50 protein-coding genes (1 of these 50 cut by a window edge) are annotated in these 57671 nt (G+C 74.4%); 30 read left to right on the top strand and 20 right to left on the bottom strand.

Going from position 1 to position 57671, the window contains the following annotated elements:
- A protein-coding gene (locus H9657_RS15440) for a cation-translocating P-type ATPase (RefSeq protein ID WP_191784310.1) crosses the window boundary here: on the top strand, window positions 1-931 show its end. Its footprint begins 1811 nt before the window's first position; only the last 931 of its 2742 coding nucleotides appear in the window; its start codon lies off the left edge, out of view; its stop codon occupies window positions 929-931.
- Between the two features lie 10 nt (window positions 932-941).
- Here H9657_RS15440 and H9657_RS15435 read toward each other — a convergent pair whose 3' ends face one another.
- The 3 genes from H9657_RS15435 to H9657_RS15425 all read right to left on the bottom strand — a co-directional run bounded on the left by H9657_RS15435 (window position 942) and on the right by H9657_RS15425 (window position 2216).
- Window positions 942-1241: a hypothetical protein gene (locus H9657_RS15435; RefSeq protein ID WP_191784309.1), complete on the bottom strand. Its 300-nt coding sequence runs from the start codon at window positions 1239-1241 to the stop codon at window positions 942-944.
- A gap of 86 nt (window positions 1242-1327) precedes the next feature.
- Entirely contained in the window at window positions 1328-1735 is a 408-nt protein-coding gene (locus H9657_RS15430) for a VOC family protein (protein WP_191784308.1), read from the bottom strand.
- Between the two features lie 10 nt (window positions 1736-1745).
- On the bottom strand, window positions 1746-2216 hold the full coding sequence (locus H9657_RS15425) for a helix-turn-helix transcriptional regulator (RefSeq protein ID WP_191784307.1): 471 nt from the start codon (window positions 2214-2216) through the stop codon (window positions 1746-1748).
- Window positions 2217-2327: 111 nt separating this feature from the next.
- Between H9657_RS15425 and H9657_RS15420 the strand changes: the two genes are divergently transcribed.
- From H9657_RS15420 to recD, 7 genes are all read left to right on the top strand, one after another.
- Window positions 2328-3923 carry a bifunctional phosphatase PAP2/diacylglycerol kinase family protein gene (locus H9657_RS15420; protein WP_191784306.1) on the top strand — a complete coding sequence of 532 codons (1596 nt, stop codon included), beginning with the start codon at window positions 2328-2330 and terminating at the stop codon, window positions 3921-3923.
- A 178-nt stretch (window positions 3924-4101) separates the two neighbouring features.
- Window positions 4102-5496 (top strand): hemolysin family protein, encoded by a 1395-nt coding sequence (locus tag H9657_RS15415; protein ID WP_225215421.1) that lies wholly within the window; start codon window positions 4102-4104, stop codon window positions 5494-5496.
- On the top strand, window positions 5493-6506 hold the full coding sequence (locus H9657_RS15410) for a CNNM domain-containing protein (RefSeq protein WP_191784305.1): 1014 nt from the start codon (window positions 5493-5495) through the stop codon (window positions 6504-6506). The genes H9657_RS15415 and H9657_RS15410 overlap by 4 nt, the downstream gene beginning before the upstream one ends.
- A 74-nt stretch (window positions 6507-6580) precedes the next feature.
- Window positions 6581-7402, top strand: a complete 822-nt coding sequence (locus H9657_RS15405) for a glycerophosphodiester phosphodiesterase family protein (RefSeq protein WP_318241538.1) — start codon at window positions 6581-6583, stop codon at window positions 7400-7402.
- 81 nt (window positions 7403-7483) lie between these two features.
- Window positions 7484-10948 carry an exodeoxyribonuclease V subunit gamma gene (gene recC / locus H9657_RS15400; RefSeq protein WP_318241537.1) on the top strand — a complete coding sequence of 1155 codons (3465 nt, stop codon included), beginning with the start codon at window positions 7484-7486 and terminating at the stop codon, window positions 10946-10948.
- Complete coding sequence (locus H9657_RS15395; protein WP_191784303.1) at window positions 10945-14406, top strand: UvrD-helicase domain-containing protein; 3462 nt, start codon at window positions 10945-10947, stop codon at window positions 14404-14406. Before recC ends, H9657_RS15395 begins: the two co-directional genes overlap by 4 nt.
- Entirely contained in the window at window positions 14403-16337 is a 1935-nt protein-coding gene (gene recD, locus H9657_RS15390; RefSeq protein WP_191784302.1) for an exodeoxyribonuclease V subunit alpha, read from the top strand. Before H9657_RS15395 ends, recD begins: the two co-directional genes overlap by 4 nt.
- Before the next feature lie 262 nt (window positions 16338-16599).
- On the opposite strand, the gene H9657_RS19805 is transcribed toward recD, so the two are convergent.
- Both H9657_RS19805 and H9657_RS15380 read right to left on the bottom strand, forming a co-directional pair.
- Window positions 16600-16932 carry a YbdD/YjiX family protein gene (locus H9657_RS19805; RefSeq protein WP_191784301.1) on the bottom strand — a complete coding sequence of 111 codons (333 nt, stop codon included), beginning with the start codon at window positions 16930-16932 and terminating at the stop codon, window positions 16600-16602.
- 1 nt (window position 16933) lies between these two features.
- Window positions 16934-19300, bottom strand: a complete 2367-nt coding sequence (locus H9657_RS15380) for a carbon starvation CstA family protein (RefSeq protein WP_191784300.1) — start codon at window positions 19298-19300, stop codon at window positions 16934-16936.
- A 193-nt stretch (window positions 19301-19493) separates the two neighbouring features.
- Here H9657_RS15380 and H9657_RS15375 point away from each other — a divergent pair, with 193 nt between their 5' ends.
- Together H9657_RS15375 and H9657_RS15370 are read left to right on the top strand one after the other, a co-directional pair.
- Complete coding sequence (locus H9657_RS15375; RefSeq protein ID WP_191784299.1) at window positions 19494-19718, top strand: hypothetical protein; 225 nt, start codon at window positions 19494-19496, stop codon at window positions 19716-19718.
- Window positions 19718-20050 (top strand): type II toxin-antitoxin system PemK/MazF family toxin, encoded by a 333-nt coding sequence (locus tag H9657_RS15370; RefSeq protein WP_191784354.1) that lies wholly within the window; start codon window positions 19718-19720, stop codon window positions 20048-20050. Before H9657_RS15375 ends, H9657_RS15370 begins: the two co-directional genes overlap by 1 nt.
- A 658-nt stretch (window positions 20051-20708) precedes the next feature.
- Here the strand turns inward: H9657_RS15370 and H9657_RS15365 are convergent.
- From H9657_RS15365 to H9657_RS15345, 5 genes are all read right to left on the bottom strand, one after another.
- Window positions 20709-21080 (bottom strand): hypothetical protein, encoded by a 372-nt coding sequence (locus tag H9657_RS15365; RefSeq protein ID WP_191784298.1) that lies wholly within the window; start codon window positions 21078-21080, stop codon window positions 20709-20711.
- A gap of 307 nt (window positions 21081-21387) precedes the next feature.
- Window positions 21388-21630, bottom strand: a complete 243-nt coding sequence (locus H9657_RS15360) for a hypothetical protein (protein ID WP_191784297.1) — start codon at window positions 21628-21630, stop codon at window positions 21388-21390.
- Between the two features lie 535 nt (window positions 21631-22165).
- Window positions 22166-23224 carry an RHS repeat-associated core domain-containing protein gene (locus H9657_RS15355; protein WP_191784296.1) on the bottom strand — a complete coding sequence of 353 codons (1059 nt, stop codon included), beginning with the start codon at window positions 23222-23224 and terminating at the stop codon, window positions 22166-22168.
- Between the two features lie 134 nt (window positions 23225-23358).
- On the bottom strand, window positions 23359-23535 hold the full coding sequence (locus tag H9657_RS15350; RefSeq protein WP_191784295.1) for a hypothetical protein: 177 nt from the start codon (window positions 23533-23535) through the stop codon (window positions 23359-23361).
- A gap of 498 nt (window positions 23536-24033) precedes the next feature.
- The gene (locus tag H9657_RS15345; RefSeq protein WP_191784294.1) at window positions 24034-27450 is read right to left on the bottom strand and encodes a PA14 domain-containing protein; all 3417 of its coding nucleotides are present in this window, start codon (window positions 27448-27450) and stop codon (window positions 24034-24036) included.
- Between the two features lie 502 nt (window positions 27451-27952).
- Here H9657_RS15345 and H9657_RS15340 point away from each other — a divergent pair.
- From H9657_RS15340 to H9657_RS15330, 3 genes are all read left to right on the top strand, one after another.
- Complete coding sequence (locus H9657_RS15340) at window positions 27953-28972, top strand: acyltransferase family protein (RefSeq protein ID WP_191784293.1); 1020 nt, start codon at window positions 27953-27955, stop codon at window positions 28970-28972.
- A gap of 103 nt (window positions 28973-29075) precedes the next feature.
- Window positions 29076-29471: a Fur family transcriptional regulator gene (locus H9657_RS15335; RefSeq protein WP_191784292.1), complete on the top strand. Its 396-nt coding sequence runs from the start codon at window positions 29076-29078 to the stop codon at window positions 29469-29471.
- A 9-nt stretch (window positions 29472-29480) separates the two neighbouring features.
- A complete protein-coding gene (locus H9657_RS15330) occupies window positions 29481-32903 on the top strand; it encodes a proline dehydrogenase family protein (RefSeq protein WP_191784291.1) in 3423 nt (1140 codons plus the stop codon).
- An 82-nt stretch (window positions 32904-32985) separates the two neighbouring features.
- Here H9657_RS15330 and H9657_RS15325 read toward each other — a convergent pair whose 3' ends face one another.
- On the bottom strand, window positions 32986-33687 hold the full coding sequence (locus H9657_RS15325) for an NUDIX hydrolase (RefSeq protein ID WP_318241535.1): 702 nt from the start codon (window positions 33685-33687) through the stop codon (window positions 32986-32988).
- Window positions 33688-33791: 104 nt separating this feature from the next.
- On the opposite strand from H9657_RS15325, the gene H9657_RS15320 reads away from it, so the two are divergent.
- Complete coding sequence (locus tag H9657_RS15320) at window positions 33792-34796, top strand: SPFH domain-containing protein (RefSeq protein WP_191784289.1); 1005 nt, start codon at window positions 33792-33794, stop codon at window positions 34794-34796.
- A 1-nt stretch (window position 34797) separates the two neighbouring features.
- Entirely contained in the window at window positions 34798-35691 is an 894-nt protein-coding gene (locus H9657_RS15315; RefSeq protein ID WP_191784288.1) for an NAD(+)/NADH kinase, read from the top strand.
- 7 nt (window positions 35692-35698) lie between these two features.
- Here H9657_RS15315 and H9657_RS15310 read toward each other — a convergent pair whose 3' ends face one another.
- Window positions 35699-35908 (bottom strand): hypothetical protein, encoded by a 210-nt coding sequence (locus H9657_RS15310; RefSeq protein ID WP_191784287.1) that lies wholly within the window; start codon window positions 35906-35908, stop codon window positions 35699-35701.
- Between the two features lie 121 nt (window positions 35909-36029).
- Here H9657_RS15310 and H9657_RS15305 point away from each other — a divergent pair, with 121 nt between their 5' ends.
- A complete protein-coding gene (locus H9657_RS15305) occupies window positions 36030-36662 on the top strand; it encodes a sulfite oxidase-like oxidoreductase (protein ID WP_251140881.1) in 633 nt (210 codons plus the stop codon).
- Entirely contained in the window at window positions 36659-37474 is an 816-nt protein-coding gene (locus H9657_RS15300; RefSeq protein WP_191784285.1) for an FAD-binding oxidoreductase, read from the top strand. The genes H9657_RS15305 and H9657_RS15300 overlap by 4 nt, the downstream gene beginning before the upstream one ends.
- 18 nt (window positions 37475-37492) lie before the next feature.
- Here the strand turns inward: H9657_RS15300 and H9657_RS15295 are convergent, their stop codons facing one another.
- The 4 genes from H9657_RS15295 to H9657_RS15280 form a co-directional block, all read right to left on the bottom strand.
- Entirely contained in the window at window positions 37493-38473 is a 981-nt protein-coding gene (locus H9657_RS15295) for a DUF808 domain-containing protein (protein ID WP_191784284.1), read from the bottom strand.
- Window positions 38474-38567: 94 nt separating this feature from the next.
- The gene (locus H9657_RS15290; RefSeq protein WP_191784283.1) at window positions 38568-40211 is read right to left on the bottom strand and encodes an ABC transporter permease; all 1644 of its coding nucleotides are present in this window, start codon (window positions 40209-40211) and stop codon (window positions 38568-38570) included.
- Window positions 40208-41176, bottom strand: coding sequence for an ABC transporter ATP-binding protein (locus tag H9657_RS15285; protein ID WP_191784282.1), 969 nt, complete (start codon window positions 41174-41176; stop codon window positions 40208-40210). Before H9657_RS15285 ends, H9657_RS15290 begins: the two co-directional genes overlap by 4 nt.
- A 4-nt stretch (window positions 41177-41180) precedes the next feature.
- Window positions 41181-41858, bottom strand: a complete 678-nt coding sequence (locus tag H9657_RS15280) for a TetR/AcrR family transcriptional regulator (protein ID WP_191784281.1) — start codon at window positions 41856-41858, stop codon at window positions 41181-41183.
- A gap of 98 nt (window positions 41859-41956) precedes the next feature.
- Here H9657_RS15280 and H9657_RS15275 point away from each other — a divergent pair, with 98 nt between their 5' ends.
- The 3 genes from H9657_RS15275 (at window position 41957) to H9657_RS15265 (ending at window position 45731) form a co-directional block, all read left to right on the top strand.
- Window positions 41957-42397, top strand: coding sequence for a MerR family transcriptional regulator (locus H9657_RS15275; RefSeq protein ID WP_318241534.1), 441 nt, complete (start codon window positions 41957-41959; stop codon window positions 42395-42397).
- Entirely contained in the window at window positions 42394-43971 is a 1578-nt protein-coding gene (locus tag H9657_RS15270; protein ID WP_191784280.1) for a peptide chain release factor 3, read from the top strand. Before H9657_RS15275 ends, H9657_RS15270 begins: the two co-directional genes overlap by 4 nt.
- Before the next feature lie 80 nt (window positions 43972-44051).
- Entirely contained in the window at window positions 44052-45731 is a 1680-nt protein-coding gene (locus tag H9657_RS15265) for a ribonuclease J (protein WP_191784279.1), read from the top strand.
- A 72-nt stretch (window positions 45732-45803) separates the two neighbouring features.
- Here H9657_RS15265 and chrA read toward each other — a convergent pair whose 3' ends face one another.
- Window positions 45804-47201, bottom strand: coding sequence for a chromate efflux transporter (gene chrA, locus H9657_RS15260; protein ID WP_191784278.1), 1398 nt, complete (start codon window positions 47199-47201; stop codon window positions 45804-45806).
- Window positions 47202-47375: 174 nt separating this feature from the next.
- Here chrA and H9657_RS15255 point away from each other — a divergent pair, with 174 nt between their 5' ends.
- From H9657_RS15255 to H9657_RS15210, 10 genes are all read left to right on the top strand, one after another.
- Window positions 47376-47771: a four-helix bundle copper-binding protein gene (locus tag H9657_RS15255; RefSeq protein ID WP_191784277.1), complete on the top strand. Its 396-nt coding sequence runs from the start codon at window positions 47376-47378 to the stop codon at window positions 47769-47771.
- A 23-nt stretch (window positions 47772-47794) separates the two neighbouring features.
- Entirely contained in the window at window positions 47795-48136 is a 342-nt protein-coding gene (locus tag H9657_RS15250) for a DUF2200 domain-containing protein (protein ID WP_191784276.1), read from the top strand.
- Window positions 48137-48165: 29 nt separating this feature from the next.
- Window positions 48166-48510 carry a nuclear transport factor 2 family protein gene (locus H9657_RS15245; RefSeq protein WP_191784275.1) on the top strand — a complete coding sequence of 115 codons (345 nt, stop codon included), beginning with the start codon at window positions 48166-48168 and terminating at the stop codon, window positions 48508-48510.
- A 148-nt stretch (window positions 48511-48658) separates the two neighbouring features.
- Window positions 48659-49378, top strand: coding sequence for a FadR/GntR family transcriptional regulator (locus H9657_RS15240; protein ID WP_191784274.1), 720 nt, complete (start codon window positions 48659-48661; stop codon window positions 49376-49378).
- Window positions 49366-49725, top strand: coding sequence for a cupin domain-containing protein (locus H9657_RS15235; protein ID WP_191784273.1), 360 nt, complete (start codon window positions 49366-49368; stop codon window positions 49723-49725). Before H9657_RS15240 ends, H9657_RS15235 begins: the two co-directional genes overlap by 13 nt.
- A 94-nt stretch (window positions 49726-49819) precedes the next feature.
- A complete protein-coding gene (locus tag H9657_RS15230) occupies window positions 49820-51052 on the top strand; it encodes an amidohydrolase family protein (RefSeq protein ID WP_191784272.1) in 1233 nt (410 codons plus the stop codon).
- A gap of 46 nt (window positions 51053-51098) precedes the next feature.
- Window positions 51099-52127: an ABC transporter substrate-binding protein gene (locus H9657_RS15225; protein ID WP_191784271.1), complete on the top strand. Its 1029-nt coding sequence runs from the start codon at window positions 51099-51101 to the stop codon at window positions 52125-52127.
- On the top strand, window positions 52114-52959 hold the full coding sequence (locus H9657_RS15220) for an ABC transporter permease (protein WP_191784270.1): 846 nt from the start codon (window positions 52114-52116) through the stop codon (window positions 52957-52959). Before H9657_RS15225 ends, H9657_RS15220 begins: the two co-directional genes overlap by 14 nt.
- Window positions 52956-53723 (top strand): ABC transporter ATP-binding protein, encoded by a 768-nt coding sequence (locus H9657_RS15215; protein ID WP_191784269.1) that lies wholly within the window; start codon window positions 52956-52958, stop codon window positions 53721-53723. Before H9657_RS15220 ends, H9657_RS15215 begins: the two co-directional genes overlap by 4 nt.
- A 34-nt stretch (window positions 53724-53757) precedes the next feature.
- Window positions 53758-54567 (top strand): fumarylacetoacetate hydrolase family protein, encoded by an 810-nt coding sequence (locus H9657_RS15210; protein ID WP_191784268.1) that lies wholly within the window; start codon window positions 53758-53760, stop codon window positions 54565-54567.
- A 99-nt stretch (window positions 54568-54666) separates the two neighbouring features.
- On the opposite strand, the gene H9657_RS15205 is transcribed toward H9657_RS15210, so the two are convergent.
- Genes H9657_RS15205 through H9657_RS19250 form a run of 3 tightly spaced genes read right to left on the bottom strand, consistent with a single transcriptional unit; the run spans window position 54667 to window position 57628 of the window.
- Window positions 54667-55200, bottom strand: coding sequence for a ribose-5-phosphate isomerase (locus H9657_RS15205; RefSeq protein WP_318241533.1), 534 nt, complete (start codon window positions 55198-55200; stop codon window positions 54667-54669).
- On the bottom strand, window positions 55197-55916 hold the full coding sequence (locus tag H9657_RS15200; protein WP_191784267.1) for a triose-phosphate isomerase: 720 nt from the start codon (window positions 55914-55916) through the stop codon (window positions 55197-55199). Before H9657_RS15200 ends, H9657_RS15205 begins: the two co-directional genes overlap by 4 nt.
- Complete coding sequence (locus tag H9657_RS19250) at window positions 55913-57628, bottom strand: dihydroxyacetone kinase family protein (RefSeq protein WP_225215420.1); 1716 nt, start codon at window positions 57626-57628, stop codon at window positions 55913-55915. Before H9657_RS19250 ends, H9657_RS15200 begins: the two co-directional genes overlap by 4 nt.
- Window positions 57629-57671 lie beyond the last annotated feature (43 nt).

The following is a 57671-nucleotide window of genomic DNA, read 5'->3' as shown; positions in this document are numbered from 1 at the left end:
CGCCGAGCTCGAGGCCATGAGCGGCGAGGACCTGCGCCGCCGCGTGCGGGACGTCGACGTGTACGCGCGCACGAGCCCGGAGCACAAGATCCGCATCGTGCGGGCCCTGCAGTCGCACGGCGAGGTCGTCGCCATGACCGGCGACGGCGTCAACGACGCGCCCGCCCTGACGCGCGCCGACATCGGCATCGCGATGGGCATCAAGGGGACCGAGGCCACCAAGGAGGCCGCCGAGATCGTCCTGGCGGACGACAACTTCGCGACGATCGAGCGAGCCGTCGAGGAGGGGCGGCGGATCTACGACAACATCCGCAAGTCCGTGGTGTTCCTGCTGCCGACGAACGGCGCGCAGTCCCTCGTCATCCTCGTGGCCGTGCTGCTCGGTCTCGCGCTGCCGCTCAGCCCGGTCCAGATCCTGTGGGTCAACCTCGTCACCGCGGTGACCCTGTCGCTCGCGCTCGCGTACGAGCCCGCGGAGGCGGGGATCATGGACCGCCCGCCGCGCTCGCGGAAGGAGGCGGTGCTGTCCCGGCCGTCGCTCGTGCTCGTCGTGTGGGCCTCGCTGCTCATCGGCGGTGCCACCCTGCTGATCTACCTGGTCGAGAAGGAGCTCGGTGCGGACGACGCGGTGGCCCGGACCGCCGCCGTCGCGATGCTCGTGCTGGGCCAGATGGCCTTCCTGTTCTCCTGCCGGTTCCTCAACGGCTCGAGCCTCACCTGGCGCGTGCTGACCGGGAACCGCGTGGTGTGGGTCGCCGTGGCGTCGCTGCTCGCGCTGCAGCTGCTCTTCACCTACGCGCCGTTCATGCAGGCGTGGTTCGGCTCCGCCGCGATCGCGCCGCGCGACTGGGGCATGGCCCTGCTGGTCGCCGTGGGCGTCTTCCTGCTCTGCGAGGTCGGCAAGGTCGTCGCGCGCCGCGTGCGGGCCTGAGGCGCGCGCCTCACGCCGGGGTGCGCTCCGGCGGCACGAACCAGCTGATGGAGCGCGCGACGTCGCCGGCGCGCAGCCACGTGTGCCGTTCCGAGCGCGGGTCGGTGTCGTGCTCGCGCCACGCGACCATGACGTGCGTGCGGGTCCACCGGATCGCCCGGGCCGCGCGCCACTCCTCCCCGCCGTCGGACCAGACCAGCCGCACGACCACCGCGACGTCCCCCTGCGGACGGGTCGGGATGCCGTCGGGGACCTCGCTGTTGGCGACGTCGCGGGCGGGGGGTCGGGGTGGCAGCGGGCGGTCGGACATGACGCCAGGATAGTCGAACACCTGTTCGATCGATCCGCCGCCCCGGCAGAATCACCCGCCGATGGCGCGCTGCACGCCGAGGGCCGTCAGACCTGGTTGATGCGGACCATGTTGCCCGCGGGGTCGCGGAACGCGCAGTCCCGCGTGCCGTACGGCTGGTCCATCGGCTCCTGCACCACCTCGGCGCCCCCGGCCTGCACCTTCTCGAAGGCCGCGTCGACGTCGGACGTCGCGAGCACGACCGACGCGTAGGAGCCCTTCGCCATGAGCGCCGCGATGGTGCGCCGCTCGTCGTCGGTGATCCCGGGGTCCGCCGCGGGCGGGTGCAGGACGATCGACGTCTGCGGCTGCGCGGGCGGGCCGACGGTGATCCAGCGCATGTCGCCGTACCCGACGTCGTTGCGGACGTCGAAGCCGAGCACGTCGCGGTAGAACGCGAGCGACGCCTCGGGGTCGTCGGCGGGGAGGAACGTGTAGTGGATGAGGAGGTCCATGGCCACCACGCTAGGAGGACGCGTGCGGCCGGCGCTTCTCGGATCCTGACCGATCCCGCTGCGGGCGCATCACCTGCTTGGCGACGCAGCTCGGGATGCCCGCACCGTCCGTCGCCGCGGTCCGGCGGTACTCCGACGGCGGGATGCCGACCAGCTCGGAGAAGCGCGTGCTGAACGTCCCCAGCGACGAGCAGCCGACCGCGAAGCAGACCTCCGTGACCGACAGGTCGCCGCGCCGCAGCAGCGTCATCGCCCGCTCGACGCGCCGCGTCATGAGGTAGGAGTAGGGCGACTCGCCGAACGCGGCCCGGAACCGGCGGCTCAGGTGCCCGGCGGACATGTGCACGCCGCGGGCCAGCGCCTCGACGTCGAGCGGCTGCGCGTAGTCGCGGTCCATGCGGTCACGCACCGTGCGCAGCAGACGCAGCTCCTGCAGGTGCGCGTCGCCACGGGTCGTGCCGCTGGTCGCGCCGGTCGCCATCCCCCCAGCCTGCCGTGCGGGACGCCGGATGCCCAGCACCCCGGGGAGTGCCGGCCGCGGACCCGTGCGAAGGTGGCAGGGGCGAGCACGACGGACGGCGGACGGGGTGCCATGGCGACGCGGCGCGACGAGGGACGCGTGCCGGGGCTGCTGCGCCCGCACGACGTGCTGACGCTGCTCGCGCGCGCCGACCGCGCCGCGCACGCGCGGACGTCGGCGTACCGGCTGGGTGCGCGCGTCGACGCCGCGCTGGTGCGGCTGTCCACCGCCGCCGACCGCTCGCGCCTGTGGTGCGCCGTCGCCGCCGGCCTGGCGCTGACGGGGTGGCGCGGGCAGCGGGCCGCGCTGCGCGGCCTGGGCTCGGTCGTGGCCGCGAGCGCGCTGGCGAACCTGCTGGGCAAGCTCGTGTTCGGCGGGCGGCGCCCGGACGCGTCCCACCTGCCGTGGGTGCGGCGACTCGCACGCCAGCCGACGTCCGGGTCGTTCCCGTCGGGTCACAGCGCCTCGGCCGCGGCGTTCGCCACCGGTGTCGCGCTGGAGTGGCCGGCGGCGGGCGTGGCCGTGGCGCCCGTGGCCGCGGCCGTCGCGTACTCGCGGCTGCACGTCGGCGCGCACTGGGTCTCGGACGTGGCCGGCGGCGTCGCGCTGGGTGCGGGGGTCGCGCTCGCGGGGCGACGGCTCGTCCCCAGCCGCCGGCTGCCGGGACCGGACGCGCCCGCGGGTCCGCCCGTGCGACTCCCGGCCCTGCCCGACGGCGAGGGCCTGACGGTCGTGGTGAACCCCCGCTCGGGTGCGGCGCGCGTGCGCGTGCACCCCGTGGCGGACCTCGTGCGCGGCGCGCTCCCCCGCGCGCACGTCGTCGTCCTGGACGAGGGCACGTCGGTCGCGCAGGTGGTGCGGGAGGCCGCGGCGCGCGGCGCGCGGGCGGTCGGGGCGGCCGGGGGCGACGGCACCGCGGCCGCCGTGGCGGACGCCGCGCGCCGGGAGGGGCTGCCGCTGCTGGTGCTGCCCACCGGGACGCTCAACCACTTCGCGCTGACCCTGGGCCTGCCGTCCGTCGGTGCCGCCGCCCGCGCCGCCGCGGCGGGCACCGGGGCGGTCGTGGACGTCGGCGAGCTGACGGTCGGGGACGGCGACCCTGTGACGGTGCTCAACACGTTCTCCGTCGGGGTGTACCCGCAGCTCGTGACGGTGCGCGACCGTCTGACGCCCCGGATCGGCAAGCCCTCGGCGACGCTCGTCGCGGCAGCCCGCGCCCTGCGCGCGAGCTCACCGGTCCCGCTGGTCGTCGACGACGAGGACGGCACCTGGTGGTCGCTCTTCGCCGGTGTCGGCCGCTACCACCCGCGGACCCTGGCACCGGTCGCCCGGCGTCGCCTCGACGACGGCGTGCTGGACGTGCGCGACGCCGGGGCCGCGGCCGCGTACAGCCGCCTGCGCGCGGTCCTCGAGCTCGTGGCCGGGGACCTCGGGGCCCGGGCCCTGGCGGCCGTGCCGCCGGTGCGCCGGCGGCTGGTCGTGCGGCAGCGCACGGCCGCGACGCTGACGGTGGGGACCGGCGCACCCGCCGTCCTGGCCCACGACGGCGAGACCACACCGCTGCCCCCGGCGTCCGTCGCGCGGCTGCGCATCGTGCCCGGTGCGCTGCGGGTCTACGCGGCCCACCAGCCGCACGACGACCGGCACGACGGCCCGACCGACCGCTGAGCGACCCGTGACGGACGTCACCCGGCGCGGGTCGTCCGCGCGGGAACGTCCGCACCGACCCGCACGTTGCCCACCCGTCCCCTACTCGAGGCGGAGAACCGATGGACCCCGACAGTCCGGGGCACAGTCCCGTGCCCCACCCCCGCGACGCGACGACGCGACGGGAGGTGGGGCTCTGATGTGGGTCCTCACCCTCCTGGTCGGTGTGCTCGTCGTCCTGGCGATCACCGCCGCGACCGCGTACTTCGTGGCCCAGGAGTTTGGCTACATGTCCGTCGACCGCTCGCGGCTGGCCTCGCGCGCGGAGTCCGGTGACGAGGGCGCGCGCAAGGCGCTCGACGTCACGCGCCGCACGTCGTTCATGCTGTCCGGCGCCCAGCTCGGCATCACCGTCACGGGCCTGCTGGTCGGGTACGTCGCCGAGCCGCTGATCGGCGAGTCGATCGGCGAGGCGCTGGGCATGGTCGACGTGCCCACGGGCGTCGGCGTCGCGGTCGGCACCGTCCTGGCGCTGCTGTTCTCGACGCTGGTCCAGATGCTGTTCGGCGAGCTGTTCCCCAAGAACCTCGCGATCGCCCGCCCCGAGGCCACGGCCGTGCGCCTGGCCACGTCGACGGTCTGGTACCTGCGGGCGTTCGGCTGGCTCGTCCGCATCTTCGACGCCGCGTCGAACGCGCTGCTCAGGCTCCTGGGCATCGAGCCCGTGCACGACGTCGAGCACTCGGCGACCGCGCGCGACCTCGAGCACCTGGTCGCGGGCTCCCCCGACCTGCCGCGCGACCTGTCCGTCCTGCTCGACCGGATCCTGGACTTCCCCCAGCGGGACGTCGAGCACGCCATGGTGCCGCGCTCGCGCGTCGACGTCGTCGAGCCCGGGACGTCCGTGACCCGCCTGCGCGAGCTGATGTCGCACGGTCACTCGCGCTACCCGGTGCTGGACGACGAGAGCGTCACCGGCGTCGTGCACCTGCCCGACGTGCTGCGCTGCACCGACCCGGCGGCGACCGCGGCCGACCTGCAGCGCCCGGCACCGCTGGTGCCGGAGTCCATGCCCCTGCCCGACGCCGTGCGGCTGCTGGTCGGCACGCAGAACCAGCTGGCCGTCGTCATCGACGAGTACGGCGGGTTCGCGGGCGCGCTGTCGCTGGAGGACGCGGCCGAGGAGCTCGTGGGTGAGATCCACGACGAGCACGACCCGCTGGACGCCGCCGACGCCACCCGGCAGGACGACGGCTCGTGGATCGTCGCGGGCGACGTGCACGTCGACGAGGTCGAGCGCGCGCTCGCGCGTGACCTGCCGCGCGGGGACCACGAGACCATCGCGGGCCTGACGATCGACGCGCACGGCGCGCTGCCGCCGCAGGGCACGGTCGTCGACGTCCCCCTGCCGCCGGACCCGGCGCGCCTGGGCGACCCCGACGCGCCGCCGGTCGAGGTGCTGCGCATCGAGGTGCTCGCCGTCGAGCGGCACGTGCCCGCGCGGGTGCGCCTCAGCGTCCTGCCGGCGCACGGCGGCACCGGCACCCCCGGCGGGACCACCCCGTCGACCGACGGCCGGGAGGCGGACCGATGAGCAACCCCTGGGTCGTGGTGGCGGTGACCGTCGCCATCGTGGCGCTGTCCGCGTTCTTCGTGGCCGTCGAGTTCGCCATGCTGGCGGCACGCCGCCACCGGTTCGAGGACGCCGCGGCCACGAGCCGCAGCGCCCGCGCCGCGCTGCGCAGCTCGCACGAGCTCACGGTCCTGCTGGCCGGCGCACAGCTCGGCATCACCGCGTGCACGCTGGCGCTGGGCGCCCTCACCAAGCCCGCCGTGCACCACTGGCTGACGCCCGTGCTCGCGTCGTGGGGCCTGCCGGCGGTCGCGGCCGACGTCGCCGGCTTCGTGCTCGCGCTGGTCGTCGTCACGTTCCTGCACCTCGTCGTGGGCGAGATGGCGCCGAAGTCGTGGGCGATCGCCCACCCCGAGACGTCGGCGCGGCTGCTCGCGCTGCCCATGCGCGGCTTCATGTGGGCCACCCGGCCCGTGCTGCGCGCGCTCAACGAGGCGGCGAACGGCCTGATCCGCCGCCTGGGCGTCGAGCCGGTCGACGAGATGTCCGCGACGACCGACCCGGCGTCGCTGCGGCACCTGGTCGAGCACTCGGCCAACGTGGGTGCGCTGGACGCCGCGTTCTCGGCGCAGCTCTCGCAGGCGCTGGAGCTCCAGCGCATGACGGTCGAGGACCTGGCGGACCCCGGCGCGGTCCCCGTGACCGTGCCGACGGCCGCGACCGTCGCGGACGTGCAACGGGCGTCGCTGGACAGCGGGCACCTGCGCATCCTCGTCGGCGACGGGCGGGTCACCGGGGTCGTGCACGTGCGCGACACCCTGACCAGCGCGCCCGACGCACCGGCCGCACCGTTCGTGCGCCCGGTGTACGAGGTGGCCGCGGGCACCCTCGTCGTGACCGCGTTCGCCGGGATGCGGGAGGGACGCCACCACCTGGCCGTGGTGACCGGCGGCGAGCGCACGCTCGTCGTGACGCTCGCGGACGTCGTGGAGCGCCTGCTGCCGCAGGCCTCACGGACGGCGCCGGCATGACGGGACCGCGACGGTCGGGTGAAAACCCGGCCGTCGCCGGCGTCCCCGCGGTCCGCCCGGGTGACAGTGGTGACGTGCACACGGGTGACGACGTCGACGACAGCCGTGGGCACGCGCCGTCGCGCGCGCCCCACCCGTACTTCGACGACCCGAGCGGCGTCGTCGCCCTGGCGCACCGCGGGTTCGCGCTCGACGGGCGGGAGAACTCGCTGACCGCGTTCGGGGCCGCCGTCGACCTCGGCTTCCGGTACGTCGAGACGGACGCCCACGCGACGTCGGACGACGTCGCCGTCGCGCTGCACGACGAGACCCTGGACCGCACGACCGACGCGGAGGGGCTGGTCTCCGAGCTGCCGTGGGCGGTCGTCGGGCGCGCGCGCATCGGCGGGGTCGACCCCGTGCCGCGGCTCGAGGACGTGCTGGGCACGTGGCCGGGGCTGCGCGTGAACATCGACGTCAAGAGCGAGCACGCGATCGTCCCCGTGGCGCACGCGATCGAGCGCACGGCGTCGCACGACCGCGTGTGCGTGACGTCGTTCTCGGCCGCACGGCGTCGCGCGACGCTCGCGCACCTCAGCCGGCCGGTGGCCACGTCGGCCGCGACGGGCGAGGTCGCCCGGTTCCTCGTGTCGCACCGCGCGCGCGCCGGGCGGCTGGCGGCCCGCGCGCTGCGGGACGTGGACGCGCTGCAGGTGCCGGTCGCGCAGGGGCGCCTGCGCGTCGTCGACGCCGGCACCGTCGCCGCCGCGCACGTGGCCGGCCGCCACGTGCACGTGTGGACGGTGAACGACCCGGCCGAGATGCACCGCCTGCTGGACCTGGGGGTCGACGGTCTGGTCACCGACCGCGCGGACCTCCTGCGCGACGTGCTGCGCTCGCGCGGCGTCTGGACCTGACCCCGGACGAGCGGGGCGCCGTGCAGACCGGGGCTGTGGACGGCGCCCGCGGTGTCGGCACGGTTCGCTAGCGTGCGACGCGTGACGACGACGGGGCAGGCACGGGCGGACGCATCCCCCGGCCTGCTGCGCGTGCACACGTCCGAGCGCGCGGACGTCCTGGTGGACGCGCTGGCCGACGTGCTCGCGGACGTCCCGCCGGGCGCCGACCCGTTCGCGCGCGAGGTCGTCGCCGTGCCGACGCGCGGAGTCGAGCGCTGGGTGGCGCAGCGGCTGTCCCACCGGCTCGGTGCCGGGCCGGACGGCGAGGCCGGCGTGTGCGCCCGCATCGACTTCGACCCGCCGACGCGGCTCGTGCGTGATGCGGTCGCTGCCGCCACGGGCACGGCACGCGACGACGACCCGTGGGAGCCGGAGCGGCTCGTGTGGCACGTGCTGCGGGCGGTCGACGACGCGGTCGCCGCCGGGACGCCGTGGGCCGCGCCCCTCGCCCGGCACCTGCAGGACGACCCCCGGGCGCGCGACGCCGTGCGGGCCGGACGGCGCCTGCGCCTCGCGCAGCGGACCGCGGGCGCCTTCGCGGCGTACGCGGCGCAGCGTCCGTCGCTGGTCGTCGCCTGGGCCGCCGGGCGCGACGAGGACGGCGCGGGTGCGCCCCTGCCGGCGGACGTCGCGTGGCAGGCGCCGCTGTGGCGCGCGGTGCGGGCGGCGGTCGACGCGGCGAGCCCGGCCGAGATGCTCGCCGACGCGTGCCGCGTGCTGCGCGCCGAGCCCGACCGGTCGGACCTGCCGCCGCGGCTCTCGGTGCTCGGCCCGACGCGGCTGCCGCAGGCGCACGTCGACGTGCTGACCGCGCTCGCGGTGCACCGCGACGTGCACCTGTGGCTGCCGCACCCGTCGCCGGCCCTGTGGCGGCGCGCGGCGGCGGCCGGTGCGGCGCCCGGGGCGTCGTCGCGGGCGGCGCCCCGCCGCGCCGACGTGCCGACCGTGGCCGTCCACCCGCTGCTCGCGTCGGCCGCGCGCGACGCGACCGAGCTCGGCGTGCGGCTGACCGCGTCCGGCGCGCAGGTGACGCACCACCCGGCGCCGCCCCCGCCGCCGACGGTCCTGGGGGCGCTGCAGGCGGCGCTGCGCGCGGACGAGCGGCCCGCGACCCGTGCGGCGGCGGCCGCGGACGACCGCACGGTCCAGGTCCACGCGTGCCACGGCCGCGGCCGGCAGGTCGAGGTGCTGCGGGAGGCCCTGCTGGGGCTGCTCGCCGACGACCCCACGCTCGAGCCGCGCGACGTCGTCGTGCTGTGCCCGGACGTCGAGGCGTTCGCACCGCTCGTCGTCGCCGCGTTCGGCGCCGCGGCGACGCCGGGCGAGCCCGACGACGCGGACGGGCCGCGGGGCTCCGCCCGCCCGGCCGTGCACCCGGGTCGCACGCTCCGCGTCCGCGTGGCCGACCGCGCGCCCGCACGCACCAACCCGCTGCTCCGGGTGCTGTCCGCGCTGCTGGCGCTCGCGGGCTCGCGCGTCGCGGCGTCGGGCGTCGTCGACCTCGCGGGGCTGCCCGCGGTGCGTCGGCGCTTCGGGTTCGACGACGCGGACACCGAGCGGCTGCGCGCGTGGGCGCTGGAGTCCGGCGTGCGGTGGGGCGAGGACCAGGACCGCCGTGCCCGGTACGGCCTGGGCGCGGTCGCGCAGGGGACGTGGCGCACGGCGACGGACCGCCTGCTGCTGGGTGTCGCGATGGCCGAGGAGGACCACCGGTTCGTCGGGTCGGCCCTGCCGCTGGACGACGTCGACAGCACCGACGTGGACCTCGCGGGCCGGTTCGCCGAGCTGGTGGACCGGACGACCGCGCTGCTCGACGAGCTCGAGGGCGTGCGCCCGGCCGGCGCCTGGTTCGACACGCTGGAGCGGGCGCTCGTCCTGCTCGCGGCCGCCGACCCGACGGACGCGTGGCAGGAGGTGGAGGCGCGCCGGGTCCTCGGCGACGCACGCTCGTCGGCCGCGGGCGTCGACGTGCCGCTGCGCCTGCCGGACGTCGTCGCGCTGCTCGACCCGCGCCTGGCGGGCCGCCCGACGCGCGCCGGCTTCCGCACCGGCGCCCTGACGGTCTGCTCGCTGGAGCCCATGCGCGCCGTGCCGCACCGCGTCGTGTGCCTGCTCGGCATGGACGACGGCGCGTTCCCCCGCTCGGGTGCGCCCGACGGCGACGACGTGCTCGCGCGCGACCCGCTCGTCGGCGAGCGCGACCGCCGCGCGGAGGACCGCCAGCTGTTCCTCGACGCCGTCATGGCCGCGGGCGACCACCTCGTCGTCGTGCACAGCGGCGCCGACGAGCGCACCGGCGCGCCCCGTCCGCCGGCCGTGCCCGTGGGTGAGCTGCTGGACGCGGTCGACGAGGCGGTCGAGCTGCCCCGTGGCCGCACGGCGCGCGAGGCGCTCGTGGTGCACCACCCGCTGCAGACGGTCGACGAGCGCAACTTCGCACCCGGGGCCCTGGGGCGGCCCGGCCCGTTCAGCTTCGACGACGTGGACCGCCGTGCCGCGGCCGTCGCGCGCGAGCCCCGCCACCCGCGACCGCCGCTGCTCACGGCATCGCTGCCCCCGCTCGACGAGCCGGTGGTGGACCTCGACGACCTCGTGTCCGCGCTCGAGCACCCGGTCCGGGCGTTCGTCCGACGCCGGCTGGGCGTGCTGGTGCCGGGCGAGACGCAGGACCTCGACGACCGGCTGCCGCTGACGCTCGCCCCGCTCGACGGGTGGGCCACGGGCGACCGGCTGCTCGCGGCGGTGCTCGACGGCGTCGACCTGACCCGGGCCGCGGCGGCCGAGCGCCGCCGCGGCAAGGTGCCGCCCGGCAACCTCGGGGGTGCGGCGCGCGCCGACGTCGCGACGCGCGTCGCGGCCGTCGCGGACGCCGCCGTCCCGGTGCTCGCGGCCCCGGCCACGACCGTCGACGTCACGGTCGCGCTGCCGGGCGGACGCACCCTGACCGGCACGGTCCCCGGCGTGCACGGGGACGTGCTGGTCCGCGCGGTGTACGCGCGTCTCGGGGCCAAGCACCGGTTGCGCGCGTGGGTCCGGCTGCTGGCGCTGGCCGCGAGCCCGGGGGCGCCCGCGGTGCGCGGGGCGGCAACCGTGGGAAGGGGCCCGGGGTCACGCGCCACGGCGGCGACCTCGTGGCTGTCGCCGCCGTCCGCGCAGGACGCGCGGCGCCTGCTCGCGGACCTCGTCGCCGTGCGCGACCGCGCGATGTGCGCACCGCTCCCCCTGCCCGTGGCGGCCGCGGGCACCTACGCGCAGCGACGGCACGGGCACGACGACCCGGCGGGTGCGCTGGCCGATGCGGAGCACGCGCTGCGCGACCGGTTCGAGCACACCGACGAGTACCACGTGCTCGCGTGGGGCGACGGGTTCACGCTCACCGCGGTGGCGGGCGACCCGGGGCCGGCCGACCGCGCCGCGTGGCCCGACGAGCCGACGCTGCTCGGTGCGCTCGCCCGCACGGTGTGGGACGCGCTCCTGACGCACGAGGGACGGGGGCCCGCGTGAGCGCGACGACCGGCCCCGACGTGTTCGACGTCCGCGGCCCCCTGCCCACGGAGACCACGGTCCTCGAGGCGAGCGCGGGCACCGGCAAGACGTTCACGATCGCGGCCCTCGCCGCCCGGTACGTCGCCGAGGGCCACGCGCGGCTGCCCGAGCTGCTGCTGGTGACGTTCGGCCGCGCCGCGACGAGCGAGCTGCGGGACCGCGTACGCGCGCGGCTCGTGGACACCGAGCGCGCGTTGCGCGACCCCGCGGCCCGCACCAGCGACGACGTGCTCGTGCGGCACCTCGCGGACGTCGACGACGCCGAGCTGGTCCGCCGGCGCGACCGGCTGACGGTCGCGCTGTCCGAGGTGGACGCCGCCACCATCACGACGACGCACGGCTTCTGCCAGCAGATGCTGCGCGCGCTCGGCACGACGACCGGCGGGGGCGTCGTCGAGCCCGGCGCGGCGCTCCTGCCCGACGTCGCGGACCTCGAGGCGGAGGTCGTCGACGACCTCTACCTGGCCGCGTACGCGGGGGCCGAGCGGCCCGTCCTGACGGTGGCCGACGCACGTGAGGTGGCACGCGCCGCCGTGAGCGACCACGCGGCGCTGCTCGCGCCCGACGACGCACCCGCGGGCACACCCCCCGACCACCGGTTCCGCCTCGCGCGGGCCGTGCGGCGCGAGATCGTCCGGCGGCGCCGTGCCGCGCACGTCGTCGACTACGACGACCTGCTCACGCTGCTGCACGCGGCGCTCACGGACCCGACGACCGGTGCGGCGGCGGCGGAGCGCGTGCGCGCGCCGTACCGGGTCGTCATGGTCGACGAGTTCCAGGACACCGACCAGGTGCAGTGGCAGATCCTGCGCACCGCCTTCCACGGGCACCGCACGCTCGTGCTCATCGGTGACCCCAAGCAGGCGATCTACGCGTTCCGGGGGGCCGACGTCCACACGTACCTCGAGGCCCGCGACGTCGCGACGACCTCGACGCTCGCGCGGAGCTGGCGCGCCGACCCGCCCGTGCTCGAGGGCCTGTCGCACCTGCTGGGCGGTGCGGCGCTCGGGGACCCGCGGATCGTCGTGCACCCGGTCGAGGCCGCACGCACCGGTCGCCGCCTCGAGGGCGGCCCGCCCGTCGTCGTGCGCCGGGTGACGCGGCGCGCGGTCAACGCGGGCAGCGCGGCGCCGCGGGTGGACGTGGTGCGTGCGCTCGTGCACCGGGACGTGGCCGCGCAGGTGGTGCGCACGCTGCGCGACCACCGGCTGCGCGAGGGCGCCGGGTGGCGTCCCGTGCAGCCCGGCGACGTCGCGGTGCTCGCGCGCCGCAACGCCGACGCGCTGGCCGTGCGGCAGGCGCTGGTCGCGGCGGGCGTGCCGGCGGTCGTCTCGGGGCTGTCGAGCGTGTTCACGACGTCGGCGGCGCGCGACTGGCTCGTGCTGCTCAGCGCGCTCGCGTCGACGGGCGACTCCGCGCGGGTCGCGGCCGCGGCGCTCACGCCGTTCGTCGGCTGGGACGCCGCCCGGCTGGCGGGCGCCCACGACGTCGAGCGCGAGGACCTCGCGGACCTGCTGCGCGGCTGGTCGCACGTCCTGGCCGGTCAGGGCGTCGCCGCCCTGCTGCAGGCGACCGCGGCGGCGGGGCTGCACGAGCGCCTCGCGGCACGCGTCGACGGCGAGCGCACGCTGACGGACGTGCGTCACGTGGGTGAGGTGCTGCACGCCGCGGCGCGGGACGGCGGCCTGGGCGCGGCGGCGCTGACGGAGTGGCTGCGCGCGCGCATCGACCAGGCCGCGCGCGACTACGCCGAGGAGCGCAGCCGGCGCCTGGAGACGGACGCGGCGGCCGTGCAGGTGGTGACCGTGCACGCCGCCAAGGGCCTGGAGTTCCCCGTCGTGATGGTCCCGTTCGCGTGGGACCGGTTCGTGCCCCGCCTGCCCGACGTGCTGCGGTACCACGACGCGGACGGCAGGCGACGCCTGCACGTCGGCGGGCCGGCCAGCCCCGGGTACGACGACGCGCGGACGCGCCACCAGGCGGAGGAGGCGGGTGAGGACCTGCGGCTCGCGTACGTCGCGCTGACCCGCGCGAGCAGCCAGGTCGTCGTGTGGTGGGCGCCCAGCACGGTGTCGGCGTCGGGTGCGGTGGGCCGGCTCGCGCTGGGGGCGCGCGACGCGCAGGGGCTGCCGCCGGCCACGGTGCCCGTGCCGCGCGACGACCAGGCGGCGGCGGGCTTCGACGCCCTCGCGGCACGCTCCGGCGGGACGGTCGTGCACGAGACGGTCGACGCGCCGCCGCCGGTCGTGCGCTGGGAGCCGGGACGCGGTGCCGCGGTGCCGCTCGAGGTCGCGCACCTGCGGCGGGGCGTCGACACGACGTGGCGGCGCACGTCGTACTCGGGGATCACGGCCGCCGCGCACGACGCGGGTCCGGCCGGGCCCGGGGCGCCCGACCGCGTCGGTGTCGCGGACGAGCCGGAGGAGCCGGGGATCCAGGACGAGGCCGACGGGCCCGTCCCCGTGCGCCTGCCGCACGCGGGGTACGGCGACGAGCCGGACCCGGAGGTCCTCGCGCGCACCACGCCGGACCCGGTCCTCGTGGCGGCGCTGCGCGCCGTGCGGTCCCCGCTCACCGACCTGCCGGGCGGCACGGCGTTCGGCACGCTCGTGCACCACGTGCTCGAGCGCGTGGACACGTCCGCCGACGACCTCGTGGGCGAGCTGCGCGCACGCTGCGCCGAGGCGGCCGGGCACGGCGGCGGGCTCGGCCTCGACCCCGACGTCCTGGCCGACGCCCTGCTGCCCTCGCTGCACACACCGGGCGGCCCGCTGCTGGGCGGGCGCACGCTCGCGCAGGTCCCCCCGCAGGACCGGCTGGCGGAGCTCGACCTCGAGCTGCCGCTCGCCGGGGGCGACCTGGACGCGGACGGCCGACGTCCGGCGACGCTGCGCGACGTCGCGGACCTGCTGCGTGCGCACCTGCCGCCCGACGACCCGTTCGCGGCGTACACCGGCCGGCTCGACGCGCTGCACGCCGACCCCGCGACGCGGCCCGGTGCCCTGCGCGGCTACCTCACGGGCAGCATCGACGCGGTCCTGCGCGTCGACGTCGACGGGGACACCCGGTACGTCGTCGTGGACTACAAGACCAACCGCCTGGGCCCGCCCGACGAGCCGCTGACCGCGTGGCACTACCGTTTCGAGGCGATGCGCGTCGCGATGGTCGACGCGCACTACCCGCTGCAGCTGCTGCTGTACACCGTGGCGCTGCACCGGTTCCTGCGGTGGCGGCTGCCCGGGTACGACCCGCGGCGGCACCTGGGCGGCGGCGCGTACCTGTTCGTGCGCGGCATGTGCGGTCCGGCGACGCCCGTGGTCGACGGGTCACCCTGCGGGGTCGTGTCGTGGCGTCCGCCCGCGGAGCTCGTGGTGGCGCTGTCCGCGCTGCTGGACGGCCGGGGGACGGGGCTGTGAGGGCCGACCGGGCGGCGGCCGGTGACCGTGCGGGCAGCGCGGCGGACGTCGACCTCGGCGACCCGCGTCGACCGTGGCGTGCCGAGCCGCTGCTGGCGACGTTCGCGGCCGCGGGCGTCCTGACGTCGGCCGACGTGCGCGTCGCGGAGCGCCTGGGCGTGCTCACGGGCGAGGACGACGCGACCGTGCACCTGGCCGCCGCGCTGGCCGTGCGGGCCGTGCGGTCCGGCTCGGTGTGCGTCGACCTGGCCGACGCACCCACGCTCGCGGCCGAGGGCTCCCCCGACGACCCCGACGCGCCCCTGCCGGACGTGCCGCTGCCCTGGCCCGACCTCGACGCGTGGACCGCCGCGGTCCGGCGCAGCGCCCTGGTCGCGGACGGCGTCGACGGTCCGGCGGACCGGCCGGTGCGGTGGGTCGACGGGCGCGTCTACCTCGACCGCTACTGGCGGGACGAGCAGGTGGTCCGTCGTGACATCGACGCGCGGCTCGCCTCGCTGCTCGACGTCGACGACGACGCGCTGCGCACCGCCGTGCACGCCCGGTTCGACCGCCCGCAGGACGCTCGGCAGCGGCTGGCCGCGGCGACCGCCACGCTGTCACGGCTGACCGTGCTGACCGGCGGGCCGGGCACCGGCAAGACGACGACCGTCGCGCGACTCGTGGCGGTGCTGCGGGACGTCGCCGGGCCGGACCTGCGGGTGGCACTCGCCGCGCCGACGGGCAAGGCCGCCGCGCGGCTGCAGGAGGCGGTCAACGCGGAGCTCGACCGGATGGTCGAGCGCACAGGGGACGCCGCCGTGCCACTCAACGCCAGACCGCTCACGGCCTCGACGATCCACCGCCTCCTCGGGTGGCGCCCCTCGAGCACGCGGTTCGCGCACGACCGCACGCACCGCCTCCCCCACGACGTGGTCGTCCTCGACGAGGCGTCGATGGTGTCCCTCCCGCTGCTCGCGCGCGTCCTCGACGCCCTGCGCCCGGACGCGCGGCTCGTGCTGGTGGGCGACCCCGACCAGCTCGCGTCGGTCGAGGTCGGCGCGGTGCTGGGCGACCTCGTGGCGCGTCCCGTGCGACCGGGCCCGCTGCCGGGCCGGCTCGCGACGGTGCTGCCCGCCGACGTCCCCGACGCCGCGGCGGACACCCGCGACGCGGCGGCGCTGCACGGTGGCGTGGTGCGCCTGGTGGTGCCGCACCGCTTCGGCCACGAGCTCGGTGCCCTCGCGGACGCGGTCCGACGCGGTGACGCCGACGCGACGCTGGACCTGCTGCGCGCGGGCGGGGCGCACGCGAGGCTGATCGAGCCGGCGGGCGACGTGCCGCAGGACGACGAGGTCCCCGGTCTTCGGCTCGACATCGAGGCGACGGGTGCGCGCATCGCCGCGTCGGCGCGCGCCGGTGACGCGGCCGGGGCGCTCGAGGCGCTCGGGACGCACCGGCTGCTGCTGGCGCACCGGCGCGGACCGGCGGGCGTGGCACGGTGGGCGTCGCTCGCGCAGCGCTGGGTCGAGCACACCTCCGGCGAGCTGCACCCGGGGCCCTGGCGGGTCGGCCGGCCGCTGCTCGTCACGACGAACGACCGGACGACCGGCCTGTCCAACGGCGACACCGGCGTGGTCGTCGCCGACGGCGAGGGCGGGGTGGTCGCGGCGTTCGGGGAGCCGCGCGCGCCGCGGCTCGTGCGCCCGCACCGGCTGCCGGCGGTCGAGACGGTGCACGCGATGACCGTGCACCGCGCGCAGGGCAGCCAGTTCGCGTTCGTCACCGTGGTGCTGCCGCCCGCGTCGTCCCCGCTGCTGACGCGCGAGCTGCTGTACACGGCGATCACCCGGGCGCGCGAGCACGTGCGCGTCGTCGGCTCGGCCGACGCCGTGCGGGCAGCGGTCGAGCGCCCGGTCCGCCGCGCCAGCGGCCTCCGCTTCCCCCGCTGACCCCCACCCCCCAGGGCGCGAGAGAGCAATCCAGCGCCCCCACCAGCCACGAGAGGACAATGCAGTCGGGCCCCACGGAGCCGGAGACGGCCCCTTCCCGCGCAACTGGATTGCTCTCTCACAACCTTGGGGGGGCACCTTGGCAACTGGATTGCTCTCTGACGACCTTGGGGTGGCGGCCTGGCAGCCGGATTGCGCTCTCACAACCTTGGGGTGGGGCACCCTGGTGACCGGATTGCCTCTCTCGCGACCTGGGGGTGGGTCAGCAGCAGCGGTCGTGGGCGAGGGACTCGCGGGCGTCGTCGCGGGCGCGCCACCACTGCGCCCGGGTGAGGGGTGCGTGGTCCGGGTGGGTGCGGGCGTGCGCGGCGACGTACCGGTCGTACGCCGCCTCCCCCGTCAGCTCCCGCACATACCACCGCACCCCCCGCCCCACCCCCCATACCCGCGAGAGAGCAATCCAGCACACCCCTCCCACCCGCGAGAGAGCGATCCGGCACACCCCTCCCACCCGCGAGAGAGCAATCCAGCACACCCCTCCCACCCGCGAGAGAGCAATCGGGTCACGTCCCGAGGCCACGTCCCCCGCACTCATGTCAGTGCTTCCCGCCGGCGAGCAGGCGCGGGTCCCCGACGACCGCGTACTCCGCCTCGACCTTGCGCTCCAGGGCGTCGGCGCCGAGGCCGGAGGGTGCGTAGAAGTGGGAGGGCGCGGGCGGGTCCTCGCTCGTCCCGACGTCCACGCCCCGCGCGGCCCCCGCCCGCAGCGCCGTCACGACCGCCATCAGCGCGGTGACCATCAGCAGCGCGACCAGGACGACGAACGCGATGGACAGCGTCCCCTGGATCGCGGTGTTGCGCACGGTCGCGTTCGCGTCGGCGAGGGCCTTCGCGTCGAGCCCGCCGGCGGCGATCCTGTCCTTCGTGGCCTGGTGCAGCGCCCAGTACCCGACGGCCAGGTCGCTGGAGAAGATCTTCTGGTACGAGGCGGCGAACGTGGTCGCGGTGTCGAACGCGAGGGGCAGCAGCGGGACCCACGCCCACCTCACGTAGCCCTTCTTGACCACCATCACGGTGACGACGGTCAGCGCGCACGCGGCGATGAGCTGGTTCGCGATCCCGAACAACGGGAACAGGGTGCGGATGCCGCCGTTCGGGTCGGTCACGCCCATGAGCAGCAACGAGCCCCAGGCGGCGACGACGACGCCCGTCGTGAGCCACGAGCCGAGCCGCCAGCTCGGGTCCCGGAACCGCGGTATCGCGTTGCCGATGGCGTCACCGAGCTGGAAGCGGGCCACGCGCGTCACGGCGTCGACGGCGGACAGGATGAACAGCGCCTCGAACATGATCGCGAAGTGGTACCAGAACGACATCATCCCCTTGCCGCCGACGACGTCGTGCATGACGTTGGCGATGCCGACGGCGAGCGTCGGCGCACCGCCCGTGCGGGAGACGACCGACGGCTCGCCGACGTCGCTCGCGACGGCCTCGAGCGCGGCGGCGCCGGTGAGGGTGACCTCCTCGCCGTCGACGACCGTGTCCCACGCGATCTCCGGCTGGTTGCCGGCGGGGTCCGAGACGCGCAGGTTCGCGATGGCCGCGGCCGCGTTCTCCTCGGGTGTCGCGTCGGGTGAGAACTGCTCGCCGGCGGTCGCCTCGATCGCTGCGGGCGACATGTTCATCGAGAAGTACACGCCCTGGTTGAGCGAGACCGCCGCGGCCAACGCCATGACGGCGACGAACGACTCCATGAGCATGCCGCCGTACCCGATCATCCGGACCTGCGACTCCTTCTGGATCATCTTGGGAGTCGTGCCCGACGACACCATGGCGTGCATGCCGGACAGGGCGCCGCACGCGATGGTGATGAACAGGAACGGGAACAGAGCACCGGCGAACACCGGCCCCTCGGTGTTGAAGGCGAACTCGGTGAAGTCCGGCATCTGCGCGACCGGCCGCACGACGACGATGCCGACGGCTAGCACGACGATGGTGCCGACCTTCATGAAGGTCGACAGGTAGTCGCGGGGCGTCAGCAGCAGCCAGACGGGCAGCACGGCGGCGAGGAACCCGTAGACGACCATGCAGACGACGAGCGTCGTCGGCGAGAGCAGGAAGAAGTCCCCCCAGGACGACTCGGCGACCCACCGCCCGCCGATGATGGCCGCGATCAGCGCGAGGAACCCGATGACGGACACCTCGGTGACCCGCCCCGGCCGCACGAACCGCAGGTACAGGCCCATGAGCAGCGCGATGGGGATCGTGCAGCCGACGGAGAAGACGCCCCACGGGGACTCGGCGAGCGCGTTGACGCAGACCAGCGCGAGCACCGCCAGCACGATCATCAGCATGACGAAGACGACGACGATGGCGACCGTGCCCCCGAACCGCCCGATCTCGTCCCGGGCCATCTGTCCCAGGGACCGCCCGCCGCGGCGCATCGAGTAGAACAGCACGAGCATGTCCTGCACGCCGCCCGCGACGACCACGCCGAGGATGATCCACAGCGTGCCCGGCAGGTAGCCCATCTGGGCCGCGAGGACCGGTCCGACGAGCGGACCGGCGCCGGCGATCGCCGCGAAGTGGTGCCCGTAGAGCACACGCCGGTCGGTCGGGTCGAAGTCGCGGCCGTTGTTCACGCGCTCGGCCGGGGTCGCGCGGGTGTCGTCGGGACGCATGATGCGCCGCTGGACGTACAGCGCGTAGAACCGGTACGCGATCGCATACGTCGCCACCGCGGTGACGACGAACCAGATGGTGTTGACCCGCTCCCCGCGGACGATCGCGAGCATGGTCCAGCCGAGTGCGCCGACCAGCGAGATCGCGACCCACAGCGCGACCTTGGCGGGCGTCCACCGCGGCTTCTCCACCACGCCCACGGGGACACCGCGGTCGTCGCGCAGGATCTCGGCCTGCTCCTCGGGCGTGTACTCGGGCAGCTGCGCGTCGCGCGTGGTCGTCATGTCAGCTCCGTCGATGCCGCGGGGCGACCCGCGTCGGTCCCCCCGACGGCCCCGTCCCCCGATCATGGCCCGACGGCGGTCAGCCGGCTGGGTGACCGGGGTCCCGGCGTGTCGTGACGACGCGCTGCGGGACGCCCTGGCTCCCTCGCCCACGGGGCCGCCGCGACCTGTAGATGATATGTAGACTGCCCGCATGGCTGAGACGACGACGGTTCGCGTCCGTACCTCCACACGGGACGAGCTCAACTTGCTCAGCGCCGAGCGCGGCGAGCCCGTGGAGGCGGTCATCCGCGACGGCATCGCGCTCCTGCGCCGCGAGCAGTGGCGGCGCAAGGCCGAGATCGACGCCCGTGCCGCCGCTGCCGACCCCGACGACCGCGCCGAGGTCGCATCCGTCCTGCGCGACCTCGCCGGGTGATGCGCGGGGACGTCTACCGCCTGAGAGCGCACGAGGCTCGCGGGCACGAGCAGCGCGGGCCACGGTTCGCCGTGGTGGTGCTCGCCTCCCGGTTCGACCACCTCAGCACCTGGTTGGTCGTGCCGACGTCGACGCGCGCGCGCCCGTTCGTCTTCCGACCCGCCATCGAGATCCCGGGGCACGGCGAGACCCTCGCCCTGTGCGACGCGCTCACGGCCGTCGACCCACAGGCGCGTCTCGGCGAGCTCGTCGGATACCTGCAGCTGGAGGCCATGCAGCGCATCGACTACGCCCTCAGCGGCCTGCTCGACCTGCCGGACCACCAGCGCTAGCCGCACCGGTGATGCCGTGAGCGCGCAGGAGGTCCTGCTGGGTGCGGTGGCCGTGGCCGTCCTCGTCGGTGCTCGTCGTGGCGCTGGTGGGGGCCGTGTTGCGGGTCCCCCCGGTGCCGTCAACGTGTCCGCGGCGCACACGGCACGTGCGCCGTCGTCGGCGCCGTGATGGTCGTCGTCGGAGGCGGGGCGGTCACCGCGCGGTCACCGGATGTTCCCCGACGCGTCACACGCGATCGACGCCCCGGCCACCGTGGGTGAATCCGGCGAGGCACCCACCGGCGGATCCGTCACCGTCGTGCCCGTCAACCGGTCCGCATGATCGAAGCACGACGTCACCGTCGTGACCGCACCACCATATGGCTCCGCCCCCCGATGATGGCCCGACGCCCATTTCAGCCGGGTAGGTGACCGGGGTCCCGGCGTGTCTGACCACGCGCTGCGTCACACCCCGTCGCTTCACTTGCATCACCGGCGTTGAGGCTCGCACCGAATCCGACGGCGACGTCGCGCGTCGGTTACCCGTTCGGTCCACGTGCGTCGTGACCGAGCGGCGTACCCGAACGACGTCGACAGACACGACGCTTGCTCATGAGCCCGGAGATGCGCTCACCTTCGACGCCTCAGGCACGCGACACTGCCATCGCTACGCATCCCGTCAGGCGGCACCCCGTGAGGGGCAGTCATTCGGCTGGAAGGCGTCCAAGAACTCCTCCTTCGTCATCGTTCCATCCTCGACGAGAAACTCGCCCGGACTCGAAGCGACGGACGAGAGCTCCTCCGCGTACACCACTGTCCCAAGATTCTGGCCGCCGACGACGAGGTCGATACCGAATGCGCCGCCCCAGTCCGGCGACGCGCCCGCAGCGGTTCGCCACTCCGACGCCTCAAGAAGCACCCCGCCAGCCACTGGGCCGTGGTACCCGGTAGCGCGCCACGCATGAGACTCGTCGAGGTCGAAGTCGTCCCCTACGAGGGGTGTCACGACCACCGACTCCACCTCGACACCTGGGCACGTCGGCAGGAGCACGACTGGCGAACCGTCGCGCCACCCCATCCCCACGGGAGGAGTCTCTGGTTGCGAAGGCAGCAGTGCGCACGACGTACAACTGAGAAGGATCACAGCCGATGCTGCAGCATAGAATGTTCGCTTCACTTGCATCCGCCGCCCTTCAGTACCACACCGTCACCCGGTCAGATTCTCAATCCAGTGTCGATGTATCACCGAGCGCCTGTGGCGCGCCCGTATATCGCCGTGCGCTTTCCAATCGCCCTGGCTGAAAGATTGCCGGCACTCGACCCTGGAGCTCTGTCTCGACCAACGCCCTACGTGCACATCACGACAGCACCGCGGCCGTGATCGCGGTGGCAACGCCGACGATCAGCGCCTCACCGGGCCAACCCAGCGCCGCCTTCTCCCACTGCCTAGCCCCCGTCGTACTACCGAGAAAGCTAAACAGCAGGTCGCGGAGAAAGAGCAAGACCATCGACCCGAGCCCAGCGAGCGCGAACCCAGCCACGGCACTTGAGGACGCAATCAGCGAAATCACCCACGCCCCGATGCCGATGAGGATCGACAACGGCACACCCAGGAGGAGCCAGGCGCCCAGTGCGCCTTTCGAGTGTGACTGCGGGTCCTCCGAGCCCGATGGAGACCAGAAGGCGAACCACGAGTTCCGCATTCGGCTGGCGCTTCGACCTTCAAATAGGGAAACCCCTACGACTGCCGCCGACGACAGGACGCTAACGAGCGGGCCCGCGCCGCTGGGCGGAGGAATGTCAGACGAGCCCTCGGATCTACGTCTGCGCTTCGCGATCGCACTCACCTCCCACGACTGTAGTTCTTGCGCACAGAGAAGCTATAGGCCCCGACGTCGTAGCCGAGAATTATTCTGTCAGCAGTCCTGCCCCACGTGTGCTGTCGAGAACTCCAGCGCGCACTCGAGGCCCTCAGGTCTCTAGCTTCCTTGTTCTTTGACTTGCCCAATCTCCGCATTGCGATAAACCTATTGAATTGCAGGCGGCTCACGCCTCTCATAGCAACACCGACGCCAGCCGGCCGGCATAAACCCGGTGGCCGCCAAACCGGCGCCGGCATAGTTTTTCTGCTGAAGATTAGATGCAATCTCCGCTATTGTCCACACAGCGCCTATCCCCGCACATAGTCCACACCCCAGCATGGCGCCAACGTTGAGCCCGAGCCGCACGGCTCCGATGATTGTAGTGCCGTGGTCTCCCCAGACTTTTTTTGAGGCTGAACGTCCCGTCGAGGTCGAAGCTGTTGATCGGGTCGGTCGGGTACACGTACGCGTTGTCGACCCCGCCCTCCACCGGGTCGACCGACAGGAACCTACCCAGCCCGGGCAGGTAGACCCGTGCGCCCATCTCGATGGCGGCGAGCTGCCCGGCGTGTTCGTAGAGCTTCTGGTGCTGCCCGACCCAGGAGTTGTCCGCCTCCCCGGGCAGGTTGTCGGCCACCGCGTCATCCGCGCCGGCGGTGCCGATCAGGCCGGTGGTCGGGTCGACCGGTTGACCGAACGGGTCGGACCAGACCAACCCGCCCGTGCGCGCTCCGGCGGCGTTCGCTGTGGCGACGACGTCGCCGTGGATGTTCGGGTAGGACCACACCGCATCCCCCGCCACCGGCAGGTTCACGACCACCCCACCGGGCAGGGTCAGCACCCGCGCCGTGACCGCACCGGCCGCGTCGAGCAGCAGATCCGGAGAATCCCCACCACCGGAGAACCCGTACCGCACCACACTCGTGGACCCGGCAACCGTCTGCGTGCGTTCCACGATCCGATCCGAGGCATCACGCCCGTACACGACCTTCGTGCCGTCGGCGTCCGCACTGGACACGTGCCGATCCGCCTGGTCATAGCCGAACGTCTGACCCGCCAGGCCCGTGGTGTTCCCCGACGCGTCATACGCGATCGAGGACCCCGCCACCGTCCGCGAGACCGGGGAGGCACCCGCCGGCGGGTCCGTCACCGTCGTGCCCGTCAACCGGTCCGCATGATCGAAACACGACGTCACCGTCGTGACCGCCACCCCATCGAACACATCCCGCGACGACGTGCGGTTCCCGTTGGCCCCGGCCCGCGGATTCACACCACAGCCACCGGCAGCAGCGAACGAGTACGACAGATCGTGCCGCGGGATCACCGCACGCACCAACCGCCCCGCACCGTCATACCAGTACGACGACGACCCCGACGTAGCCCCCTCCGACAACGTCGCCGACAACACCCGACCCGACTGCGACCGCACCACCCGATCCGACCGGACTCGACCCCGCCCTTGATCGGTCACTCCGTGAATACCCACATGAAGAACAGTCCCAAAAAGACGACCAGCGACACCGATCGCAGCGCTGAAGGGTTCGCCCACGCCTCCAGCACGGTCTGGTCGGCGGTGCGTCGCTTCACCTCCACGAGCGTCAACGCCACCATGATCGCGCCGGCGCCGATCACTGCATACTCCATTCGTCGACTCAACCCCTCGTCGCGCGCCTCAGGCGAGCCCCGCCCGGCGAAGTGACCGCATAGATTCGGGATTATTGATGATTGCCGGGGGTCGGGCCTCATTTATGGAAGCGTTCAACGCTGCCCGAAAACGACGCGTCTGCCAGACGACAGGAATCTCGAGGACGCGACCGTCCTGCCACTCGATGTCGACTACCGGTCCGTAATATGGAATCCAGTGGTACGTCGCGTTGGCCAGCTCGGACAGCTCGAACACCTCAACCCCGTGACCATCGTCACGTGTCAGCACAGTACCGACGATACCTAGAGTGAGATGAGATCTCCGGAGCCACATGGCCATTGCGACCACTCCGACAGTGGCGATCGAACTCACGACGTACGACCAAGGCGGCCTCATAAACACCCAGCATGCCAACCAGGAAGACACGATAGTGAAAAGGTAAGCGGGCCAACCGAGAGATGCCGTCTCAGTTGCAGCGTAGCGCGGGCCTGGCTGGGTCACCTGCGCTTTCCCCCGAATCGGCTTGTTACCGTCGAAGCCCACCAAGTCTGGGCTACCAGAGCCTTCGCAAGGAACCGGTTCCTGGTGGCGTTCTTGGCTGAGTGCCATGCCACCCCCATAGCTCCTTCTCTAGCGAGGACTCTCATTCGGCCCCCCTTGGATAGCGCCATAAATCCTCCCTTAGCCACTGTGCCCGCGCGAACTAGAGATCCAAGGCCCCCTGTCACCACGTTGAGCGCGGCGCCGGCCACGGCGCGCCTTGCCGCAGATCTATGACCGCCGATCGCGTACGCTGCACCCGCCGCGATCCCCGTCGCTAGCGTCACAGCCTGACACGCCGGCAGCGGACAGAAGGCGACGACTGAAGAGACCGTCTCAAGCACGCCTCCTAGACGACGCCAATTGAACATCCCGCTCAAGTCGTAGGCGTTGATCGGGTCAGTCGGGTACACGTAAGCGTTGTCGACCCCTCCCTCGACGGGGTCGACGGACAGGAACCTACCGAGTCCTGCGAGGTAGACCCGTGCGCCCATCTCGATGGCGGCGAGCTGACCGGCGTGTTCGTAGAGCTTCTGGTGCTGCCCGACCCAGGCGTTGTCCGCCTCCCCGGGCAGGTTGTCGGCCACCGCGTCATCCGCGCCGGCGGTGCCGATCAGGCCGGTGGTCGGGTCGACCGGTTGACCGAACGGGTCGTACCAGACCAACGCCCCGGTCCGCGCTCCAGCACCGTTCGCGGTAGCGACGACGTCACCGTGGATGTTCGGGTAGGACCACACCGCCTCCCCCGCCACCGGCAGGTTCACGACCACCCCACCGGGCAGGGTCATCACCCGCGCCGTGACCACACCAGCCGCGTCGAGCAGCAGATCCGGAGAATCCCCAGCACCGGAGAACCCGTACCGCACCACACTCGTCGACCCGGCAACCGTCTGCGTGCGCTGCACGATCCGATCCGACGCATCACGCCCGTAGAGCACGCTCGCCCCGTCGCCGTCTGCACTGGACACGCGCCGATCCGCCTGGTCATAGCCGAACGTCTGACCCGCCAGACCCGTGGTGTTCCCCGACACGTCATACGCGATCGACGCGGGCAGCACCGTCCGCGACACCGGCGAGGCACCCACCGGCGGGTCCGTCACCGTCGTGCCCGTCAACCGGTCGGCGTGGTCGAAGCACGACGTCACCGTCGTGACCGCCACCCCATCGAACACATCCCGCGACGACGTGCGGTTCCCGTTGGCCCCGGCCCGCGGATTCACACCACAGCCACCGGCAGCAGCGAACGAGTACGACAGATCGTGCCGCGGGATCACCGCACGCACCAACCGCCCCGCACCGTCATACCAGTACGACGACGACCCCGACGTAGCCCCCTCCGACAACGTCGCCGACAACACCCGACCCGACTGCGAGCGCACCACCCGATCCGTCACCGGACCCGACCCCACGAACGACCACACCAGCTGCGCCAACGCACCAGCCGGATCCCGCGCGATCGCCACACCCGTCCCGTTCCCGGCAGCACCCGAACCCGCCGGGTAGCTCACCGAGACGACGTCCCCACCCGGCCCGTACACCGGCACCGCGACGACCTTCCCACCATCGAGCAGCCGCACCGCACGCCCGTCCGCGTCGTACTCCACGCTCGAGTCGAACACCTGCGCACCCACCGCCGTGCGCGACGCGCTCGGCCGACCCGCGCCGTCATAGGTCGTGGTCGTGACCACACCCCACACATCCGTGTACGACACCACCCGCCCCAACAGGTCCACCCTCGTGGTCGTCGTCCCCGACCCCGGGGACGACGAGTCCGTCGTGGCCGACACCAACGGATCCCCACCCACCGCGTACGACGTGCTCACGGTCCGCGCCGCCGTCGACCCCAGCGCCGGGTAGGTCACCTTGGTGACCCGACCCCGCGCGTCATACGTCGAACACGTCCACCCCTGCGCCCCCGACACCCGCGTCCCCACGGCCCGCCCCAGGTGGTCGTACACCACCGACGTCACCACCGGCTCACCCGCCGCAGGAGTCGGCTCCGTCGTCGTCTTCAACAGCCCTGCGGGCTTCGCTCCCGCCGGCACGCTGCAGACCGACGGCTGGGTGTCCGACGACCCGTAGTACCCGTACGTCGTCCCCCGCGCCGCACTGAGCGTCCCGCCCGCCGTCGCCGCCGGCAACCACCGAGCCGTCCGCCGCCCGAACCCACCGGACTCGAACGCGGTCGTCGTCGTCAACGCCAACCCCTCCGGGTCCTCGACGCTCGTCGTCGCCCGCCCCAACCACGGCTCGGACCCGAACCCGGTCCGCGACCTCTGCACCGGCACCTGCCCCGCCGCGACCGCGGGCGTGCCGGACGGCACGGTCCCGGGCACCGCGTCATCGACCGTCGTGCTGGTCGCCAGGCCGTAGTCCGGCTGCAGCGCCGCATCCGGGATCACCCCCGAGGTGACACCAGGCCCCGCCCACGACAACGACAACGACGCCGCACCAGCCTTGTTCACGTAGTCCACGCGGACCCGCGCGGGCCCCGCCGCCGCCCGCACCACCGTCCCGGCCACCGCGACCAGGTCCGGCGGACTGACCACCAGCACGTCGTCGACCCACACCCGCACCGAGTCGTCCGCCGTGGCCGTCAACGTGTACGTCCCCGCCTGCGGGAACGTCAGCACGCCGGTCAGCCGCGCACCCCACGGCGCAGCGGTGATCGCGGCGTCCGGCATCCCCGTGGCCCAGTTCCGCGACAGGCCACCGGTGGTCAGACCCAGCGCGAACGCCTTGGGCGACCCCGCGAGGCCGGCCCCCGCGTAGTACGCGACGTTCAGCCCGCGCATCCCCTCGTCGAACCCGGTCGAGGTGTGGGCCACCGACGCCGCACACGCCGCCGTCGGCCGACGGTCGGCACCGAAGCACGACGTCGGCGCCGGGCCGTAGCTGTCCGTGGCCCGGTCCCGCGCGTCGTAGATCGTCGTCGAGGTCCGCCCCGCCGTGTCCGTCTGCGACAGCACCAGGTCCTTCGCCGCGTCCCACGTCTGCGACGACCGCAGCCCCAGCGCGGACACGTCGGACGTCTGACGCCACGCTCCGTCGAACGTCACCGTGCGCGCATGCCCCGGCACACCCGTGCGGTCCACGTGCGTCGTGCCCGCATCGGCGTAGACGAACGACGTCGTGAGCCGCCCGGCGGTCGCCACGCCGTCCGCCGCCGGCAGCGTGATGCTCGTGGCCTTCGGCGCGACCGTCGACGGACCGGCCCGGTCGTACGCGATCGCGACCTTGTTCGCCGGTGATACCGCACGCGCAGGGTCCGCGGCCAGCCAGTCCGTGATCGCCGGTGTCCGCAGCCCCACGAGCTCGCCGGACGACGCGTACTCGAAGTCCGTGACCTCGTCACCCGGGTCGACGATCCGCACGAGCCGACCCCCGGAGTCGTACCGCAGCCACGTCGACTCCCCCACGCCCGTGCCGGACGCGGGCGGGTACACGATGCGGCACGCCATGCCGGCGGGCGGCGCGGCGAAGCCGGCGGCCACGGGGCATGCCTGCCCGCTGCCCTCCGGCGCGGTGTCCCCGCCGTAGAAGAAGCGCACCTGCTTGCCCGACGCCCGGTCGGTCACCGTGTCGAGCTGCCCGGTGAACCCCCGCCACGCGATCTTCGGTGATGCCGGGGTCTTCACGTCCTCCGGGGGTGTCGACGACTCCAGACGCCCGTTGGTCCCGAAGACGTAGACGGTGCCGTCCTCGTCCGTCAGGTTGACCTGACCGGTGGCCGAGAGCCCCAGGACGCCGTACTCGCCCTCGGGGGCGCCGTACCCGCCGGACGACCGCGCTCCCGCACGGCCCCGCGGCAGCGCCGGCGCACGTCCTCCCGTAGGGGGCGTGCGCCCCCGGACGCCGCTCTGCCATAGTCACCGCATGCACACGAAGGTGTCGATTCCGGGCACGTCCACGGCCTCGCGGTCGGTCGCCATCGACCTCGTCCGCGTGGTCGCCGTCGTGGCGATCGTCCTGGGCCACGTGTGGGGCGAGGGGGTCGTCCGCGAGGTCGTGCACCCGTGGCACGTGCCGGTCTTCTTCCTGCTGTCGGGGTACCTGTGGCGCTCGGGCCGGTCGCTCAGCGACGAGGTGCGGCGGCGGACGCCGACGCTGCTCGTCCCGTACGTGGCCTGGCTCGTCATCCTGCTGCTGGTCGTGGTCGCCGTCGCCCTCGCGCGGGGCGACGGCCTGCCGCTCGGGGCCGTACGGGACGCGCTGCTCGGCGGCGCGTACGCCGGGCGTCCGTTCTCGGCGTTCTGGTTCGTCACCGCGCTGTTCGTGGGCGTCGTCCTGTACCGGCTGCTCGACCAGGGCGCGTGGTACGTGCGGTGGGTCGGTGCGCTGGCGGGGCTGGTGCTCGGCTACCTCGTCCCCGACGTCCTGGCCGCCGTCCCGCTCTCCGTGGGGCTCGCGCTGCCGTGCCTCGTCTTCATCGCGGCCGGGCATGAGCTCGCGCGCTGGCGGCCCCGGCTCGGGGACCGCGCGGCCGTGTTCGTCGGCGCCGCCCTGGTGGTGCTCGGTGCGATCGCCGTCGCCACGGGGCTGTCGGCCCCCGTCGACCTCAAGCAGGCGGACCTCGGGACGCCGGTCGTCAGCGTGCTCGTCGCCGTCATGATCGGCGCCGGCCTCGTGCTCCTCGCCGAGGTGGGGACGCGGGACCTCCCCGCGGGCGCCGGGCGGGCCGTCGTCGCGCTCGCCGCCGCCGCGCTCCTCGTGGTGCTGACGCACGCGCTCGTGCTGTGGCTGCTGGGGACGCCGCCGCAGGGGCGCGTGCTCGACGCGGTGCTCGCACTCGTCCTGCCCTGGGCCCTGGGCCTGGCGCTGCTGCGCGTGCCGGCGGCCGCCCGCGTGCTGCTCGGCGGTGCCGCAGCCCGCGGGTCGCGCACGCCCGTCCGCTGACCCGTCGGGACGGACGGGTCACGCGGCCGTCCCGTCGACAGGAATTCTCAACTACGGTGGTCCCGTTGAGAACGACATCGGTCGGACGTTCGGGAGGTGCGGCATGATCGGCCAGCGGGTGACGCGCCAGCGCGTCGCGATCGCGGAGCTGCTCGAGGACGTCGACGAGTTCCGCAGCGCGCAGCAGATCCACCAGATGCTGCAGCAGCGCGGGCAGGAGATCGGGCTCGCCACCGTCTACCGGACGCTCAACGCGATGGCCGAGCAGGGCCACCTCGAGGTCTTCCTGCAGCCCACGGGCGAGCACACGTACCTGCGCTGCGAGCCGCGGGCGGAGCACCACCACCACCTCGTGTGCCGCACGTGCGGCCGTACCGTGGACGTCGCGGCACCGGAGCTCGAGCAGCTCGTCGAGGCGCTCGCCGCGAGCCACGACTTCACGGACGTCGAGCACTCGCTCGACTTCCTCGGCACCTGCCGGGACTGCGCCCGCGCCTGAGGAGGAGCCATGACCGACACCGCGACGCACGCGGAGGCGGTCGTGGCGCTCGTCCGCCGCTGGCTCACGCAGGCCGCCGACGCACCCGTCGACCCGGCCGCCCGGCAGCTCGCCGCGCTGCTGCGCGAGCCGGACGGCCTGGCGTTCGCCGTCGGGTTCGTCGACGGCGTCGTGCGGCCCGAGGACCACACGGTCGCCGCGCGGCGGCTGCACGAGCGCGCCGCGCGCCCGCCCGCGTTCCTGCCGCCACCGCTGCGGGTCGCCCTGCGCGTGGGTGGAGCGCTCGCGCCGACGCTCCCCGGCGTCGTCGTGCCGGTCGCGCGCCGCGTCCTGCGGCACCTGGTCGGGCACCTCGTGGTCGACGCGACCGACCGGCGGCTCGGCGCCACGATCGCCCGGCTGCGCCGCGACGGCACGCGCCTGAACGTCAACCTGCTCGGCGAGGCCGTCCTGGGTGGTCGTGAGGCGGCGCGGCGGCTCGCCGGCACGCGGCGCCTCCTCGCGCGCGACGACGTCGACTACGTGTCGGTCAAGGTGTCGTCCGTCGTCGCACCGCACGCGCCGTGGGCGTTCGAGGAGGCCGTCACCGACGTCGTCGAGCACCTGGCGCCGCTGTTCGAGCAGGCGGCCGCGGCCACGACGCCGAAGTTCGTCAACCTCGACATGGAGGAGTACAAGGACCTCGACCTCACCGTGGAGGTCTTCACGCGGCTGCTGGACCGCCCCTCGCTCGTCGGGCTCGAGGCGGGGATCGTGCTGCAGGCCTACCTGCCGGACGCGCTGCCCGCGATGCAGCGGCTCCAGACGTGGGCGGCACGACGACGCGCGGCGGGCGGCGCGGGCATCAAGGTGCGGCTCGTCAAGGGCGCCAACCTGCCGATGGAGCACGTCGAGGCCGAGCTGCACGGCTGGCCCCTGGCGACCTGGGGCACCAAGCGCGAGACGGACGCGCACTACAAGCGCGTCCTCGACTGGGCGCTGCACCCCGACCGCGTCGCGAACGTCCGCCTCGGCGTGGCGGGGCACAACCTGTTCGACGTCGCGCACGCCTGGCTGCTCGCCGGTGAGCGCGGCGTCCGCGACGGGGTCGAGCTCGAGATGCTGCTCGGCATGGCGCCCGGGCAGGCCGACGCGGTGCGCCGCGACGTCGGGACCCTGCTGCTCTACACGCCGGTGGTCGCGCCGCAGGAGTTCGACGTCGCCATCGCCTACCTGGTGCGCCGGCTGGAGGAGGGCGCGTCGGACGACAACTTCATGTCCGCGGTCTTCGACCTCGCCGACGACGACGCCCTGTTCACCCGCGAGCGCGACCGGTTCCTCGCGTCCCTCGCGGACGTCGACCGGCCCGTCCCGGACCGGCACCGCGTGCCCGACCGGCACGCGGCCGTGCCCCCGTCGGCGCCCGGCGCCTTCACGAACACCCCCGACACCGACCCCGCGGTGCCGGAGCACCGCGCGTGGGTGCGCGACGTGCTGGCGCGCGTGCCCGCGTCACGCCTCGGCTCCCCCACGATCGACGCCGCGCGGGTGCACGACGTGGACGCGCTGGACGCGCTCCTTCGCGACGCGCGCCGCGCCGGCCAGGAGTGGGGCCGGCGCCCGGCGTCCGAGCGGGCCGCGGTCCTCGACCGTGCCGCCGACGCCCTCGAGGCGCACCGCGGCGACCTGCTGGAGGTCATGGCGTCCGAGGCGGGCAAGACCGTCGACCAGGGCGATCCCGAGGTGTCCGAGGCCGTCGACTTCGCGCACTGGTACGCCGAGCTCGCACGCGGGCTCGAGCACGTCGACGGTGCACGGTTCGTGCCGGCCGCGCTCACGCTCGTCACGCCGCCGTGGAACTTCCCCGTCGCGATCCCCGCCGGCTCGACGCTCGCGGCGCTGGCCGCAGGGTCCGCGGTCGTCCTCAAGCCGGCCGGGCCCGCCGAGCGGTGCGGCGCGGTGCTGGCCGAGGCGCTGTGGGAGGCGGGTGTGCCGCGCGACGTCCTGCGCCTGGTGCAGGTCGAGGAGGCGACGCTCGGCCGCGCGCTGGTCGCCCACCCCGTCGTGGACCGCGTGATCCTCACCGGCGCGTACGAGACGGCCGAACTGTTCCGCTCGTTCCGCCCGGACCTGCCGCTGCTGGCGGAGACGAGCGGCAAGAACGCGATCGTCGTGACGCCGAGCGCGGACCTCGACCTGGCCGTGCGTGACGTCGTCGCGTCCGCGTTCGGGCACGCGGGGCAGAAGTGCTCGGCCGCGTCGCTGGTGGTGCTGGTCGGGTCGGTGGCGACGTCGCGCCGGTTCCGGTCGCAGCTGCTCGACGCGGTGTCGTCCCTGACCGTCGGTCCGCCGCAGGACGCGCGCACCCAGATGGGGCCGCTCATCGAGCCCGCGATGGGCAAGCTGCTGGTGGGGCTGACCGAGCTCGAGCCGGGCCAGGCGTGGGCGCTGGCGCCGCGCCGGCTCGACGACGCGGGCCGGCTGTGGACGCCGGGTGTCGTGACGGGGGTGCGCCGCGGGTCGCGCACGCACCGGACCGAGTACTTCGGGCCCGTGCTGGGCGTCATGACCGCCGCGACGCTCGACGACGCGATCGACCTGGTCAACGACGTGGACTACGGCCTGACCTCGGGCCTGCACAGTCTCGACGCCGACGAGGTCGCGCGGTGGCTCGACCGCGTGGAGGCGGGGAACCTCTACGTCAACCGCGGCACGACGGGCGCGATCGTGCGCCGCCAGCCGTTCGGCGGGTGGAAGCGGTCGGCCGTCGGACCGGGCACCAAGGCGGGCGGGCCCAGCTACCTGGCGGGGCTCGGCTCGTGGACGTCGGCACGCGCCACCACCGGCACGGCGGTGACGCACCCGCGCGTGCTCGCGCTGGTCGAGGCCGCACGCGCCGAGCTGCCGGCCGCCGACGCCGAGCGCGTCCAGCGCGCCGCGCGCAGCGACGCCACCGCGTGGCACGACCTGTTCGCGGCGCGCGACGTCAGCGCGCTGGTCTGCGAGCGCAACGTGCTGCGCCACGTGCCGGTGAGCGCGCCGGTGCTGGTGCGGCAGTCCGCCGGGGCGCCGGTGGTTGACCTGGTCCGCGTCGTCGCCGCCGCGGCGCTCGCCGGGTCGCGCGTCGTCGTGTCGGTGCCCGCAGCGCTGCCGCCGCGGCTGACGGACGCGGTCTCGGCCGTCGGGCCGCTGCAGGTCGAGGACGACACGGCCTGGGCGGCCCGCGTGGGCGGGCTCCCCGGTGGCCGCGTGCGCCTGGTCGGGGGGACGGCCGCCGACCTCGCGGCCGCCACGGACGGCCGCCCCGACGTCGCGACCTGGGACCACCCCGTGACCGAAGCGGGGCGCGTCGAGCTGCTGCCGTTCGTGCGCGAGCAGGCGGTGAGCGTCACGGCCCACCGGTTCGGCACGCCGCACCACCTGACGGACGACGCGCTGCCCCTGGGCAGCTGAGGTGCAGGGCGGCTGAGGTGCAGGGCGGCTGAGGTGCAGGGCGGCTGAGGCGCAAGCGGGCTGAGCGCCGGGGCCTCGCCCCTCAGTCCCGCGTGAGGGGCGGGTGCAGCGTCGTGACGTCGCCCCGCCGGTAGACGGTCGCGGGGCGGCCCCGGCCCTCGGTGCGCGTGCGGCCCGTGTCGACCAGCAGACCGGGCACGCCCGTGAGCTTGCGGTGGAAGTTGCGGGGGTCGAGCGTCGCGCCCCACACGGCCTCGTACACGCGCCGCAGGTCCCCGATCGTGAACTCGGGCCCGCAGAACGCGGTGGCCAGCGAGCTGTACTCGAGCTTGGCGCGGGCGCGCTCGAGCCCGTCGGCGAGGATGCGCGCGTGGTCGAACGCGAGGGCCTCGCGCTGCGCCCGCGCCACGGGGACCCACGCGGCCTGCGCGGCGTCCGTCCCGGCCCGCGGTTCGGGCAGGTCGGGGGCGAGCGCGAGGTACGCGACGGAGACGACGCGCATGCGCGGGTCGCGCCCGGGGTCGCCGTACGACGCGAGCTGCTCGAGGTGCCCGGGGACGTCGTGCACGCCCGTCTCCTCGGCGAGCTCGCGCTCTGCCGCGGCGTCGAGGCCCTCGTCGGGCCGCACGAACCCGCCGGGCAGCGCCCAGTGCCCGCGCCACGGCTCGGCGCCGCGCTCGACGAGGAGCACGTGCAGCTCTCCGCCGCGCAGCGTGAGGACGACGAGGTCCACGGTCACCGCGAACGGCGGGAAGTCGGCGGGGTCGTACCCGGGGAGCGTCACACGACCACCATATCTCGTCAGGTTGACATCAAACCAGTGGGCCATTTATCGTCGTCGTGACATCAAATCACTCAGGGCTCCGAGCCCACCACGGAGGCACCGACATGGCCACCATCACCCGCTACCCCCTCGTCCGGCACCTGCGCTCGACCCCCACGGCCCACGTCATGCAGATGACGGGCGGGCAGCTGCGCCGCTCGGGCGTCGGCCTCGCCTTCTGGTTCCGCCCGCTGACGGCCGTGCTCTCGGAGGTGCCCGTCGACGACCGCGAGCTCCCGCTCGTCGCCCACGCCCGCACCGCCGACCTGCAGGACGTCACCGCGCAGGTGACGGTCAGCTACCGCTTCGAGAACCCCGAGGTCGTCGCGCAGCGCCTCGACTTCAGCATCGACGCCGGCACCGGACGCTGGACCGCCGACCCGCTGCAGCAGGTCGGCCAGCTGCTCGGCGAGCTCGCCGCCGGGCACGTCATGGACGCGCTCGCCGGCAGCACGCTGCGCGAGGCCGTGTCGTCGGGCACCGGCCCGCTGCGCCACCAGGTCACCGCCGCGCTGCTCGCCGACGAGCGCGTCGCCGCCACCGGGCTGCGGGTCCTCGGCGCGCGCGTCGGGTCGGTCCGCGCCGACGCCGACCTCGAGCGGGCGCTGCAGACCCCGGCGCGCGAGGGCGCCCAGGCCGAGGCCGACCGGTCGACGTTCGAGCGGCGCGCCCTGGCCGTCGAGCGCGAGCGGGCGATCGCCGAGAACGAGCTGAACAACCGCATCGAGCTCGCGGGACGCGAGCAGCAGCTCGTCGCGCAGGAGGGCACCAACGCCCGCGTCAGGGCCGACGAGGCCGCGGCCGCGGCCCTCATCGCGGCCCGCGCCACGGCCGAGCGCCGCCACCTGCAGGCCACCGCCGACGCCGAGGCCACCCGCCTGCAGGGCGAGGCGGACGGCGCCGCCGAGCGCGCCCGCATGGCCGCGCTGGCCGACGTCGACCAGGGCGTGCTGCTCGCGGTCGCGCTGCGCGAGCTCGCGTCGCACCTGCCGGCGATCGGCCAGGTCACCGTCACGCCCGACCTGCTGACCGGTGCGCTCGCCGCGCTCACCGCCGGCCGGGGTGAGTGACGTGGCACTGGCACCCCGCGCGGTCGTCGTGCACCGGCGCTCGGAGCTCGAGGAGCTCGTCGACCGGCACGGCACCCGCGGTCAGGTCGAGTTCTTCCTGCGCACCCGGGGCCGGGACCTGGCCGACGTGCAGGCGCGGCACGACGCCCTCGACGACGCGCTGCGCGAGGTCCGTGCTGCCGTGCCGACGGACTGGCGGCGCGGCGACGTCGAGCGTGGCGACCTGCACCGCTTCGCGTTCGACCCCGGTGACGTGTGCCTCGTCGTCGGCCCCGACGGGCTGGTCGCGAACACCGCCAAGTACCTGCGCGACCAGCTCGTCGTCGGGGTCGACCCCGAGCCCGGGCGCAACGCCGGCGTGCTCGTGCGGCACCGGTCCGCCCAGGTGGCCGGCGCGCTGGCGGACGTCGTGCGGGGCGCGGCGGTCGTCGAGGGGCGCGCGCTGGTGCGGGCGGTCGTCGACGACGGCACGTCGCTCGACGCGCTCAACGACGTGTACGTCGGGCACGTAGGCCACCAGTCGGCCCGGTACGTGCTGACGTCGCCCGACGGCAGCGAACGGCAGTCGTCGTCGGGCGTCGTCGTGACGACGGGGACCGGGTCGACCGGCTGGGCGACGTCGCTCGCACGCGGTCGCACGGGCGCACCGCCGCTGCCCGGACCCGCCGACGACGCGCTGGCCTGGTTCGTCCGCGAGGCGTGGCCCTCCCCGACCACCGGCGCGGCGCGCACAGCGGGGCTGCTGACGCACGACCAGCGGCTCACGCTCGTCGTCGAGTCCGACGCGCTCGTGCTGTTCGGCGACGGGCTGGAGGCCGACCGGCTCACCGCCACGTGGGGGCAGACGGTCACGCTGGACGTGGCCGATCGGCGGCTGCGCCTGGTCGCACCGTGAGGACGCGTCAGGCGTCGTCGCCCCTGGCCACGAGGTACACGCGGCCGGAGGCGTCGCGCACGCGCTCGAAGCCGTCGTGCAGCGCACCCTCGCGCTCCTGCTCGGCCTCGGTGGTGTCACGCCCGGTGCGGCGCGGGTCGCTGACCTGCGCCGGACCCAGCAGGTAGCGCGCGAGCCAGGCGGTCGCGTCCAGCCGTTCGCGGGGCTGCTTCGTCACGTCCGCTCCTTCGATGCTCCGACCCCTGCCACGTTACCTCGCCCTCCTGGTCCCGCGGCGGCACGCCCGCCGACCGGTCAGGGGGTGTCCCCGCGAGGCGCCGCGGGTGTTTCATGGTCGCGTGACGCCGAGCGACGCACCGAGCGCCGACCCGCCGGCCCTGACCCCGGGCTTCCGCGGCCGGCCCCGCACGTCGGGCGTCGCGCTGCCACCCGGGCAGTACGAGGTCCACGACTTCCCCGTCCTGTCGGCCGGCCCCACCCCGAACGTCGACAGCGCGACCTGGCAGCTCGAGGTCAGCACCGAGGACCGCACGACCTTCCGGTGGACGTGGGCCGACCTCATGGCCCTGCCCCAGGAGGACGCGGTCGTCGACCTGCACTGCGTGACCCGCTGGTCGAAGTTCGGGACCCGCTGGCGCGGCGTCAGCCTCGACGTGCTGCTGGCCGACGTCCCGTCCGCCGCGCAGTACGCGCTCGTCGGGTGCTACGGCGGGTACACCACCAACCTGCCCGTCGCCGACCTGCTGGGCGGCAAGGCGTGGGTCGCCCACACCTACGACGGCCGCCCGCTCGACCCGCTGCACGGCGGCCCCGCGCGGCTCCTCGTGCCGCACCTGTACCTGTGGAAGTCCGCCAAGTGGGTCCGGTCCATCACGCTGCTCGACGCCGAGCAGCAGGGCTTCTGGGAGCGCAACGGCTACCACGACTACGGCGACCCGTGGCGCGAGCAGCGCTACCAGGGCGACCCGTGACGGCTGCCGCGACCGCCGACGAGGCCCCCGACGCCGCACCGCGCGCCGCGCGCCTGGGCGAGCGCTTCGCCACCACCGCAGGCTGGCGCGTCGCGCGCGTCGTCGACGCGTGGCAGGAGACCCCGAGCGCCCGCACGCTCGTCCTCGACGTCCCCGGCTGGCCCGGCCACCGCGCCGGGCAGCACGTCGACCTGCGGCTGACCGCCGACGACGGCTACACCGCGTCGCGCGCCTACTCGGTCAGCGCCCCCACCGACCCCGCGCACCCCGGCCACGTGCATGTGACCGTCCAGCGCGTCATGGGCGGCGAGGTGTCGACCTACCTCGTCGACGACCTGCCGGTGGGCGCCGGGATCGAGGTCCGCGGCCCCGTGGGCGGCTGGTTCGTCTGGGAGCCCGGCACCGCGCACGGTGCGCCCGTGCTGCTGCTCGCCGGGGGGTCGGGGGTCACGCCGCTGGCCGCCATGGTGCGCGCGCGTCGTGCCGCGGGCGACCGCACCCCGTTCCGCGTCCTGTACTCGGTGCGCATGCCGACCGACGCGCTCTTCCTCGACGAGCTCACGCGCGGGCGTCTCGACGGCGTCGACGCCGACGTGTGGTTCACGCGCGCCGCTCCCCCGGACGCCCCGCGCCCGCCCGCCCGCATCGGGCTGCGGGACCTCGCGCACCACGGCTGGCCGGCCGCGCTCGAGCCGGTCTGCTACGTCTGCGGGCCGACCGGGTTCGTCGAGGCGATGACGCGGATGCTGCTGGTCCTCGGCCACGAGGCGCGCGCGATCCGCGCCGAGAGGTTCGGGCCCTCGACGGACTGAGCGCGCCGGGCCCGCCCGTCAGTGCGCCGCGGCACCGGCGTCGCCGTCGCCGTCGGCGTCGGCGTGCGGGTGCCGGCGCTTGTGCACCTGGTGCATGACGAGCACGACTACCGCGCCGACGACCACGCCGATGAGTGCCGAGGCCAGCGTGTTGACGAGCCACGCGAGGAACCCGCCGACACCGGCGACCCCGTGCACGGCCTCCTCGAGGTGGTGCACGACGTCGTACAGGCCGTGCCACCCGAGCTCGTCGACGCCGACGAGCAGGATGTGACCGCCGACCCACAGCATCGCCGCGATGCCCACCGTCGACAGGACCGCCAGCACCTTCGGCATGGCGTTGACCAGACCACGCCCGAAGCCGGCGACGAACCCGTGGCGGGTCGCCGCGAGCCGCACGCCGACGTCGTCCATCTTCACGATGAGCGCGACGATCCCGTACACGACGGCCGTGATCGCCAGCGCGACCACCACGAGGATGATGGCGCGGGCCACCAGCTGCTCGTCGGCGACCTCGTTGAGCGCGATCACCATGATCTCGGCCGACAGGATGAAGTCCGTGCGGATCGCGCTGGAGACCATGCGCGTCTCGGCCTCGGGGCCCTGCTCGGGCGCGGGGACCGCGGGCTTGTCGTGCTGCTTGCCGCTGATGGCCTCCCACAGCTTCTCGGCCCCCTCGAACGCGAGGTACGTGCCGCCGACCATGAGGATCGGCGTGAGCAGCCACGGCAGGAACTGGCTCAGCAGCAGGATCGCCGGGAGGATGAACAGCAGCTTGTTGCGCAGCGACCCGCGGGCGATCTTCCAGATCATCGGCAGCTCACGGTTCGCCGCGGCGCCCGCCACGTAGCGCGGCGTCACCGCGGTGTCGTCGATGACGACGCCCGCGGCCTTCGCGCTCGCGCGGCCGGCAGCCGCGCTGACGTCGTCGACCGACGCCGCCGCGAGCTTCGCGAGCGTCGCGATGTCGTCCAGGAGCGCCGCCAGACCGCCTGCCATGTGCCACCTTCGTCCGTGCCGGAGCGCCGGGCCGGTCCGGACCGCGCAGGGACAGGGTAGGGCCCGCGCGGCGCGACAGCGCGCGCGACGCCGCTCAGGCGGTGAGGTCCCGGCGCCGCAGCGCGACACCGGCCGCGGCCACGAGGACGACGGCCACGACCGTCGGCACGACGACGGCGCGCGCCGTGAGGGCCTCGGCCGGCACGCGCGGGACCAGCGCGAACGGGGCGGCGTCCTGCACCGCGTCCGGCAGACCCAGCAGCGGCCCGTACAGCCCCACCAGGATCGAGGCCACCAGCAGGGTCCAGACCCACCACGCGCCGGTGCGCAGCCCGTGCGCGAGCGCGGCCGCGGCGCCGAAGCAGAGCACGAGGGGCAGGTAGGCCAGGCTCGCGAGCGTCAAGGAGGGCGTCAGGCCCGCGTCCCCGACCGACGCGGCCGCACCGAGGCCCAGACCCAGGCCCGCGGCCAGGAGCAGCACGGCGCACCCGACGACGGTCACGGTGAACGACGCCCCCAGCCATGCCGGCCGGCTCACCGCCGCCGCCAGCACGACGCCGGTGCGGCCGGCGTCCTCCTCACGGGTCAGCCGCTGGGTGGCGACCACCGCGAAGACGGCGACCGCCATCGCGAAGAACGCGAGGAAGGCCGCGAGGGTCGAGGACAGCACGTCGCCCGCCGCGCCGCCGCCGAGCACGTCGGCGAGCGCAGGCTGGGCCTCGAGGCTCTCGACCACGCCCTGCGCCAGGGAGCCCGTGAGCACCGCGAACACCCCCAGCCCCACGGCCCACCAGGCGACCGTCGCGCGCTCGGTGCGCCACGTCAGCCCCGTGGGGCTCAGGAGCGCGCGGCGGGCGTCGACGCGGCCGCGACGCGTCGGGACCAGCCCCGCCCCCACGTCCCGGCGCGCCGCGAGCGCGAACGCCGCGGCGACGAGCAGCGCGCACAGGCCCACACCCGGCAGCAGCGGCCACCAGCGCAGGTCGACGAACGCGCGGGTCTGCTGCGCCCACCCGATCGGCGACGTCCACGACAGCACGCTGCCGCCGCGCTCGGCGGCGTCACCCAGGCCCCGCAGCACGTAGGCGAGCCCGAGCAGCGCACCGGCCGCGCCCGAGGCCGTCCGGGCGTGCGCGCTCAGCTGCGCGGTCACGGCGGCGAGCGCACCGAAGACGAGGCCGACCGTCGCGGCACCCGCGACCAGGGCCAGCGAGTCGGCCGGGACGAGCCCGACGACGAGCAGCGCACCGAGCAGGACCAGCCCGACGGCCGCGTTCGCGACGACCAGCACCGCGAGCGCCGCCGCGAGGGGCGCGGAGCGCCCGACGGCACCCGCACGGACGAGGTCGGCGCGGCCCGCCTCCTCCTCCGCGCGGGTGTGACGGACCACGGCGAGGATCGACATCACGGCCACGGCGACCGCGACCATGCCCAGCATCTCGTTCGCGACCATGACGCCGAGGGTGTAGTCGTCCAGCCCGTACCCCGGGCCCGTCATGAACGCCCCCGACGGGTCCGTCATGATCGCGGCGCGGGTCTGCAGCGCGGCCTGGTCCGGGTACGCGGCGGGGATGGCGGCGCCGACGTAGGCGATCAGCCCGCCGACGGCGAGGGCCCAGACCGTGATCCGGACGCGGTCGCGCCGCAGCCCGTGGCGCACCAGGCCCGCCGTCCCCGCCCACGCGGCGGGTCCGGCGGTGCGCACCGCCCGCTCGCGTGCCGGCGCGAGCGTGGTCATCGCGCACCACCGGCGGCGTCCGCGGCGTCCGGACGGGCGGCCGCCGCGGTGCCGTAGCTGTGGACGAACAGCTCCTCGAGGGTGGGGGGCGTGACCACGAGGTTGCCGATGCCTGCCGCCGCCAGCACGGTCATGACCTGCGACAGCGCGGCGTCGTCGACCGTGAACGTCAGCTGCCCGGCGTGGGACGCGACGTCGTGGACGCCCTCGATCCCCCTGATCGCACCCGGCGGCTGCGTGGTCGTGACGCGCACGTTGCTGCGGGTCAGGTGACGCAGCTCGTGCAGCGTGCCGCTCTGCACGGTCCGGCCGGCGCGGATGATCGTGACGCGGTCGCAGAGCTTCTCGACCTCGGCCAGGACGTGGCTGGACAGCAGCACGGTCGTGCCGCGCGCGACGGCCTCGCGGACGCACTGCTGGAAGACCAGCTCCATGAGCGGGTCGAGGCCCGACGTCGGCTCGTCGAGCACGAGCAGCTCGACGTCGCCGGCGAGCGCCGCGACGAGCGCGACCTTCTGCCGGTTGCCCTTGGAGTACGTCCGCGTCCGCTTGCCGGGGTCGAGGTCGAAGCGCTCGAGCAGCTCGGCCCGGCGTGCGCGGTCGACCCGGCCGCGCAGGCTCGTCAGGAGGTCGATCACCTCGCCGCCCGTCAGCTGCGGCCACAGGTTCACGTCGCCCGGCACGTACGCGAGACGCCGGTGCAGCGTCACCGCGTCGGACCACGGGTCGCCGCCCAGCAGCCGGACGCGCCCGGCGTCGGCGCGCAGCAGCCCCAGCAGCACGCGGATCGTCGTCGACTTGCCCGACCCGTTGGGGCCGAGGAACCCGTGGACCTCCCCCGGCGCGACGGTGAGGTCGAGGCCGTCCAGCGCGCGCACCGCGCCGAACGACTTGGTCAGGGCCCGCACCTCGACGGCGGGGGTCCCGCTCGTGCTCGTGCTCGACGGGGCGTGCTCGCTCGACATGCGCTCAGTCCTCCGGCTGGTCGGCCAGGTGCTGCAGGTAGGCGTCGAGGACGCGGTCGTCCGTCATCAGCCCGTGGGTGAACAGCTCGACGGCCGGCAGCATCATCCGGTCGCGGTAGGCGTGCAGGATGCCGACCACGTCGGTGGGATCGGCCGGCGGGTGCAGCGTCATGTCGAGCAGCAGGGCACCGAGCCCCTGCACGGTGAGGTACCGCGCACGCGCCCGCTCGTCGCGGCTCGGCCGCATGGAGCCGGCCGCGACCGCCTCGGCGATGTACACCTCGGCGTCGGCCACGAAGTGCTCGACGAAGTCGCGAGCGGGCTCGCCGCCCGCCTGCATGCTGCGCAGCGCGTACCCGACCAGGGGTGCGTAGCTGTCCATCGACGCGAGCTGCAGCAGCAGGTCGGGGGTACCGCCCGTCACCAGGGCCTGCTCCTTGGCCTCGCGGACGACGCGCAGGACGTGGGCGTCGCACGCGGCGCGCAGGGCGTCCTTGGAGCCGAAGTGGTGGAGGATCAGCGCCGCGCTGACGCCCGCGTCCTGCGCGATCGCCCGCAGACCGACGCCGAAGCCCTCGCGGGCGTACCGCGCGACGGCGGCGTCCCGGATGCGCGCCCGCGCGGTCAGGTCCGGATCCGGTACCGGGTCCGGTGCCTGCCCCGCCGACGGGCCTGAACGCATGTTCCGTACACTAAACGGCTGTTCACCCAGCCGACAAGAGCCGCCGCCGGGACGGGCGGCGGCCCGGGGTACTCTCCCGTTGCGGTAGGTTTGCCTCCGTGGAGACGACCGGTGGCGAGCGCGTGGGCCTTGCCCACAAGCAGATCGGTGAGGTCGCCGAACGCACGCGCCTGTCGCTGCGGACCATCCGGTACTACGAGGAGGTCGGGCTCGTGGTCCCCTCCGCGCGCTCGCAGGGCGGGTTCCGGCTGTACGCCGAGACCGACATCGCCCGCCTGCAGCTCGTCCGCCGCATGAAGCCGTTGGACTTCTCGCTCGAGGAGATGCGCGAGCTGCTGGAGACCATCGACGCCCTCGCCGACACCGCGACACCCGCCGCCGAGCGCACCGCTCTGGTCGACCGCCTGGACATGTTCCGGCTCGCGGTCGAGGAGCGCTGCTCGAGCCTGCGGCAGCAGCTGGCCAACGCCGAGGCGTTCGCAGGAGAGCTGCGCACCGAGCACGCACGCCACCATGACGGGACGGAACCGCGCAGTTGACGACCGACCACGAGGACGACGTGCCGGCTCCCCGCCGCAGCATCGCCGTCATCTCGCACCCCGACGCGGGCAAGTCGACCCTCACCGAGGCGCTCGCGCTGCACGCGCACGCCATCACCCGGGCCGGCGCCGTGCACGGCAAGGCCGGACGCGGCGGCGTCGTGTCCGACTGGCAGGAGATCGAGCAGAAGCGTGGGATCTCGATCTCGTCGGCCGCCCTGCAGCTGCGGTTCGAGGACACCGTCATCAACCTGCTCGACACCCCGGGGCACGCCGACTTCTCCGAGGACACGTTCCGGGTGCTGACGGCCGTGGACTGCGCGGTGATGCTCCTGGACGCGGCCAAGGGGCTGGAGCCGCAGACCCTCAAGCTGTTCGAGGTGTGCCGGACCCGCGGCGTCCCCGTGCTGACGTTCGTCAACAAGTGGGACCGCCCCGGCAAGGACGCGCTCGAGCTCTGCGACGAGCTGGAGCAGCGCATCGGGCTGGTCGCCGCCCCCGTGACGTGGCCCGTCGGCGAGGCGGGCAACCTGCAGGGGCTGCTCGACGTCCGCACGGGCGCGGTCACGACCTACCACCGCGCCCCCGGCGGCGCCACGCTCGCGCAGGAGCAGCACCTCGCGCCCGACGAGGCGGTCGAGGTGCTCGGCGACGCGGTCGTCGACGCCGTCGACCAGGCCGGTCTGCTGCCCGCACCGGACGTCGAGTCGTTCCTCGCCGGACGCACGACGCCCCTGATGTTCGGCGTGGCGCTGACGAACATCGGCGTGCGGGACCTGCTCGAGTCGGTCCTGCGGTTCGCGCCCGCGCCGGGTCCGCGGGTCACCGCGGACGGCGACGAGCGGCCCGTGGACGACCCGTTCAGCGCCGTCGTCTTCAAGGTGCAGGCCGGCATGGACCGCCAGCACCGCGACCAGGTCGCCTTCGTCCGCGTCGTGTCCGGGATGTTCGAGCGCGGCATGGCGGTCGTGCACGCCCAGACCGGACGGTCCTTCGCCACCAAGCACGCCGCCACGGTGTTCGGCCGCGACCGCGAGATCGTCGAGACCGCCTTCCCCGGCGACGTCGTGGGCCTCGTGAACGCGACGGCCCTCGCCGTCGGCGACACCCTCTACGACCCGCAGGGGCCGCCGGTGCGGTTCCCCCCGATGCCCGCGTTCCCACCCGAGCACTTCGTCGCCGCACGGCCCGCCGACCCGGGACGCGCCAAGCAGTTCCGCAAGGGGATCAGCCAGCTCGCGCACGAGGGGGTCGTCCAGCTCCTGGTCTCCCCCGACCGCGGTGACGGCGAGCCCATCCTCGGCGCCGTCGGACCTCTCCAGTTCGAGGTCGTCGCCTTCCGCATGGAGCACGAGTTCAACGCGCCCCTGCGGACCCAGACCCTGCCGTACGGGCTCGCCCGGCTGGCGACCGACGAGGACGTCACCGCCCTCGCCGGCGCGCGGGGCGTCGAGCTCGTCACCCGCGCCGACGGCGCCCGGCTCGCGCTCATGCGCGACCGCTGGGTGCTTCAGGCACTGCGGCGCGACCGCCCCACGCTCACCCTGCCCGAGCTGCTCGTCGGCGCCGCCTGACCGTCACCACCCGTTCCGCGCACCGCTGCGCACCCGACCTTCCCGTGGCCGTGTCGGCCACCGCTGTGTAGAGGAGAACCATGAACCGAACACCTCAGAACCGGCTGCCCGCCCTGCCGTCGCGCGGGCTGCGCGTCACGCCGCTGGGCGGCCTGGGCGAGATCGGACGGAACATGACCGTCCTCGAGCACGCCGGACGCCTGCTCGTCATCGACTGCGGCGTGCTCTTCCCCGAGGAGGACCACCCCGGGGTCGACGTGATCCTCCCCGACTTCACCTCGCTGGCCGACCGGTGGCAGGACATCGACGCGGTCGTGCTCACGCACGGGCACGAGGACCACATCGGCGGGGTGCCCTACCTGCTCCGTGAGCGCCGGGACATCCCCGTCATCGGGTCGAAGCTCACGCTCGCGTTCCTCACCGCCAAGCTCACCGAGCACCGGATCACGCCGGCGACCGTCGAGGTCGCGGCCGGCGACCGCCTCACGATCGGCGCCTTCGACCTCGAGTTCGTCGCGGTCAACCACTCGATCCCCGACGGCCTGGCGGTCGCGGTCCGCACGCAGGCCGGCATGCTCGTCAACACCGGCGACTTCAAGATGGACCAGTTCCCGCTCGACGGGCGCCTGACCGACGTCCGCCACCTGGCCCGGCTCTCCGACGAGGGCATCGACATGTTCCTCGTCGACTCCACCAACGCCGAGGTGCCCGGGTTCACGATCTCCGAGCGCGACCTGACGCCGGCGATCGGCGAGGTGTTCGCGTCGACGAAGCGCCGCGTGGTCGTCTCCAGCTTCGCGAGCCACGTGCACCGCATCCAGCAGGTGGTGGACGCCGCCGTCGCGCACGGCCGCAAGGTCGGGTTCGTCGGGCGCTCCATGGTGCGCAACATGAAGATCGCGCAGGACCTGGGCTACCTGACCATCCCCGACGGCGTCGTCGTGGACCCCAAGGAGCTCGAGCGCATGCCCGACCACAAGGTCGCCTACGTGTGCACGGGCTCCCAGGGCGAGCCGCTCGCGGCGCTGTCCCGCATGGCGCGCGGCGAGCACCAGATCGAGGTCGGCGAGGGTGACACCGTGCTCCTCGCGTCGTCGCTGATCCCCGGCAACGAGACCGCGATCTACCACGTCATCAACCGGCTGACGGACCGCGGCGCGCGCGTCGTGCACAAGGGCAACGCCCGGGTGCACGTCTCCGGGCACGCGAGCGCCGGCGAGCTGGTCTACCTGTACAACGTGCTGCGCCCGCGCAACGTCATGCCGATCCACGGCGAGTCCAAGCACCTGCGCGCCAACGCGGACCTCGCGCTGCGCACGGGCATGGCGCCCGAGAACGTCCTGGTGGTGCGCGACGGCGACGTCATCGACCTCGTCGACGGGCGCGCGAAGGTCGTCGGGCGGGTCCCGGCGGCCGAGGTCTTCGTCGAGGACGGCGTGGTCGGGCGCACCGACGAGAAGCTGCTCGCGCAGCGCCGCGAGCTGCGCGACGGCGGCGTCGTGACGGTCGTGGCGGTCGTCGACTCCGACGCCGCCACCCTCGCCGAGCCGGTCGAGCTGCTCTCGACCGGTGTCGCGCACGCCGCGGACGCGCAGGCGTCCGTGGACAAGGCGATCCGCACGGCGCTCGCCCAGGCGCCCGCGAGCACGTACGCCGACGCCGACGCCCTCGACGCCCTCGTGCGCCGTGCGGCGGAGCGCGTCCTGCGGCGGCGCGGCGGCCCGCAGCCCGTGGTCGTCGCGGTGACCGTCGAGTCCTGACGCCCGACCGCGAAGGGCCCCGCGACCTCGTCGCGGGGCCCTTCGTCGTTCCCTGCCCGCGCGTGCGAGTCCTCAGCCCACCAGCCCGAGGAGCCCCGCGACGGCCCCGAGGCCCGCACAGACCCCGAGCGTGCGCAGCACCGACCACCGCAGCCGGAACACGAGCACGGCGGCCACGAGCGCGATCACCACCGCCACCGGCTGGACCGACGCGAGCTCCGGCACCTCCAGCCGCAGCCCGCCGACCACCACCTGCGAGCTGGTCGCGAACAGCGTGTGCAGCGCGAAGTAGACAGCCAGGTTGGCGATGACGCCGACCACGGCGGCGGTGATGCCGGTCAGCGCCGCGCTGAGCGGCGCGTTGCCGCGCAGCCGCTCGACGTACGGTGCGCCCAGGAAGATGAACAGGAAGCTGGGCACGAACGTCACCCACGTCGTCAGCAGCGCCGCGACCACCGCCGCGACCCACGGGTCCAGCCCGCCCGGGTCCCGGTAGGCGCCGAGGAACGCGACGAACTGCACGACCATGATCAGCGGCCCGGGGGTCGTCTCCGCGAGCGCCAGCCCGCGCACCATCTCCCCCGGCGCGAGCCAGCCGTACGTCTCCACGGCACGCTGCGCGACGTACGCCAGGACGGCGTAGGCCCCGCCGAACGTGACGAGCGCGGTCCCGGAGAAGAACACGCCCTGCTGGGCGAGCACGCTGTCGGTGCCCGTGAACACCACGACGGCGACGACCGGGAGCAGCCACACGACGACCCCCACGACCAGCGTCAGCAGGGTCCGCCGGCCCGACGGCGTCGCGACGTGCAGCGCGTCGTCGGCGATGAGCGGCGGGGGGCCGTCGGGCTCGGCCCCGTGGCCGGCGCGCGCGGCGAGCAGGTGCGGCGCCCAGCGGTGCAGCGCCCACCCGACGACGCCCGCCGCGACGATCACGACGGGGAACGGCACGCCCAGCACCGCCAGCGCGAGGAACGCGACGACCGCGAGCACGACGAGCGCGGGGCCCGCGAGCGCCCGACGCCCCACCCGCACGACCGCCTGCACCACGATGGCGAGCACCGCCGGCGCCAGGCCCGCGAACAGCGCGGTGACGGCCGTGGTGTCGCCGAACGCCACGTAGACCGCCGACAGGACGAGCAGCGCCACGACACCCGGCAGGACGAAGAGCGTCCCGGCGACGAGGCCGCCGCGGAAGCCGTTGAGCAGCCACCCGGTGTACACGGCGAGCTGCTGCGCCTCCGGACCGGGCAGCAGCATGCAGTAGTTCAGCGCGTGCAGGAACCGGCGCTGCCCGATCCACCGCTTCTCGTCGACGAGCGTGCGCTGCATGACGGCGATCTGGCCCGCCGGGCCGCCGAACGTCTGCAGAGAGATGGCGAACCACGCGCGCACGGCCGTGCGGAACGGGATGAGGTCGCCGCCCGACGCCGTCGTGGCGGGTGCGGCCGGGTGCGGGTCGGTCGTCATGGGCGGTCGGTGCCTCCGAGGTGGGTCGAGGTCGGGCCGGCGGCGCTCACCGTAGCGACCGCCCGGCGCTCGTGTCGCCACCCGCGGAGCGCGACCACGGGGCGGCGGCCCTACCGTCGATCGCACCAGCGGGCGCCGCCGGGGCGTCCGACGACGGCCCACGGGAGGACCACCATGACCACGGCCCAGACGCTCGACGCCCACCCCGCACCCGCCGGCGGCGACGCGGAGCAGCTCGCGCGCGCCGTCGACGCGCTGCTCGCGTGCGCCCAGGCGTGCACCGCGTGCGCCGACGCGTGCCTCGCGGAGGAGATGGTGGCCGACCTGCGCGCCTGCATCCGCTCGGACCTGGACTGCGCCGACGTCTGCACCGCGACCGCGCGCGTGCTCTCGCGGCGCACGGCCGGCGACCCCGAGGTGGTCCGGGCGCTGCTCGAGGCGTGCGTGAGCGCCTGCGCCGCATGCGGCGAGGAGTGCGAGCGCCACGCGCAGATGCACGAGCACTGCCGCGTGTGCGCCGAAGCGTGCCGCGCGTGCGAGACGGTGTGCCGGGAGCTGCTGGCCCGCTAGAACCCCGTCGTTACGCTCGGGCCATGAGCCGCATCTTCACCACCGCCTTCGGCGCGGTCTACCCGCTGTACGTCGCCAAGGCGGAGCGCAAGGGCCGCACCCGGGCCGAGGTCGACGAGGTCATCACCTGGCTCACCGGCTACGACGACCAGGCGCTGCGCGCGCACGTCGAGGCGGGCACGACGTTCGCCGACTTCTTCGCCGACGCCCACCTGCACCCCGGCGCGGCCCTCATCACCGGCACGGTGTGCGGCGTGCGCGTGCAGGAGGTCGAGGACCCGCTCATGCGGCAGATCCGCTACCTGGACAAGCTCGTCGACGAGCTGGCCAAGGGCCGGCCCATGGCGAAGATCCTGCGCTCCTGAGCGCACCCGTCGACCCGCCGGAGGCTGTCATGACGACCACCGTGACCGACCCGACCGTCGCCGCGTTCCTCGCGGCCACCAACGCCTCGGACGCGCGGGGGCTCGAGGCACTCTTCGCACCCGGTGCGGTCGTGACCGACAACGGCATCGAGCTCACCGAGCCCGGCGCGATCGCGACGTGGATCGCCGACGACGTCGTGGGCTCGCAGATCACGCTCGAGCCGCTGGAGTACACGGGCGGCGCGGTCCCCGTGCTGGTCGCGCTCGGCGACGGGAACTTCCACGGCGGCGTCCGCGGCCCGTTCCGCTTCGAGCTGCGGTTCGTGCCGCAGGAGGGGCGGATCGCACGCCTCGACATCCGCCCGCTGCACTGACGCCCGGCACTCTGCCGGCATCGCGGCGGCCGCGTGAGCGGCACGCGTCGCGCAGGGTGATGAAAGTCACGCCGACCCATTGACGTACCGTCCGCGCGCATGCTTTGGTCGGACCACTCGATCAGTGGTCGGACCAATCGGAGGACGCATGAGCATCGCGGATCAGGTGCGGGCACAGCTCGCGGCCCGGCTCGCCGACGCTCGCGCCCACGACGGCGGCAGGCTGCCGTCCGAGCGGGCACTCGCGCAGGAGTACGGGGTGAGCCGCTCGACGATCCGCGAGGCGCTGCGCGGGCTCGCGGGCGAGGGCGGAGTCACCGCCGTCCACGGGTCGGCGTGGAGCGTCAACACCAGCACCGACCAGCTCGCCCGCGCGTTCTCGCTGCAGCTCGAGCTCGGCCAGATGTCCGAGGCGTCCCTCGTCGAGAGCCGGCTGCTGCTCGAGCCGGCGATCGCGCACCTCGCGGCGGCCCGGCAGAACGCCCCCGAGATCGCGCGGCTCAGCCACCTGCACCTGCTGACCGCCCAGGCGCAGGACGACGCCCGCTTCCTCGAGCACGACATCGCGTTCCACGAGCAGCTCGCCCGCTGCACCGGCAACGGCTACCTCATCCTCGCGCTGACCCCGCTCATGGCGACCCTCGGCTCGGCACGCCCCGACCGGGTCGCCGACACCGACCTCAAGGCGTCCGTCGTCGCCGAGCACCAGGCGATCCTCGGCGCCGTGATCGACGCCGACGCCGGCGGGGCGCGCGCGCTCATGGAACGTCACGTCCTGTCGTTCGCCCACAACAACGCCCTGCCCCTGTCCGACGACCTCGCGGGCCTCATCGCCCCCTACCAGGAGGATCCCTCGTGCCCTTCCTGAACGACCCCGTCCTGACCCAGCCCGGCTCCGGCGACCTCGTGTTCGACGTCAAGCCGCAGCTCAACCTCATCGTCGGCAGCACCCTCATGGCCGCCAAGCTCGTGCTGCCGACCGGGTTCGTCCACGAGCGGCACCACCACCCCGAGCACGAGTCCGTCGGCATCGTGCTCAGCGGGCACATCCGCATGATCGTGGGCGACGCGGAGCCGGTCGACCTGCGGGCGGGCGACACCTGGCACCACCCCGTCGGCGTCCCGCACTCGCTCGTCGTCATCGAGGAGGCACAGGCCGTCGAGGTCCACACGCCGCTGCGGCCCGACCTGCTGAAGATCCTCGCCTCGGCCTGATCCCCCGATCCCCCCGAGCGCCCGTCCCCCACCTGCTGCACCGAGCCCGCGACCCGGCGGGTCGGTCCGGTGCACCCGAAAACCGAGGATCCCCATGCGCACCGTCATCGAGAACGGCGTCCTCTGGGACGCCGTCACCCCCGGCGTCCGCCCCGCGACCGTGGTCGTCGAGGGCGACCGCATCGCCGACGTCCTGGAGGGCCACCGCGCCGTCGCCGCCGACGCGCGGGTCGACGCCGCCGGCCGGACCGTCATGCCCGGCCTGGTCAACATGCACGCGCACCTGTCGTTCATGTACGCCGTGGGCCACCCCGGCGACTTCGTCCGACGGCCCGACCACCTGCTGTACGCCCACGCGTTCCGCATCTCCCGCGTCCTGCTCGCCCAGGGCATCACCCGGGTCCGCGACATGGGAGGGCCGCGCGGCATCCACCTCCACGTACGCGACCTCATCCGCGACGGCGTCGTCCTCGGCCCGCACGTGACGGCCTGCGGCGAGCCGCTGGTCGCCACCGGCCGGCACGCCTACGCGATCTGCGAGGAGGCCGACGGACCCGAGGGCGTCGTCACCGCGGTGCGGAACCAGTTCAAGCAGGGCGCGGACTTCATCAAGCTCATGGCGAGCGACGACCCGGTGCCCGCGGACGAGCACGGTGTCCACACACGCCCGGGCTACTCGCCCGACGAGGTCGCCGCCGCGTACGCCGAGGTCCGGCGGCACGGCGCGATGGCCGCGTGCCACGTCATGGGCGCCGACGCCATCCGCGCCGTGCTCGACGCCGGTGCGGACGTCATCGACCACGGCCACTACCTGACGCCCGAGCTCGCGCGCCGCATGGCCGCCGACGGCACCTACCTGACCCCCACGCTCAGCTCCTACGACGTGCAGACCGCCCACCCGCGGTTCAACCGCGGGGCGACCTGGGCCGCCGACCACGCCCCCCTCCTGGAGGGCCACCGGTCCGCGCTGCGCGCCGCCCTCGACGCGGGTGTGCGCCTGCTCATCGGCACCGACACCGTCGGCTGCTTCGCCGAGGAGGTCGCGCTGCTGCGGGACGCCGGCATGGACGCGGGCGACTCGCTGCTGGCCGCGACCCGCTGGGCCTGCGAGGCCCTCGGCGTGGCGGACGAGGTCGGCACCGTGGAGGTCGGCAAGCGCGCCGACCTCGCGATCGTCGGACCCGACGTCCTGGCCGACCCCTACGCGCTCGAGGACACCGCCGGTGTCGTCGTCGGCGGCGTCCACCACGCCACCGGTTCCCTCGTCACCACCGAGTCGCACGTCCAGCCCGATCTGTGGGCACTCGCCAGGTCCCCCCGTCCCTAGCCCGAGCGGTACCCGTCACTTCCCCTCCCCCAGGAAGGCGCTCACCATGAGGTCCCAGATCCGTCCCGGCCGCGTCATCGCCCTCACGGCGCTGATCGGTCTCGCCCTCGGCGCGTGCGCGTCGACGGCCCCCGACTCCACCCCCGCGACCACCGACGGCACCGCGCAGGCCGACGACGCCCCGGCCGCCGGCGAACCCGTCACGGTGCGGCTCGCGGCCCTGCGGGCCATGCCCTGCGCACCCACGACGCAGTGGCTCGACCACCTGCCGGCAGGCTCGAAGGTCGAGGTCACGTTCTTCACCGCCCCCGCCGACCAGGTCGCCGCCCTCATGTCCGGGAGCGTCGACGCGGCCTGCACCGGCATCACCATCGGCCTGGTCGCGAACGAGCAGGAGCAGGACATCCGGATCGTCGCGCAGACGGCGACCAAGGGCACGCAGCTGCTCGCGGCCACCGACTCCGGGATCACCTCCGTGGCGGACCTGCGCGGCAAGAAGGTCGCCAGCGTCCCGAACTCCATCCACGAGGTCATCCTCCGTGAGCTCCTCGAGGCCGAGGGCATGGACCCCGCCACCGACCTCGAGCTCATCAACATCGCGCTCGCGGACCAGCCGGGCGCGCTGTGCAGCGGCCAGGTCGACGCGATCGCCGGCAACGAGCCGAACTCGTCGTTCGCGATCCTGCAGGGGTGCGGCACGCAGTTCGCCGACCCCTACGACACGGCGATCGGTGCGATCAACATCGGCATCTTCACCTCGCAGGCCCTCATCGACTCGGACCCCGCCCTCGTGCAGGCGATCGTCGACGCGCAGGCGGCCTCCGTGGAGGCGCTCAACGACGACCCGTCGCTGGCCCTCGACGTCGCCACCGAGTGGGGCTTCGACAAGGCCGCCGTGGAGCAGTCGCTCGAGAACCTCGACTTCGAGTGGATGGTCGACGACGCGTTCATCGCCTCCTACGCGACCTTCGCCAACCGGATCAAGGCGATCGGCATGACGAAGACCGAGATCGACGTCGAGCCCATCGTCAACACGACCTTCGCGCGCGCGGTCACGACCGATGGCGACCGGTAGCGCCGCGATGTCCCTCCCGGCAGGTGGCTCGGCCACCCGCCGGGAGGGACGGTTCGGGGAGACCGGCGGGCGCGTGGCCCTCGGGCTCGTGCTGCCCCTCGTGGTCCTCACGGCCTGGCAGCTCCTCGGCCCCGTGCTCTTCACCGAGTACCAGCTGCCCCCGCCCGCCAAGGTCCTGCAGAGCGCGTGGGTCTACGTCGTCGGCGACGCCGCCGGAGGGCAGTACTCCGGCACGTTCGTCACGGACCTCACCGCGAGCCTGCAGCGGGTCCTCAGCGGCTTCGCCGTCGGCAGCCTGGTCGGCGTCCCGCTCGGGCTGGCCATCGGGTTCTCGCGCCGGGTCGCCCAGGTCGTCGAGCCGTCGATCTCGGTGCTGCGCAGCATCCCCGGGATCGCGTGGCTGCCGCTGGCGATCATCTGGTTCGGCTTCGGGCACACGTCGTCGGTCTTCCTCGTCGCCCTCGGGTCGTTCTTCCCGGTCTGCATCTCGACCATCCAGGGCGTGCGGTTCATCGACCCGAACCTGGTGCTCGCGTCGCTCACGCTGGGCGCGTCGCGTCGCCAGGCCGTCACGAGCGTCGCGCTGCCCGCGGCCATCCCCTCGGTGCTCAACGGGCTGCGGCTCGGCCTGGCGTACTCGTGGATCTACATGATCCTCGGGGAGTTCACGGGCGTGAACAAGGGCCTGGGTGCCGCGCTCATGCACGCCCGGGACACCATGCGCACCGACATCGTCATCACCCTCATGATCATCATCGGCCTGCTGGGGGTCATCACGGACTGGCCCGTGCAGCGGCTCTTCCAGCGGGTCTTCAGAACGGACGTCCGATGAGCGCTCTGCTGTCCTTCCAGAACATCACCAAGGAGTTCGTCGACAAGCGCTCGGGCCGGTCGGTGCGCGCGCTCGCCGGACTCGACCTGGACATCCACGAGCGGGAGTTCGTGTGCGTCCTGGGCCCGTCCGGGTGCGGGAAGTCGACGCTGCTCGCGGCGGCCGCCGGCAACGACACCGTGACGTCGGGGCACGTGCGCTTCGACGGCCAGGTCGTCGAGCGCCAGCACCACTCGCGCGGCATGGTCTTCCAGGTCGGTGCCGTGTTCCCGTGGCTGACCGCCTTCGAGAACGTCTGCTACGGCCCCAAGATCCGCGGCATCGACCGCAAGGTCTACGAGCCGAAGGCGCGCGAGGTGCTCGCCGCCGTCGGCCTGTCGGACTTCGCCGACCACTACCCCCGGCAGCTGTCGGGCGGCATGCGCCAGCGGGTCGCGATCGCCCGGTGCCTCGCCAACGAGCCGCGGCTGCTGCTGATGGACGAGCCGTTCGGCGCGCTGGACGCCCAGACGCGCCTGACGCTGCAGGACCTGCTGCTGCAGGTGCGCGAGTCGTACGACGGCACGGTCCTGTTCGTCACGCACGACGTCGACGAGGCGATCCTGCTGGGCGACCGCGTCGTCGTCATGAGCCCCCGCCCGGGGCGCGTCGTCCTCGACATCCCCATCGAGCTGCCGCGTCCACGGGACTCCTCGGTCGAGACGTCCGACGCCTTCGTCACGATCAAGCGGCGGCTGCGGGACGCGATCGCCCACGCCGACTGACCACCGCCACCACTCGCACGACGGAGACCTCACCATGCGCACCACCACGATCCGGACCGCCGACGGCCCCCGCCTCGCGGTCGCCACGGACGACGGCTGGCGGGCCGCCGGGCCCGCCGGCACGACGATGCTCGACCTCGTCGCCGACCCGCACCTGGCCGACGACCTCGGCCCCGTGCTCGACGGACCGCACGCGCCGCTGCTGCGGCCCGGCAAGATCATCGCGATCGGGCTGAACTACCGCGACCACGTCCGTGAGACGGGCATGGCCGCACCGACCGCTCCCCTGATGTTCGCCAAGTTCCCGTCGACGGTGTCCGCGCACGGCACGGTCGTCACGGTGCCGGGGGCGATCACCCGGCGGGTCGACTGGGAGGTCGAGCTCGCCGCAGTCATCGGACGCACCGCCAAGGACGTGCCCGTCGACGAGGCCCTGGACCACGTGTTCGGCTACACGGTCGGCAACGACCTGTCGGCGCGGGACCTGCAGCTCGCGGAGAGCCAGTGGATCCGCGGCAAGAACCTGGACGGCTTCTGCCCGCTCGGCCCGCACCTCGTGACCGCGGACGAGATCGGCGACCCGCAGGACCTCGCGCTGCGCACGACGGTGAACGGCGAGGTCGTCCAGGACTCCCGCACGGGCGAGATGATCTTCTCGACCGCCGAGCTCGTCGCCTACTGCTCGGCGCACGTCACCCTCGAGCCCGGGGACGTCATCCTCACGGGCACGCCGTGGGGCTGCGGCGAGTTCCTCCCCGAGCCCCGGCACCTCGGTGACGGCGACGTCGTGGAGTGCACGATCGAGGGCATCGGGACGCTCGCGACGGTCATCGCGGTCCACTGAGCGACGCCACGTGGCACGACGCCGCACCCGCGCGCTTCCACGGCGGCAGCACCCGCGGGGAGGTACGGGCGGTGGGACGACCCACCGCCCGTACCTCGCTCAGCACACGGACGGACCGCACCCCGCGGCGTCCGCCTCGGGCGTCACGCCCTCGTAGCCGCCGATCGCCGCGACCTTCGCCGCCGAGGGCGACGACCGGTCGAACCGGTGGTCCAGCCACTCGTCGACGAGCTTGCGCGCGAGCTCGAGGCCGATGACCCGCTGCCCCATCGTGAGGACCTGCGCGTCGTTCGACTTCACCGACCGCTCGACCGAGTACGAGTCGTGCGCGGTCACCGCCCGCACGCCGGGCACCTTGTTGGCGCTGATGGCGACACCCAGACCCGTGCCGCAGAACAGCAGCGCACGGTCCGCGTCGCCGGCGGCGACCAGCCGGGCCGCGTTCACCGCGACGTGCGGGTACGCCACCGGCTCCTCCTGCGGGTGCACACCCACGTCGATGACCTCGCGGACCCGCGGGTCCTGCTCGAGGAACCGCCGCATCTCGGCGGCGTACTCCATGCCCGCGTCGTCGCTGCCCACGACGATGCGCCACGCCTCGGGCGTCGCGCCCTCCTGCTGTGCCTGCGTCACTGCTCCTCCTTCGTCCCACCGACCTCGTCGAGCACGGCACCGAACGCCGTGACGTCGTGCGCGCGCCGGCCGAGGAACAGGCCGTCGGCCGCCCCGTCCAGCGCGGTCCAGGTGCCCGGCCCGGCCGTGCCGCCGTACAGCAGCCGGACCGCGCCGCGGGTCCCCTCGCGCAGCCGGCCCAGCACGGCGCGCACGTGCTGCGCCGGCGCGGGCTCGTCGGCGCCGATCGCCCACTCCGGCTCGTACGCGACCACCGCGCCGTCGGGCACGCGCAGCGACGCCAGGGTCGCCAGGCAGGTGGCCGCGGCGTCGGCGGGGTCGCACCGCGTGCTCTCCCCGACGCACACCAGCGGCACCAGGCCGGCGGCGACGGCTTCCGCGACCTCCGCGCGGAACTGCTCGTTTCCCTCGCCGAAGTGCCGGCGCCGCTCGGCGTGGGCGATCTCGGCGTACCGCCCGCCGCACTCCGCGACGACGGCCGCGGGCACCTCACCGGTGTACGCGCCCGCACCCGTGCGGGACACCCGCTGCGCCCCCGCGCTGCCGGCGTCGCCGAGGATCTCGACGACGGCCCGCAGCGCCGTGAGCACGGGCAGCACCGCGACCTCGACCTGCGGGCGCGCCCGCGCGAACGGGACGGCACGCCGGACCCAGTCGAGCGTCTGGTCGTGCGTGAGGTACGCCTTGAAGCTGACGGCGACGAGCGGCGCGCTCACGGGCACGTGGCACCCACCACGTGCGCGAACGACACCGCGCCCGGGTCCGGGTGACCGAGGCTCCGCTCGGCGTGCGGGCGTGCGCGCCCGCGGCGTGCCACCAGGTCACCGGTCCCCTGCGCCGCCGCTCGGGCCTGCTCGGCCGCGTCCGCCCACGCGGCCGGCAGCGCCGTCCCGAGGTCGGCCGCCGCGCGCAAGGTGTCCGCGAACGGCACCGCGGCGTCGACCATCGTCTTGTCGCCGGGGGCCGCGCCGCCGAGCTCCCGGACGCGGTCGACCCCCGCCGTCACCGCGCGCGCCACCGCCGCGACGTGCGTCGGGTCGTCCTGCGTGAGCAGGCTCGTGCCCGCGGCACCCAGCAGGGCTCCCCACAGCGCACCGGACGTGCCACCGGCGCGTGCCGCCCACGCGTCGCCGGCGGCCACGAGCGCACCACCGACGCCCGCGCCCGACGCGACCGCCTCGCCCATCGCGCGCAGCGCCGCACCGGCGCCGGTGACCATCCCGCGTCCGTGGTCCCCGTCGCCGGCCACCGCGTCGAGGTCCCCGAGCGCCACCTCCTGGGCGACCAGCTCGGCGTGGACCCGCCGCGCGTGCTCGAGCAGCGCGGGTGCGGCCTGCCGCGCGGCCGCCGACTCGGCGACCCGGGTGACGTTCGCGGCCGGGGCCCGGGTGGCCGGCCGCGCGACCGGCACCGACCCGGTCGGCCCGGCGGTGAGGTCGCCGCGCCGGAAGGCGGGCGTGTGCGCCGGGGCCGTCCACAGCTGCTCGAGGTCCTCGTCGAGCCACGTCACGGTGAGCGAGACGCCCGCCATGTCGAGGCTCGTGACGAGCTCACCGACCTCCGGCGCGACCGGGACGACGCCCGCCGCCCCGAGCTCGCGCACCACGTCGCCCCACAGCACGAACAGCTCCTCGTACTTGGTCGCGCCGAGACCGTTGAGCAGCACGGCAGCGCGGCCGCCCGCTCCGGCCGGCCGGGTGCCCCGCACCGCGGCGACGAGCCGTGCGGCCAGCTCGCGGCTCGGCACGAGCTCGTCCTCGCCGAGACCCTGCTCGCCGTGCACCCCCATGCCGACGCCCATGGTGCCGGGGCGGACCGTGAACAGGGGCTTGTGGGCGCCGGGCAGCGTGCAGCCCGAGAACGCGACGCCCAGGGTGTGGGTGCGGGCGTTGGCCCGCTGCGCGAGCTCGGCGACCTCCGCGAGCGCCAGCCCCTGCTCCGCGGCGGCGCCGGCCACCTTGAGGACCACCAGGTCGCCGGCGACCCCGCGCCGGGTGCGGGGGTCGTCACCGTCGGCACTCGCGACGTCGTCGCTCACGGCGACGGAGCGGACGTCGTACCCCTCCTGCCGCAGGCGCTGCGCGGCCGCCTCGAAGTTCAGGACGTCACCGGCGTAGTTCCCGTAGCCCAGCAGGACGCCGCGGCCGCTGTCGGCCGCGCGCGCCACGTCGCAGACCTGCTGCGTCGACGGCGACGCGAACACGTTGCCGACGGCGGCGCCGTCCGCGAGACCGGGACCGACCCAGCCGGCGAAGGCCGGGTAGTGCCCCGCGCCGCCCCCGACCACGACGGCGACCTTGGGCTCGGCGGGACCCGCCGCGCGCACGACACCGCCGGGAACGGACCGCACCAGGTGCCCGTAGGCCAGCACGAATCCGGCCGACGCCTCGTCTGCGAAGTCCTCGACCGCGTTCAGGACGTGGGTCATCGCGGCCCCCGTCAGAGCGGGGGACGCGGGGCCGCCCCCCCGC

The sequence above is a fragment of the Cellulomonas avistercoris genome (assembly GCF_014836445.1).
GTDB classification, from domain to species: Bacteria; Actinomycetota; Actinomycetes; order Actinomycetales; family Cellulomonadaceae; genus Cellulomonas; species Cellulomonas avistercoris.
Note: the sequence above shows the minus strand (reverse complement) of the source record. Positions and strands in the feature narration are given on the sequence as shown.

Coding starts and splice junctions, on each gene's coding strand:
- H9657_RS15210 (WP_191784268.1), top strand. CDS start 53,758: ATGCGCACCACCACGATCCGGACCGCCGACGGCCCCCGCCTCGCGGTC.
- H9657_RS15225 (WP_191784271.1), top strand. CDS start 51,099: ATGAGGTCCCAGATCCGTCCCGGCCGCGTCATCGCCCTCACGGCGCTG.
- H9657_RS15380 (WP_191784300.1), bottom strand. CDS start 19,300: ATGACGACCACGCGCGACGCGCAGCTGCCCGAGTACACGCCCGAGGAG.
- H9657_RS15415 (WP_225215421.1), top strand. CDS start 4,102: ATGTGGGTCCTCACCCTCCTGGTCGGTGTGCTCGTCGTCCTGGCGATC.
- H9657_RS15370 (WP_191784354.1), top strand. CDS start 19,718: ATGCGCGGGGACGTCTACCGCCTGAGAGCGCACGAGGCTCGCGGGCAC.
- H9657_RS15265 (WP_191784279.1), top strand. CDS start 44,052: ATGAACCGAACACCTCAGAACCGGCTGCCCGCCCTGCCGTCGCGCGGG.
- H9657_RS15375 (WP_191784299.1), top strand. CDS start 19,494: ATGGCTGAGACGACGACGGTTCGCGTCCGTACCTCCACACGGGACGAG.
- H9657_RS15340 (WP_191784293.1), top strand. CDS start 27,953: ATGCACACGAAGGTGTCGATTCCGGGCACGTCCACGGCCTCGCGGTCG.
- H9657_RS15295 (WP_191784284.1), bottom strand. CDS start 38,473: ATGGCAGGCGGTCTGGCGGCGCTCCTGGACGACATCGCGACGCTCGCG.
- chrA (WP_191784278.1), bottom strand. CDS start 47,201: ATGACGACCGACCCGCACCCGGCCGCACCCGCCACGACGGCGTCGGGC.
- H9657_RS15285 (WP_191784282.1), bottom strand. CDS start 41,176: ATGTCGAGCGAGCACGCCCCGTCGAGCACGAGCACGAGCGGGACCCCC.
- H9657_RS15335 (WP_191784292.1), top strand. CDS start 29,076: ATGATCGGCCAGCGGGTGACGCGCCAGCGCGTCGCGATCGCGGAGCTG.
- H9657_RS15220 (WP_191784270.1), top strand. CDS start 52,114: ATGGCGACCGGTAGCGCCGCGATGTCCCTCCCGGCAGGTGGCTCGGCC.
- H9657_RS15250 (WP_191784276.1), top strand. CDS start 47,795: ATGAGCCGCATCTTCACCACCGCCTTCGGCGCGGTCTACCCGCTGTAC.
- H9657_RS15330 (WP_191784291.1), top strand. CDS start 29,481: ATGACCGACACCGCGACGCACGCGGAGGCGGTCGTGGCGCTCGTCCGC.
- H9657_RS15230 (WP_191784272.1), top strand. CDS start 49,820: ATGCGCACCGTCATCGAGAACGGCGTCCTCTGGGACGCCGTCACCCCC.
- H9657_RS15430 (WP_191784308.1), bottom strand. CDS start 1,735: ATGGACCTCCTCATCCACTACACGTTCCTCCCCGCCGACGACCCCGAG.
- H9657_RS15290 (WP_191784283.1), bottom strand. CDS start 40,211: ATGACCACGCTCGCGCCGGCACGCGAGCGGGCGGTGCGCACCGCCGGA.
- H9657_RS19250 (WP_225215420.1), bottom strand. CDS start 57,628: ATGACCCACGTCCTGAACGCGGTCGAGGACTTCGCAGACGAGGCGTCG.
- H9657_RS15215 (WP_191784269.1), top strand. CDS start 52,956: ATGAGCGCTCTGCTGTCCTTCCAGAACATCACCAAGGAGTTCGTCGAC.
- H9657_RS15435 (WP_191784309.1), bottom strand. CDS start 1,241: ATGTCCGACCGCCCGCTGCCACCCCGACCCCCCGCCCGCGACGTCGCC.
- H9657_RS15425 (WP_191784307.1), bottom strand. CDS start 2,216: ATGGCGACCGGCGCGACCAGCGGCACGACCCGTGGCGACGCGCACCTG.
- H9657_RS15255 (WP_191784277.1), top strand. CDS start 47,376: ATGACCACGGCCCAGACGCTCGACGCCCACCCCGCACCCGCCGGCGGC.
- H9657_RS15245 (WP_191784275.1), top strand. CDS start 48,166: ATGACGACCACCGTGACCGACCCGACCGTCGCCGCGTTCCTCGCGGCC.
- H9657_RS15420 (WP_191784306.1), top strand. CDS start 2,328: ATGGCGACGCGGCGCGACGAGGGACGCGTGCCGGGGCTGCTGCGCCCG.
- H9657_RS19805 (WP_191784301.1), bottom strand. CDS start 16,932: ATGAGTGCGGGGGACGTGGCCTCGGGACGTGACCCGATTGCTCTCTCG.
- H9657_RS15320 (WP_191784289.1), top strand. CDS start 33,792: ATGGCCACCATCACCCGCTACCCCCTCGTCCGGCACCTGCGCTCGACC.
- H9657_RS15280 (WP_191784281.1), bottom strand. CDS start 41,858: ATGCGTTCAGGCCCGTCGGCGGGGCAGGCACCGGACCCGGTACCGGAT.
- H9657_RS15410 (WP_191784305.1), top strand. CDS start 5,493: ATGAGCAACCCCTGGGTCGTGGTGGCGGTGACCGTCGCCATCGTGGCG.
- H9657_RS15240 (WP_191784274.1), top strand. CDS start 48,659: ATGAGCATCGCGGATCAGGTGCGGGCACAGCTCGCGGCCCGGCTCGCC.
- H9657_RS15350 (WP_191784295.1), bottom strand. CDS start 23,535: ATGGAGTATGCAGTGATCGGCGCCGGCGCGATCATGGTGGCGTTGACG.